This window comes from Bacillus niameyensis (genome assembly GCF_001375535.1).
GTDB classification, from domain to species: domain Bacteria; phylum Bacillota; class Bacilli; order Bacillales; family Bacillaceae_C; genus Lederbergia; species Lederbergia niameyensis.
The window spans coordinates 3,571,619-3,629,289 of record NZ_LN831197.1 but is presented as its reverse complement, the minus strand read 5'-3'; the positions used below and the strand labels follow the sequence as shown (position 1 = coordinate 3,629,289).

Here is a 57,671-nt window from a genome sequence, read left to right as displayed (position 1 = left end):
AAGATGGCGAATGGGCTTTGATAACACTTATCACGTCCCATTCAAGGAAAAAAAGATGGCGATCGGGCTTTGATAACACTCATCATGTCCCCTTCAAGCCAAAAAAGATGGCGATCGGGCTTTGATAACACTTATCACGTCCCATTCAAGGAAAAAAAGATGGCGATCGGGCTTTGATAACACTTATCACGTCCCATTCAAGGAAAAAAAGATGGCGATCGGGCTTTGATAACACTCATCATGTCCCCTTCAAGCCAAAAAAGATGGCGATCGGGCTTTGATAACACTCATCATGTCCCATTCAAGGGAAAAAAGCTGGCGAATGGGCTTTGATAACACTTATCACGTCCCATTCAAGGAAAAAAAGGTGGCGATCGGGACATGACTACACTCATCATGTCCCATTCAAGGGAAAAAAGCTGGCGAACGGGACATGACAACACTCATCATGTCCCGTTCAAGGAAAAAAAGGTGGCGTACGGGACATGACAACATTCATCACGTCCCATTCAAGGGAAATAAGATGGCGATCGGGCTTTGATAACACTTATCATGTCCCATTCAAGGATAAAAAGATGGCGATCGGGCTTTGATAACGCTCATCACGTCCCATTCAAGGGAAAAAAGATGGCGAATGGGCTTTGATAACACTTATCACGTCCCATTCAAGGAAAAAAAGATGGCGATCGGGCTTTGATAACACTCATCATGTCCCCTTCAAGCCAAAAAAGATGGCGATCGGGCTTTGATAACACTTATCACGTCCCATTCAAGGAAAAAAAGATGGCGATCGGGCTTTGATAACACTTATCACGTCCCATTCAAGGAAAAAAAGATGGCGATCGGGCTTTGATAACACTCATCATGTCCCCTTCAAGCCAAAAAAGATGGCGATCGGGCTTTGATAACACTCATCATGTCCCATTCAAGGGAAAAAAGCTGGCGAATGGGCTTTGATAACACTTATCACGTCCCATTCAAGGAAAAAAAGGTGGCGATCGGGACATGACTACACTCATCATGTCCCATTCAAGGGAAAAAAGCTGGCGAACGGGACATGACAACACTCATCATGTCCCGTTCAAGGAAAAAAAGGTGGCGTACGGGACATGACAACATTCATCACGTCCCATTCAAGGGAAATAAGATGGCGATCGGGCTTTGATAACACTTATCATGTCCCATTCAAGGATAAAAAGATGGCGATCGGGCTTTGATAACGCTCATCACGTCCCATTCAAGGGAAAAAAGATGGCGAATGGGCTTTGATAACACTTATCACGTCCCATTCAAGGAAAAAAAGATGGCGATCGGGCTTTGATAACACTCATCATGTCCCCTTCAAGCCAAAAAAGATGGCGATCGGGCTTTGATAACACTTATCACGTCCCATTCAAGGAAAAAAAGATGGCGATCGGGCTTTGATAACACTTATCACGTCCCATTCAAGGAAAAAAAGATGGCGATCGGGCTTTGATAACACTCATCATGTCCCCTTCAAGCCAAAAAAGATGGCGATCGGGCTTTGATAACACTCATCATGTCCCATTCAAGGGAAAAAAGCTGGCGAATGGGCTTTGATAACACTTATCACGTCCCATTCAAGGAAAAAAAGGTGGCGATCGGGACATGACTACACTCATCATGTCCCATTCAAGGGAAAAAAGCTGGCGAACGGGACATGACAACACTCATCATGTCCCGTTCAAGGAAAAAAAGGTGGCGTACGGGACATGACAACATTCATCACGTCCCATTCAAGGGAAATAAGATGGCGATCGGGCTTTGATAACACTTATCATGTCCCATTCAAGGATAAAAAGATGGCGATCGGGCTTTGATAACGCTCATCACGTCCCATTCAAGGGAAAAAAGATGGCGAATGGGCTTTGATAACACTTATCACGTCCCATTCAAGGAAAAAAAGATGGCGATCGGGCTTTGATAACACTCATCATGTCCCCTTCAAGCCAAAAAAGATGGCGATCGGGCTTTGATAACACTTATCACGTCCCATTCAAGGAAAAAAAGATGGCGATCGGGCTTTGATAACACTTATCACGTCCCATTCAAGGAAAAAAAGATGGCGATCGGGCTTTGATAACACTCATCATGTCCCCTTCAAGCCAAAAAAGATGGCGATCGGGCTTTGATAACACTCATCATGTCCCATTCAAGGGAAAAAAGCTGGCGAATGGGCTTTGATAACACTTATCACGTCCCATTCAAGGAAAAAAAGGTGGCGATCGGGACATGACTACACTCATCATGTCCCATTCAAGGGAAAAAAGCTGGCGAACGGGACATGACAACACTCATCATGTCCCGTTCAAGGAAAAAAAGGTGGCGTACGGGACATGACAACATTCATCACGTCCCATTCAAGGGAAATAAGATGGCGATCGGGCTTTGATAACACTTATCATGTCCCATTCAAGGATAAAAAGATGGCGATCGGGCTTTGATAACGCTCATCACGTCCCATTCAAGGGAAAAAAGATGGCGAATGGGCTTTGATAACACTTATCACGTCCCATTCAAGGAAAAAAAGATGGCGATCGGGCTTTGATAACACTCATCATGTCCCCTTCAAGCCAAAAAAGATGGCGATCGGGCTTTGATAACACTTATCACGTCCCATTCAAGGAAAAAAAGATGGCGATCGGGCTTTGATAACACTTATCACGTCCCATTCAAGGAAAAAAAGATGGCGATCGGGCTTTGATAACACTCATCATGTCCCCTTCAAGCCAAAAAAGATGGCGATCGGGCTTTGATAACACTCATCATGTCCCATTCAAGGGAAAAAAGCTGGCGAATGGGCTTTGATAACACTTATCACGTCCCATTCAAGGAAAAAAAGGTGGCGATCGGGACATGACTACACTCATCATGTCCCATTCAAGGGAAAAAAGCTGGCGAACGGGACATGACAACACTCATCATGTCCCGTTCAAGGAAAAAAAGGTGGCGTACGGGACATGACAACATTCATCACGTCCCATTCAAGGGAAATAAGATGGCGATCGGGCTTTGATAACACTTATCATGTCCCATTCAAGGATAAAAAGATGGCGATCGGGCTTTGATAACGCTCATCACGTCCCATTCAAGGGAAAAAAGATGGCGAATGGGCTTTGATAACACTTATCACGTCCCATTCAAGGAAAAAAAGATGGCGATCGGGCTTTGATAACACTCATCATGTCCCCTTCAAGCCAAAAAAGATGGCGATCGGGCTTTGATAACACTTATCACGTCCCATTCAAGGAAAAAAAGATGGCGATCGGGCTTTGATAACACTTATCACGTCCCATTCAAGGAAAAAAAGATGGCGATCGGGCTTTGATAACACTCATCATGTCCCCTTCAAGCCAAAAAAGATGGCGATCGGGCTTTGATAACACTCATCATGTCCCATTCAAGGGAAAAAAGCTGGCGAATGGGCTTTGATAACACTTATCACGTCCCATTCAAGGAAAAAAAGGTGGCGATCGGGACATGACTACACTCATCATGTCCCATTCAAGGGAAAAAAGCTGGCGAACGGGACATGACAACACTCATCATGTCCCGTTCAAGGAAAAAAAGGTGGCGTACGGGACATGACAACATTCATCACGTCCCATTCAAGGGAAATAAGATGGCGATCGGGCTTTGATAACACTTATCATGTCCCATTCAAGGATAAAAAGATGGCGATCGGGCTTTGATAACGCTCATCACGTCCCATTCAAGGGAAAAAAGATGGCGAATGGGCTTTGATAACACTTATCACGTCCCATTCAAGGAAAAAAAGATGGCGATCGGGCTTTGATAACACTCATCATGTCCCCTTCAAGCCAAAAAAGATGGCGATCGGGCTTTGATAACACTTATCACGTCCCATTCAAGGAAAAAAAGATGGCGATCGGGCTTTGATAACACTTATCACGTCCCATTCAAGGAAAAAAAGATGGCGATCGGGCTTTGATAACACTCATCATGTCCCCTTCAAGCCAAAAAAGATGGCGATCGGGCTTTGATAACACTCATCATGTCCCATTCAAGGGAAAAAAGCTGGCGAATGGGCTTTGATAACACTTATCACGTCCCATTCAAGGAAAAAAAGGTGGCGATCGGGACATGACTACACTCATCATGTCCCATTCAAGGGAAAAAAGCTGGCGAACGGGACATGACAACACTCATCATGTCCCGTTCAAGGAAAAAAAGGTGGCGTACGGGACATGACAACATTCATCACGTCCCATTCAAGGGAAATAAGATGGCGATCGGGCTTTGATAACACTTATCATGTCCCATTCAAGGATAAAAAGATGGCGATCGGGCTTTGATAACGCTCATCACGTCCCATTCAAGGGAAAAAAGATGGCGAATGGGCTTTGATAACACTTATCACGTCCCATTCAAGGAAAAAAAGATGGCGATCGGGCTTTGATAACACTCATCATGTCCCCTTCAAGCCAAAAAAGATGGCGATCGGGCTTTGATAACACTTATCACGTCCCATTCAAGGAAAAAAAGATGGCGATCGGGCTTTGATAACACTTATCACGTCCCATTCAAGGAAAAAAAGATGGCGATCGGGCTTTGATAACACTCATCATGTCCCCTTCAAGCCAAAAAAGATGGCGATCGGGCTTTGATAACACTCATCATGTCCCATTCAAGGGAAAAAAGCTGGCGAATGGGCTTTGATAACACTTATCACGTCCCATTCAAGGAAAAAAAGGTGGCGATCGGGACATGACTACACTCATCATGTCCCATTCAAGGGAAAAAAGCTGGCGAACGGGACATGACAACACTCATCATGTCCCGTTCAAGGAAAAAAAGGTGGCGTACGGGACATGACAACATTCATCACGTCCCATTCAAGGGAAATAAGATGGCGATCGGGCTTTGATAACACTTATCATGTCCCATTCAAGGATAAAAAGATGGCGATCGGGCTTTGATAACGCTCATCACGTCCCATTCAAGGGAAAAAAGATGGCGAATGGGCTTTGATAACACTTATCACGTCCCATTCAAGGAAAAAAAGATGGCGATCGGGCTTTGATAACACTCATCATGTCCCCTTCAAGCCAAAAAAGATGGCGATCGGGCTTTGATAACACTTATCACGTCCCATTCAAGGAAAAAAAGATGGCGATCGGGCTTTGATAACACTTATCACGTCCCATTCAAGGAAAAAAAGATGGCGATCGGGCTTTGATAACACTCATCATGTCCCCTTCAAGCCAAAAAAGATGGCGATCGGGCTTTGATAACACTCATCATGTCCCATTCAAGGGAAAAAAGCTGGCGAATGGGCTTTGATAACACTTATCACGTCCCATTCAAGGAAAAAAAGGTGGCGATCGGGACATGACTACACTCATCATGTCCCATTCAAGGGAAAAAAGCTGGCGAACGGGACATGACAACACTCATCATGTCCCGTTCAAGGAAAAAAAGGTGGCGTACGGGACATGACAACATTCATCACGTCCCATTCAAGGGAAATAAGATGGCGATCGGGCTTTGATAACACTTATCATGTCCCATTCAAGGATAAAAAGGAGGCGATCGGGCTTTGATAACGCTCATCACGTCCCATTCAAGGGAAAAAAGATGGCGAATGGGCTTTGATAACACTTATCACGTCCCATTCAAGGAAAAAAAGATGGCGATCGGGCTTTGATAACACTCATCACGTCTCATTCAAGGGAAATAAGATGGCGATCGGGCTTTGATAACACTCATCACGTCCCATTCAAGGAAAAAAAGGTGGCGTACGGGACATGACTACACTTATCACGTCCCATTCAAGGGAAAAAAGGAGGCGATCGGGCTTTGATAACACTCATCATGTCCCATTCAAGGGAAAAAAGAAGGCGTACGGGACATGACACGAGCTTTTTCAGTGGACTACAATTATGCGGAGCAGTTTTTTATATGGCACAGGAAAACACACTTGGACAAAAAAGTTCAAGTAAAATAGAGGGGCAGATTTGTCCAGTATAGCGACCTCTACTTGGACTTTATTAATTCCACAGCCACCCACCATTTTAAATGGTATAATCTTGTTTAATACATAGTCTTAGAAACGGGGGAAGGAAAATGACAAACATACCAAATTGTCCAAAATGCAATTCTGAATATGCATATGAGGATAGGTCACTTTTTGTTTGCCCAGAATGTGGTCATGAGTGGAGCAGTTCAGAAAGTGAAAGCGTTGAAGAACAAAACATAGTAAAGGACGCTCACGGGAATACATTAACAGATGGGGACACCATTACGATTATTAAAGATTTAAAAGTTAAAGGAAGCTCTTCTGTTTTGAAGCAAGGGACCAATATTAAAAATATCCGTCTTGTTGAAGGTGATCATAATATTGAATGCAAGATCGCGGGATTCGGAGCAATGAATCTTAAATCCGAGTTTGTCAAAAAGATATAGTGATCTTCTATTTCTACTAACCTAGTAAAAGCTAAAGTTTATTTTTCCTATGAACGGGAATAAATAAACTAGAAGCACCTACTACTAGTTTAGGAGGAATTTACGTTGAAACCTTTTGTAAAAGAATTCGCAGATGAGAAAGTTTTAATGGAAGAAGTAATAGCACAATCTCGAAAAGGAATTGCAAAGGAAAATCTCTATGTAATTTCTCACGATGAAGACCGTACAGAGCGAGTAGCTGAAAATACAGGTGCGAACACAGTGGGAATACAAGAGGAAGGTCTCTTAACAGCTGTTGGCAATGTCTTCAAGACACAGGGCGACGAGCTGCGTAGTAAGTTTAAAGAACTCGGTTTTTCCCAACTTGAAGCAAATGAACTCGAGGAAAAATTAGATCGTGGAAAAATACTGCTAATCATAACAGAGCCTAGTGTAATCAGATAAGTGAAACTTCAATCAGCGGGGAGCCCTCCCTTCCTCCCCACTAATTGATAAATGGCGTTGCAACATCATGTTGCAACGCCTTAATAATGCAGAATAACGAATGTGTCAAAAACACTTTCTGTCTCTTTTTCCCGTACGTTAGAAAAACAGTGAGAAACTACCCATTGTAGAATCTCACTGTGGAAGTTCCGCTAAGGTCTTCTCCCAGTCACTAACCTTATAATCAAAGCAATGAGCGCGACAACTAATAATAAATGGATCAGCCCACCGCCTATTTTTAAAGAGAACCCTAAAATCCATAAAACAAATAATGTCACTATAATTGTCCAAAGCATAGTTTATATCACTCCCTGTTTGGGACTATATAAATAACTGTATATCTTGCTTTTATTTTGCAGCAGAATTGTTTATAATAATGTTACTAGATAAGTATTCTGATAGAGAGATGCTGCCGGGCATCCCTCTATCCAATTCCAATTTAACTATTGTTGTTGTTTCTTCCACCTTTTTGACCATTCTCCTGATAGAACTCTTTACCGTGATTCTTAGCGGTTGCTTCTCCACCCTTTTGACCGATCTCTTGATAAAATTCCTTATCATGATTCTCAGCCGTTGCTTCTCCACCCTTTTGACCGATCTCTTGATAAAATTCCTTATCATGATTCTCGGCGGTTGCTTTTCCACCTTTTCGACCAATCTCTTGATAGAATTCCTTATCATGATTCTCGGCGGTTGCTTCTCCACCTTTTTGACCGATCTCTTGATAAAATTCCTTATCATGATTTTCAGCCGTTGCTTCTCCACCTTTTTGACCGATCTCCTGATAGAATTCCTTGTCATGATTCTCAGCCGTTGCTTCTCCACCCTTTTGGCCAATTTCTTGATAGAATTCCTTACTATGATTTGCAGCAGTAGCTTCTCCACCTTGTTTTCCTGCTTGTTCATTGGACATCTTCTTGTTATCAGCCATTTGTATAACCCCTTTCATTGGATGTACTATAAAAAATACCACTTGCTAGATTTTCTAAACCTTTTCAACGAATGTTTTTTGTTTTGCTAGAGTAATAGTTTCAGCAAAGATATGGATGAATTCATATAATTCATCCAATAATAGTGAAGTTACTCATTTTCTAAGCTTAAAATGATTAAACGATATAGTAGATAAATTCCTAGATAACCCCCCGTTACTAGAAAAAGCGGATTTAAAAAAACAGAGTGAATATTAGTCATAAAGACTGTTTTATCCTTAAGGATCTCATAAATGGATAGGGAGGCAATATTGCCAAAAGTAAGCATAGAAATAATCGCAATACTGTTAAAAACAAAACGAGCTTTCAACCAAATCTTTTGCAAGATAAACATAACAATTGGGAGTATGATGCTCGCTAATATTAGGAGAACCTTCATTTAAATCACCCTTATATACATAAATTTAGAGCTACACATATGTTTGCGCTATATGAATGAAATTATGTATAAGGTTTCCAAATAAGCACTCGGCATCGCTATTAGAGAGTGACCCTCTCTACTGGAAAAACTGAAACCCTAGTCTAAACCCATGACAATTGGTCCTTGTTTTTATGCATGAACGCTGTATACTCTTTGGTGAACATAATCCAAAATATGGAAATAATAGGTGGATGGTATTGAAAAAAATAATGAGTTTGACTTTAGTTATGGCCCTTTCCTATATTTTCATGGCAAGTTGTAGCCAGAAGACGAACTATGAAACTGAAAAGCCATTTATTGTCGTTACAACTTCCCCTGCTGGTGAAGGTGATTACAGAAACTTTTTCACACGTAACTACTCCATTTACAGCAGTGGTAAGCTAATTTTATATACAAAAGCCGATGAAAAATTAAACATGGATGACGATGCTCCGGTTTTTGAAACTCAATTGGAGAGCGAAAAAATAGAGAAACTCAAAAAGCTTATTGAAAAAAATAAATTCTGGAAGCTCGAAGAAGATCAGTCTGATAACGATTCTGCTGATGGCACTTTTCATTACATTACAATCAACTTGACAGATCAATCAAAAACAGTTGGTGGTTTGAACCCTAACAATCCTAATTTCACAGGAATTTCGGACTATGTTATCCATTTAGTAAGCGATGAAGATTATGAAATTTGGGAAAAGACGATACAAGATTATATTTTAAAAAGAAATCCATCATAGAAATGCGGCATCTCCTATGAACTGCCGCTTGAAGCCCCCACCTTTTACGTAACCAACCACATAGACTATTCAAAAATTCCAACAGTATGGCAATACGTTACAGAAATCTACACTTTTAATTTCATATATGAATTTTCAACATCTAGCAATATTTTTTTAATCCACTATGAAAACGTATTCATCTATAACCTTGAAAGGGGGTGGTTTATGTCCGTGAGGTGTATTTGTATAACCGTAAGTAGGATGAATTTCGAATAGGAGGTCAAGATGAAAATTAAACGAAGCTTATCTAAAATAATGCTTGTAGCTTTCTCATGTCTTTTAATGTTGCCTTTCGGAGGATTAAATTCAAAGGCATCAGCAGCACAGACACTTCCTGAGTTTTCACCTGAAAGGGATATAACCGCACCTTTAAGCGGCTCTCCAACAATTTATGACGGGGCAGCTGGCAAGGAAGATGGATTAAATGTACTCTATACAACTTCTAAAAGCATTCCCGCTATGTTTAGCGTCATTGATTTAGATAATCAAAAGGTTTTACGGACATTACCTTTAGAGGGAGCAGCCGATTCTTGGCATCATGAAGTAGCTCCTGATGGTACTGTATATATTGCAGCTGGGAATCATATTTGGGGCTACTCTCCAGAAACGAAGGAAGTCAAAGCTTTAGCTGATATTCCTGAATCCTCCCTTTGGGCACTTAGTGTCGATGAAGAGAGTAATGCGTATATTGGAACATATCCAAGCGGGAAAGTGTTTAAATATACTAAGTCGTCTGGAGAACTTCGAGACTACGGCAAAATGATTGGTGATATTAATCAAGAATATGTCCGCTCGATGGATTATCATGGCGGCTATGTTTATGCTGGTACAGGTCATAAAAAGATTATGAAACTGAACGTAGAAACTGGTGAAAAAGTAGATATCGCTGTTAATGCTACAGGCAGTATCGCCGAGCAATTTGCAGCTGAGACAAGCTTCGTCTATGACTTAAATATCGTTGATGACCGCTATCTATTTGCTCGCTATTCCGTTTCACAAAACATGTATATTTATGATTTACAAGCAGAAAAATGGTTGGATGTTGTCATGCCGAACGTTACAGGATTGCATGTAACCGACTCTCTAGAGTCAAACGTATACTTTGTTGCGGATAAACGATTGAAATATATTAATCTAGAAACTTTAGAGATTCAGGAAACAGCAATGGAATATGGCAGTGGCTTGCGTGGAGCAGATTGGGTAGAGATTAAAGGTGATGAGCGTCTGCCAGGTAAAAGCCTAGTAACAATTACTTTCGATGGTAGAGCCGTATTCTTTAACATCGAGACAGAATCAGTTGTCACCTATCCGCAAATTGTTCCATCATCAGCTAATGTTATCAACCAAATTTCCACGTATTCTGATGATAAAATTTATATTAGTGGAATGACCGGAGCAATCGGAGCTGTTTTTAACCCTAAAACTGAAACATACGAGAACATTAGTTTAGGACAAGCGGATGTCATTCATAAATATGATGATAAGATGTATTTTGGCATGTATCCTTCAGGCAGTGTACGGATGATTGATCCCGAGCAGAATCCACTGCAAGCGGAAGAATTATTTATTGTCGGGGAGGAACAGGAACGCCTCCATCACATGGCAAGTGGCGATGGCAAATTATTTGTCGGCAGTATTCCGACCTATAATAAGCTTGGCGGAGCCATTACTGTCTATGACGGAACAAGTCATACTGTATATCGGAACGTCGTCCAAGATCAAAGTATTAACGGACTCGCCTATAAGGATGGCAAACTATATGGTTCAACTTCGATTACTGGCGGGCTAGGCAGTGTGCCGACAGCAGATGAAGCAGTCGTTTTCATTTGGGATCCCGTAACTGGAGAAAAAGTAAAGGAAAGAACTTTAAATATTGAAGGCTTAAATAAGCCAAGTTATATTGGCGATTTAAAAGTTGGACCTAATGATGACTATATTTGGGGCGCCTCTAGAGGATACATCTTCGCAATGGAGCAAGATACACTCGAAATTGCGAAAGTGTTAAAATTGGAGGAAAACGCTTCAGAAGGAGCATGGCATCGAGTCCAATTGGAATTTTCCAAAGATGGATTCCTATATGCTAAAGCAGGCAATAATCTTTACGTAATCAATCCAGAAACATTAGACTTTAAATTTATTACCCATACATGGGCTTTTGATTTAGGAGAAGATGGAAATATTTATTTATCGAAGCAAGAAAACCGGACAGTTTTATCAAAAATTGAAGTGATTGATCCTACTGAGTATGAGTGGAAGCCTATTCCATTTACGAACCAAGGCTTCGAATCTGACTTGGACGGATGGACGTCTATGTTCGGAACTGCAGATGATGCAAACTTCGAAATATCAACAGATGTCGTCTTTAGTGGCGAACAAAGTCTTAAAATTAATGATCAATCGAGAAGTATATCAGTTGCCTTGTACAGTGAAAATATTCCTGTCGTTCCCGGACAAGAATATTTAGGAGAAGTCATGATGAACATCGTCTCTGGTCAGTCAAGCTTCCTTCTCCGCATGTATGATGAGAATAACAAGCAGCTGAAAGAAGAAGTAGTCCATACAGACTCGGGATATGACAAGTGGCAAAAAATAGAGCAAAAGATTATAGCACCTGAAAATGCAGCATACGCGCGAGTTTTTGCACTATCTACATCCTATGCATTAACAGAAGCCTACTTTGATGATTTCGGCTTTTATGAAAAAGTGGATGCCCAGGAGCCAGGTATCGATTTAACCGAGCTCGAAGAATTAATTGCAGCAGCTCAAGCGATCTCAAGTGATGAATATACAGCTGTATCCTTCGCCTCTCTGCAGACCGCGCTTAAAAATGCGGAAGCAGCACTAGAAAATATTCAAACAGAAGAAGAGTTGGCTAAAGCAATCGCTAACCTCCAATCTGCTTTGGACAATTTAATTTCAATCGCGGAATTAAATACTACCTATATGCTTGCAACACTTGATCAATATCAAGACGAGCTACCACAGGAAACCTATCGTGCCCTATCGATCCACTTAACATCCATCGGGCTATATGAAAAACAAGAAAATGGCACGAAGTTATTGAAACACCTAGAAAGTTTCAAACTTTTAATAGATATTCAGAAGGAAAAGCAACTCATTTCCGATGAACTGCACGGTATTTTAAGTGCAGATGCAGACTCTCTACTATTAAAATGGCAAGGGAAATAGATGACAACTGCCCAATTCTTTAGAATTGGGTATTTTTGTTTAATAGGATATGATTGGTCACTTCCACCTATGAAGTCGCCCTAAAAACAAACAAATATAAGCAATCTACCCACAATACACACTTAATCACGCATTATTCTGTTCATTTCCGTTTGACTTCCCCCTCAGTAAATAGTATATTTTAAATAAAATTATGCAACTATTAAAATATTTTAATAAATTTTATACAGGCAGAGGTGGAAAAATGATCGATCAACTACAACAGAGTCATAGTGTAATGGTTGCTGCCCATCGAGGCTGGAAATCAAACTATCCGGAAAACACACTGCTAGCCTTCCGAAAAGCGTTGGAATATAGCGTACAAATGCTTGAGTTTGATTTAAGATTAACGAAAGACAAGGTTGTTGTCGTCATTCATGATCAGACGGTAGATCGGACAACGAACGGAACTGGCAAAGTTCAAGATTTCACCTTGGAAGAAATAAAAAAGCTAGACGCAGGACAAGGCGAAGAAATCCCTACCCTTAAAGAATTGTGTGAATTGATCACGCAGTTTCCCAACGTCCTTTTGAACGTAGAAATTAAACCAAATGAGCATGCTATAGAAGTGGCCGATCAGGGGGTTGCTCTGTTAACTCAATATGATCTGCTCTCCCAATGTGTGTTTACTAGTTTTGATGCGAATGTAGTTGCCCATATTCACGATCACCACCATTTAAAAACTCAAGGCTTCCCCAGTGAGAAAATGTACAATTATGTCCCCGGTGATCAAGGTACCTATTCAAAGCTATGGGCAATCGGGATTAGCATGGATCTTCTCACACCTGAAGCAGTCGCCAACACAATAAGTGATGGAAAATTAGCTTGGTGTTACTGTCCGGACAATGACGAACAGGTGAAATATGCACTAGACTGCGGAGTGACTTTAATGACTTGCAATGATATTGAGCCAGCAATGAAGACAGTTGCAGCCATCAACAATGAATCAAGATAAGATTTCAATTTTCCGATAAAAAATGGACGCGCCTGGATCAAGGCGTGTTTTTCTTTGTGTCGATGATGCCTCGTAGTAGGGGAATCTTCCGACTTTCAGTAGGAATTTTTTAACTTTCAGGGGAATTTCGCGACTTTTTCAATAATCTTTTAAGTTCAGCATTTATTCTTTTAACTTTAAGAGGAATTTCGCGACATTGAAAGATATTCTTTTAATTCATAAAAATCGAGAAGCATATAACTCCTGTATCGCACATTCCTCGATATTTTTGGAGAAAAGATGCATATTAGTAATAGATCAATTCGAAAAAATCGAACGGGACCTTCTCCATGTCCCAGAAGGAGATACGATGACAAAAAAATCAATTGGATGGAAATTCGATAATAGCTATTCACAATTACCAAATAACTTCTTCACCCGCCTCAACCCTACTCCCGTGCGCTCACCGGAATTAGCTTTTCTCAATGATTCGTTAGCAGCCAGTTTAGGATTAGATGCTGAGCTGATGCGAAGCAATGAAGGTGTGGCAGTTTTTGCCGGTAACGAGGTGCCTAAAGGAGCATCGCCGCTCGCTCAGGCTTATGCGGGGCATCAGTTTGGACATTTTACGATGTTAGGCGACGGTAGAGCGATTTTGCTTGGCGAGCACCTCACTCCCTCAGGTGAAAGGTTTGACATTCAGCTCAAGGGATCAGGTCGAACTCCCTATTCACGATCTGGAGATGGACGTGCAGCCCTTGGGCCGATGTTGCGAGAATATATCATTAGTGAAGCGATGCACGGACTTGGGATTCCTACTACTCGCAGTCTCGCAGTCGTAAAAACAGGCGAATCCATCATCCGAGAAACTGTGTTGCCTGGTGCTATCCTCACTCGGGTTGCTGCTAGCCATCTTCGTGTTGGCACCTTTGAATACGCCGCAAATTCCGGGTCTGTTCAGGATCTACAAAGCCTCGCTGACTATGCGATCATGCGACATTTTCCAGAGATTGAAGACGATGAAAATCGCTATCTTGCTTTATTTAAAAAAGTAATGACGAAACAAGCAGCTCTGATAGCTAAATGGCAATTAGTTGGGTTTATTCACGGCGTCATGAATACCGATAATATGGCGATTAGCGGGGAAACGATCGATTATGGCCCGTGTGCGTTCATGGACGAATATAATCCTGACACAGTATTCAGTTCCATTGATATTCATGGTCGCTACGCTTATCGCAATCAGCCGCGAATTGGCGGATGGAACCTCGCCCGTTTTGCCGAAGCATTATTACCGCTTTTTCATGAAAAACAAGAGCAAGCTGTCGAACTCGCTCAAGAAATGCTCAATGACTATTCAAAGATGTACATGGAAAATTGGCTGACAGGGATGCGAGCAAAACTGGGGATATTTAATGCGGAAAATGAGGATGAATCGCTAATTGAACAGCTTCTTCAATTAATGCATGATCACCATGCAGATTATACAAATACGTTTCGAGCACTAACTTTTAATCAAATGGACGGCACAGAATTGTTCAATAGCGAAGAATTTACGAAGTGGAAGCAACAATGGGAAGCAAGATTAGACAGACAACAAGAGTCGAGAGCGGATTCCCTTGAGTTAATGAAGACGAGAAACCCTGCCGTCATCCCGCGAAATCACCGGGTAGAAGAAGCATTGACAGCAGCTGTAGAAATAAACGACCTTAGCGTAACGAAAAAACTACTGGCGGTACTAAAAGATCCGTACGCACATAACGCTCAACAAGAAGAATATTCAACATTACCTGAGCCATCATGTCAGCCTTACCAAACCTTTTGTGGGACATGATAAAGAACGGGGTGGTATCAATGGATGACCACCCTCTTTCTATTGCATTCAAAAAATAACTTCCATTCATCATTATTAAAACTGTCACTTATGTGTTGAAGTTAGTTCTTTATAATTAGGATTATTTCATGTATAATTAGAATATAATAAAAAAGAAGAAGCGTTGGAGCGCTTCTCCTTTGCAACCTCTACCGTCAGGGTGGTGGTTGTCAAATGTAGATTTATTTTTGAGAACCACCCTGCTTGTGACGGCGTCGGGTGGTTTTCTTGTGTTCTAGAACATGTCTCCGAAAGAAATAAGCACTTGATGCTCGGACAATCCCTTTCAAAACTTCTCGTAGAAATTCAAGAAATGTTTCCATGGTTATCACCTCCTTTCCTTAAGAAAAGAAAGAAGAAGGACAACCAACCACCCTCACAATATTCGGTTGCTAGTCTAATATTATCATACTATTATGACAATATCCATAAAAAAAGATACACACGTTCCCCATCTATGACGATTCGATTATTGATGTAACACATATAAGGGTGTACTTGAATTATTAATATTTGCATGGAAACTAGCTCAGTCGAAGGATTGAGCTAGTTTTCACTAAAAATATGGGGGGTAAGTCTTTCAACATTATGACTGAAGTTTGGAGTGCAGTGGGGACAAAGTTCCAACTCGAACTTGTCCCCACACATGACAATTCAATAATTAACAACCAAGCCTAAACCTTGCCCAACTCATCCAAAAATGCCGGCTTTCTTGCATACAAAATCCTAAAATCATTTCTAAGTTCATCCTTCTTACCTTTTCCGGCAATTTTAGCAAAGGATTTTAGTGTTCGGCAAACCTGGCGATATTGTTTTCTGTTGGAAGAGGATTGGGCCATTGATTGAATGTGTGCTGTGTAAATCTCAATTATTTCGTCTTTATAGGTGTCGATCAGCCTATCCATATAGCTTTCAATGGTGCTAGGATTTTTCTGCACGTAATCCAAAAGCGCTTCCTGATCGTTTTCCTCTTCTATCAATTGGAGGTAAATGGATTGTTTGCTCCACCCGCTCGCATGCTGAATTTCTCCCTTTAAGTTGTTATAAAATGTTGAAAAGTCCTCAGCCACTAACTCCTTCAAATCATGATAGTATTCGAAGTTCCCAGCAAATAATAATTCTTTCGCTAACTTTTCTTGTTCCTTTTTAAGCCCCAATGCTTCATATGCCTGATATCTTAACTTTTTCCAATCATTTACTCGCCCTGGGAGCTGTTTATCATTCTCTTCCCCTTCTTCTGCCAGTTCTATCGCCTTTTGATAGTTTTTTTCATACATACGTTTTTCAATATAACTTTTTCTAAAAGACGCGTACATAAGATGATCTTGCATAAATTGCTCCACTTCTTCTTCCGTGCCATATTGTTCGATCATAGCGAACAATAGCTGAAGCAAGCTTTCTTGATAATATACTGAGTCTTTCTCTTCAAGTAACTTCGTAATTTTATCTCTTAGTTTATTCCTAAATATTTCATGATCTGCAAATCCAATGCATGTCCACAGTAAATCAATTTTAAATTCTTCCCACCCGTCGAAAATATCGCTTTCGCTAAGATCGATAATTTTTTGGAATGCATCTTCACGCAGCGAAAAATCGGATTCTTCGCAACCTACCACCAGATTACGAACTTGTTCAATCGAGTCATTCACTAATCCTCCGATAAACCCATCCGAATCATCCGCATATTGAAACGCTTCAATTGCTTCACTCAAAACGCACAGTGTGATTTCTAATGATATCAAGATACCGTTAAGTATATTCGCCTTCTCCAGAACTTCATCCATTTCACATGTGAAACTATAAACTTCGCCGTATGGGATAAAACCTTTTCTACCGGTATAATTACTTACGATGGAATTGATTAATCTTTTTCCGTTTTCTATTTCCTGTTCATCGTTACCTTTACTATATTGAAAAATAATCTGCTCTTCGAGATATGGTTCCTTCTCGGCTAGTTCTTTAATAATATTAATCATTTCTTCTTTGGATAGTTGGGCTAGCACATCGATTAAGTTTATACTCTTTTGAACCTTTGGACTCTTACTTGTCCCCATTAGTTCCCGTAATTCAAAAAGTGCCGCAACCTCATGCTTGCAATATTTGCCAAAATCATATGGACAAGTACAATCGGAGGATTCAATCTTTTCACTCTTTCCTAGCTTGATCACTACCTCATAATCCTCAGTACCAACAACAGTAAAAATATATTCGCCCTCTTGACTTGTAAAAACTTCGATTACATTACCATCTCTGTAGTAATCATATCCTCTTTGAATGATAGTCTCTGAGATATGCTTGTCGAAATTATGTATATTCATAGGTACTCCCTCCATAAGTGATGATACTTGTTTTACACCAGTCGAGTATTTAGATGCGGTATAGCTCCCTTTCACCTAACGGAAAAATCAGCTTCATATTAGCCTATTCAAACTGCTGAGTAAACCCCTATACACCTTTTGGTTCGCAACATGGATAAATAATGTCGCTGATGCACATGATCAGAGACAAAGCTGGCTTAGTATCGAAGTATTTGTCTCTGATAGGCGTTCTCAAAGACAAAACTTCGCTTTTTTGATTAATAATGTCGCCGATGCACATGATCAGAGACAAAGCTGGCTTAGCATCGGAGTATTTGTCTCTGATAGGCGTTCTCAAAGACAAAACTTCGCTTTTTTGATTAATAATGTCGCTGATGCACATGATCAGAGACAAAGCTGGCTTAGTATCGGAGTATTTGTCTCTGATAGGCGTTCTCAAAGATAAAACTTCGCTTTTTTGATAAACTTTTCATATCACACTCGAAATTAGAGATTCTAATTCTCCGGTACACACTTTATTTAGTGGTTATAATTCATGTATAATTAGAATATAATAAAAAAGAAGAAGCGTTGGAGCGCTTCTCCTTTGCAACCTCTACCGTCAAGGTGGTGGTTGTCAAATAAAGTTATTTTCTTCGAGAACCACCCTTTTGCTTCCGACGGCGCGGGGTGGCTTTCTTGTGTTCTAGAACATGTTTCCGAAAGAAATGAGCACTTGATGCTCGGACAATTCCTTTCAGAACTTCTCGTAGAAAATCAAGAAATGTTTCCATGATTATCATACTATTATGTGAATTCCCACACAAAAATGGATACACACATTCGCCCTCTATTCCAAAATTTGACGATGCCTATGAGGGGTTTACTTCTGGGATCGTCGCTCATTTCCCCATACACTTACAGCTAAATATGCCACCAAGAAGGATTTTTCGCCAAAACATTGAATTTATTAGTAGGAATAGATGAGAAAGGACGGATGCTTACATATGGATAAGATACTCAAATCAGTAGATAAGTTTGATGAAAATATGCGCCCGAATGAACGGTCTGAAGGAGAAGTTGCTTGGCACTCTCCATTAGATGAACCTTTTCAAATTAATGGTTTTGCATGGTTTGCTGAAGAAGCAATTTTTCGCAGATTGCCAACATGGGCTACTTATAAAGTACCTGAAGCTGTTGATCATTTAGCGAATCATACAGCTGGGGGGCAAATTAGGTTCCAGTCCGATTCAGCTTCATTATCGGTAAAGGTAAAATTAAAAGGTCGTGCAGATATGCCCCATATGCCTGCAACGGGGCAATGCGGGGTTGATTGTTATGTAGGTGATCAAGATACTGCGATTCCATTGCAGTATGCTAATTCCACAAAATATGATATTAACTTAATTGAATATGAGTGTAGTCTATTTACAAATTGGCAACCTACCATGCGTAATATCGTCCTGAACATGCCGTTATATCAAGGTGTTGAAGAAATATCAATTGGCTTAGATAAAGGAGCCACCATCTCTCCACCGCCTAAATATTTATCGGATAAAAAGATCATTATTTACGGGACATCTATTACGCAAGGAGGATGTGCCACTCGACCTGGGATGATGTATTCAAACATTCTAAGTCGAAAAATCCCATTGGAATTTATTAATTTAGGTTTTTCAGGCAATGGAAAAGGAGAACCTGAGCTTTCGGAAATCATCTCACAAATTGATAACCCCGGATGTCTCATTGTAGATTACGAAGGGAATTGCGTAAGTACCGAGTTATTCCGCAAAACGCTTCCCGAATTTATCAAAATTTATCGGGACCAGCATCCACTAACACCCATAATCGTTGTTTCACGAATTCCTTATGCGCGCGAAAAATTGACACCCCATTTATATGAAATGAGGATGGAACGGAAACATTTCCAACAATCTCTCGTCAATGAGTTACGCGAAAAAGGAGATTTAAATATTTACTTCTTTGACGGCTCCCGATCACTGGGCGACGAAGATTTCTTTGAATGCACAGTTGATGGGTCACACCCTACAGATCTCGGCTTTCTTAGAATGGCGAATGCATTGGAGCCTGTGCTTAGGACGATTCTATTATAATTGAATGTGGGGAGTCGTTAAAGCGCCTCTCCCATTTCATATTAAGTAAACTCTTTTCCAATTTCACCAAAATTTTACATAAAGTTAGCGTAAACTTGATAATCCCATTTCATAATTACTTTAAAGACTAGTCTTTTTGTAATAGGTAATTATAAGGGGGGAGTTTATGAAAATTAAAGTGATTCAGCAGATACAGAACAAAATCACTTATTTAAAGAAGAGAAAATCGAACTCGTCAACACTTGATAAAAAAACACTTTTTGGGCATGTTTCATTCAGTACAAGGTTATTAGTGCTCATCATCGGCACTTTAATTTTATCAATCGTTACAACTGGCCTCATTACCTTTAATCAAGCAGAGGAAATGTTGATTACGGCGAATGAAAATAGAATCGAAAGAGAAATAAAAGTAAGCCGTGAACGAGCGGAGTACTTGAAACTTTCCTATATTAGCAATCCTGAAAAATTTGAACAACAGTTTGAGTACGGCATTCGCGCTCAGTCCGTGGAATTGATTCAAGATGGATTGAATGCGGAATTTTTTCAAATCAATGAAGAAGGTCAATTAACACCCTTTAAAACAAATAAAACATCAAGTCTATCTTTAAGTGAAAAAGTTATTAAGAAAATCCTGAATGACAATGAAGGTAAAATGTATGTTGAATTAAATCAAGCAGAATATTTATTAGCCTTTGTTTTTGTCCCAGAGATTAGAAGTACACTTGTAATTGCAATCCCTACGCATGATTACTTAGGCGGAATTGTAAAATTACGCAATTTTATCCAGATAATGCTTTTGAGCAGTATTTTCCTATCTTCCATCATCATTTTTCTAGTGATTAGAAAACTGACCAAGCCATTAGCTCTTTTAACTAGTGTAATGAGAAAAGTAAGAGACGGTCATTTAAGTGACACTGTCCCCCTCTCCACATCAACACCGGAAATTGTTTCACTAACAAAAAGCTTTAATCAAATGATGGACTATATGAAAGGATTGATCAATGAAACACAGGTAACAACAACTCATTTAACCGCTACTGGAACAAGTCTTCGTGATTCTTCACAGTGGATCCATGAGAACACAAGTCAACTTGTCCATGCGATTCAAATCGTTACAAATGGCGCTGAGCAAACAGCAGTGAGCTCAGAACGAAGCCTCGCTCAATTTCATGTAATGAATAACAATATTAGTAAAGCGGCGATACAGGTGGATCATATTAACACGAGCGCTGAAAAAATGAATGAGCAAGCTCAAAAAGGTAAAGCCCATCTTGAAGACATGATGATATCGATGAATGATTTAAATAATGAATTTCCACGAATCCATTTAATTATGACTCAGCTTAAGGAACAGTCCCTTGTTATTGCGGGAGTTATAAAATTAATCAAAGCGATTTCAGATAAAACAAAGCTACTTTCTTTAAATGCGAGTATTGAAGCTGCACGTGCAGGTGAAGCTGGTAGAGGTTTTTCGATTGTAGCAAATGAAGTGGGCGAATTAGCGGAGCAAACATCAATAGCGACGAAAGATATTGCACAGTCGATCAAAGATACAATCCAAATTAGCGAAGAAATTACAAAAGAATTTAATCAAATATCCGAAAAGGTCGCCTTGCACAGTACTGTTGCGGTTACGGCGAATAACTCTTTTCAATACTTGTTGGAAAAAATCGATGATACAACAGGGAAATTGGAAAACATCAAACTAGTTCTGGAAGATTGCCAACTTACCGTACCCGAGATGGAACATTTGGCAGAAAATTTAACGAGTATTTCGCAAGAATCGCTAGCCAATACAGAAGAAATGCTAGCATTATCCGCAAAACAATTAAACCTTGTCGACCAAAACCGGGAAATTTCAAATAACCTTTATCAACTTTCTGGAGACTTGAAGCAATTAACAGACTCCTTCCACTCAAGATCGGAAACTTCTTTGCAACAAGCTTAAGGCCATCTCTATATAATCATGCACACTTTGTCTCTGATCACCTTTCTCAGAGACATTTTCTATTAAAATCACACTTTTTTCTCCTCGCGTTAGTGCCCGAAGTTCCTTTTTTTACAAGTGAATTTTATTCTGCTATGCCCTTTAAATATGATAGAATCAGAGTAGGTGATCTTATGAGCAAAGTAAAACGTACTATTTATATAGTTTTAGGTTTAATATCTTTTGGCATTGGGGTTGCCGGGACGGTATTACCTGTTCTGCCAGGAGGACCGTTCTTCCTGTTTGCCTCTTTTTGCTTTACAAAAAGTTCCGAACGCTTGGAAAAATGGTATAAAGGCACCTCTTTTTATAAACGATATGTCGACCGGTATTTTATTAAACGCTACATGACAAAATGGGAAAAAATTCGGATTAACTTGGTCGCTGACTTTTTTATTGTATTATCCGTCATTATGATCGACTTTCTTATCGTAAAAATCGTAATGATCCTACTGGCGCTTATTAAACATTATTACTTTATATTTAAAATCAAAACGATCAAGCCAGATGAAATTAAGCTTATCGTTGGCGAGTAAAATAGCTCCCTTACAAGTAAACTGTACTTAAGGGGAGCTCTTTTATTTCACTCATTCACTGTTCCAGTAAGCTTGCCTATAAATGTACCTATTCTCATTACCTATCCACTTAGTTAGTGCCAAGTATTTAAGATGTACTAGAACCTCTCTCGGTTTCCTCATATCTTCCGACTTTCACCAGTAATCTTTTAACTTCTTCATTAATCATTCGAATTCTTAAGTTATTCTTTCGACTTTGCAGAGGTATCTTTCGAATTCAGACGATAATTTTTCAACTTCCTCTAGGTATTTCGCGACTTCGGCAGATAATCAGATTCAAAACAAGAAAGGCCCCTTAATCACAGGGGCTCCTTCTGATTTAGCCTTCACTTATCCATTTATATTCAGACCTCGCCAGTCTTTCTTCATATTTAGGTGAAATTAACGGCGGTTTACCAGCTTGATTAACTAGTTTTTCCCCGTCTATTAACCCTGCGTTTCGCGGTTCCAGTTTCTGTATTAGCCGTTTTCTCCATTTTAACAGTTCCGATTGAAACTCTTCTTCATTTGCCAAATCCTTACTTTCTTCTGGATCATGTTTCAGGTCAAATAACTGTTCATGATTTAACCGCGGCAGCCAAATATATTTAAATCGCCCATCTGTTAAGTACTGCATTTCCTGGCTTTCCGAATAACAGGCACTATGCTCTCCATGAATATATTCCCTCGAAAAATCACTATCCCCTAATAATAAATTTCTCAAGCTTAAACCATCAACTGATTCAGGAATGTCCGCCCCGATAATATCCAAAATCGTCGGCATTAAATCTTGTAAAAGAACGGGGCGATCCACCTTTTTTACCCGTTGTTCCATTGCTGCTGGTAACTTTATTAATAGTGGCACTTTCGCAGAACCTTCATAAGCGTACGTTTTTCTCCATAATTGATGGTCACCCAACATATCTCCATGATCAGATGTAAAAATAATCAAAGTATGATCTAGCTGACCCGTTTTTCGCAAATAAAATAATAATCTTCCAATTTGATGGTCAATATGAGTAATAGAACCATAATACCCCGCCCTGGCACGTTGGACCTCTTCTTCACTGCGAACGCCTCTCCATGCATCCGGTTCAATCGCTTTCCTTTCTGAACCATAAATGGAATTCCAGTCTCCTGAAAATGGCTTCGGCAAATCCTTATCTATGTACAAGTCAAAATAATAAGCTGGTGGGTCATACGGCGAGTGTGGCCTTGCGAATGAAGTCATTAAGAAAAACGGTTTGCTTGGATCGCGTTTTTTCAAAAAGTTAATAGATTCATTGACTGTCCAATTCGTTGGGTGAAGATACTCTGGTGCGTGATAAGGTCTGGCCATCCATGAATTCCAATCGATCCCATGATCGGTAATTCCATATTCACCACTTTTATTAAGGTCGAACCAATTTTTATAATCCGATGTAAAACCAGGATCTTCTTCCCTTCCGGATTCATCTAAAAGTGTATGATGAAATCCATTTAAGGATCGCTGAGGGTAAAAATGCCCTTTCCCTACAAGCTGTGTATGATAACCTGATTTCGCAAGTTCCCCTGGTAATGTATTTGAAAAGCCAACTCCCATTGGCTTTTGCCCTCTTCCCATCCCTAAAATCCCTGTATTCCAAGGGTCCATCCCTGTTAACAAAGCCGCCCGTGCTGGAACACATGACGGGCTAGGTGTATACGCATTAGAAAAGACTGTCCCCTGTGATCCAATCCAATCAAGATTAGGTGTTTCAACGTAGGGATTCCCATTAATCCCTAAGCAGTCACCACGCTGCTGATCCGTCATCAAAAATAACACATTATATTTATTCATCTGTTTGTTCCTCCTTCCACTTAATTGCTTATGTACGATGAGGGAGGACAGGTTCCTCGTACCACTAAGAACCTTCCCCCTTGTCCCAAAAACTAATTATTTTTATACCTCTCATAAGCTGCTTGCTTAATTTCCATGTATTCTTCTAATCCCATGTTATCCAGCGTCTTTACATAATCATCCCATTTTGAAAGCGGCTCATTTCCAGTAATAAATTTATCGCGCATTTCAACAACGTATTTATCGATATCCGCTCCTATCGATGCTAATACTTTACTTTCATCATCTGTATACGTGAATTGCGGCCATATTTCTTCTGGTATATAAGGTGCAACTTTATTTGCCGCCTCTATCGCTCCCTCTGAACTTGCTGTTCCTAAGAAAAACTCTTCCTTAATCGTACCCATTGGCATACCAAACCAAGGAACATACTTTGCTGCTTCTTGTTCAAACGTTAAACCATCTGGACTGTTTGTAATTTTTTCCACATATTCATATCGCCCATCGGATGCTTCTTGATACGTTTCACCTTCAATTCCCATATAGAAAAGTTTTACACCTTCCTCACTATAGAAATGATCTAACCATCTAACCGTTGCCGCAGGATTTTTATTCTCTTTTGTGATCGCGAAATTCCCCATACTATATGTGATAGGAGAAACCTTCACAAAGTTCTGATCCCCGTAAGGTCCTTCTAAAGCTATTCCACTAACAAATTCTTTACCAATATCTCCTCCCCAAACAGTGACAGGATTCCAATGGACCGCAGCACCGTATACACCCTCCGTTGCATTAGCTAAAAATTGATTGGTTTCAATGGAAAAAATATTTTGGGCGATAAGTTTCTCACTATATAGTTTGTGCAAATATTCCAACATGCTTTTATATCTTTCTGTATTAGCATAAAAGCGGACTTTATCTTCATCAGGATCCAAGTCGATATTGGGATTAGCTCTTCCCTTATTTCCGATCCCAAAAGAACCTAATAGGAAATTAAAAAGCTCATCCATATTCGTTCCCCCGTATGGAATGGCATCAACCTTTCCTCCACTCGGATCTTGCTCTTTAATAGCTTTCAAGTATTCATAAAATTCATCTGTAGTTTCTGGCACATCCATTCCTAATTGATCAAGCCAAGTTTGATTCAACCAAAGAGAAGCCTGTACTCGTAATGATAAAAAGTCTTTAGATACAACAGTTGGAAATGAATATATATTTCCATCCGGAAAAGTAATCGCCTTTCTAATTTCAGGACTTTCGTCAAGAATCTGTTTTAAATTAGGAGCGTAGTCATCAATTAAATCATTAAGTGCAATAATAGACCCTTGTTTACCGTGTTCATATAATTCAACATTACTCAAACTAGTGTGGTAAAAAACATCTGGTAAATTCTCCGCTCCTAAAGCGAGATTTCTTTTTTCTGCTATTGCACTACCTGCTACTTGTTCCCAATCGATATGAATATTCGTCATCTTCTCGTATTCCTGCCATACAAGGAGATCATCCCAGTCGATTGATGCATAATGGTTTCCCTTACCCACCATCATTTTTAATGTAATAGAATCATTCACGATCGGCATCCCACTTTTATTGACGTTATCATTATCAGCCGTTTTATTGGAAGTTTCTTTATTACTACACGCCGCAAGTACTAATAATATCGAAACTGCCAATAAAAATAACTTTCTGTTTAACCTCATCGTTTTCCTCCCCCTATTTTAAAACTACAAAAAATTTACTTTGAGCTTGTCTATATTCATATTTCATAACTCTTGGCAATATTACGTTTTTTGTATGTTGGACTGCTGAGTGGGGGGAGATTGGATGATTATTGGTTGAATTCAAGCTCTCAAATACCAGTTTCGTGAATTCGTCATCCGCGAATCGGAAACTAAGGGTGTCCCTTTCTTCTATAAATGGATATATATAAAGTAAACAGATCGAATATAAGTAATGGGCTTTCGTTTATGCTAACTGAATACTACGGAGACAAGAGAGACAGCCATCGTTAAACTACTACTCCCCCTCTGACTATGAAGTGGATCATTGCAATCTAATTCTCAATTTCAGTAAGCTGTTAAAAGAATAAAGGGATTGCTCTTGCTTGGCGATGTAATTTGAGCAATGAAATTCCAAGGGTAGAACTCGTATCGCCTTTGCTAAGTGTTAACTAAGGTTATATAGTGTCCAAAACATGCATTTTCCGCTTAATTTTTTAAGCAATTTGGGATATTATATTGAGGAGGTGACTAAAGTGTTTTCAAATGAATTGTATTTACAGGAGAAATTTATAGAATTTAAAAGAGATAAGTTAAAAGCAAATGAAAGAATTCTGTCTGAATTTAACGCTAGATTCGGTAATGTAGATATAGTTCAAGTAATTGTTGATGATTCTCATCTAATGAATTACGAACAGGCGGCCCTATTATCAAATTATCAATTTGCAAAAGTTATCGGCTATCTTCACAAAAAAGGTGTTCGAACTTTTGACTATCTCATAAAACGCACTGATTATAATGATAAAGTGCTATCTAATATATTATCTAAATTACTAAAAGCAGACATCATCAAAGAAGTCACTTCCAAAAGGTATGTCATCTCAAATGACTTCCAGTTTCCAATTTTACAATTTATTTCGTATGAAGCAAAATTAACCAATTGGAAAAAGGCAATACTTCAAGCAACAATAAATAAAAAATTCTCTTCATACTCTTATGTTGTTTTACCATTAGATTTAGCAAATAGGTTACAAGAGAATAAAATCAATTATTTTAAAAATCAAAATGTAGGATTAATTGGAGTTTCCAAAGAGAGTATTGAATATCTTTATAAACCAAATAAGGACCGTATTAAACCAAGTATAAACCCTTCCTTTATAAGTAGTGTCGCTAAATATCAACTCGAAACCTCCACATTTTCAATAACAGGATAAAGGAGCCATTAATAATTATTAATAGCTCCTAGTTATTTATATAAAGATAAAGTTATCTTCTTTAAATTGCTCTAAAGCACTTTGATAGTTTCGAACGTGTTTGTCACTAATTCGTTGCAAGGTTTCCGATTCATTATAACGTTTGATATTAGAATTAGCTGCATTAAGAAGTTCTTCTATGAATCTAATTTTCTCTTCTATATTCTTTTTCTTATTTATAGTATCTACAACTTGCTTTATTGATTCAAAGTATTGTTGATAAATTTCATTAAAGCTAATATCATCAACATTGCCCTCAATTACTTTAGTATCTAATTCACATCCGGTAAAGATTTTGTCATATAATTCACTCTTAAGGTGTTTAGGAATACTTAATATGTCATCTTCAATGGCTAGTTCATACATCATTTTCATTGAAGTATATCGCTTTTTTTGCCTTCCCATACTCTCAACTGGCTCTAGTCCCTTTTGTTCTTTATTAAAGTTTCTTAATGAGTAAAACCACCCTGTTCCTATTGCATCTGCACCTACAGAAAAATATAAGACGCTTTCAATTCCAGAGTAGCCGACTACCACTCTTAATCCCAAATTTTTTAAGTCATAGATCAATTGAAGCATCCCCTTTAAACGATTGGGATTAAAATCATGTCTGTGATTATTCTTCTCCCTATCTACAGTAATATAAATCCCGTCAAACTTTCGTGAAATGTCACTAAAGTCATCTAAAAAGTCATTCATATATGATCTGTTTTCAAGTGCAGTTTCATTAAATATGATGGAAACATACCTATCTTTATCAATTTTCCTTTCTTCAAGTTGTTCATGTAAAACTTCCCAAGTGTCCAATAGTTTATCTACTATTCTGTCATTAAAACTATATAGATAGAATGAGGGGGCTATAATCACATCTACCTCAAAATCTAATTGAAAATCTAAAGACTTTTCCACTAACGTCTCTAAATTACCGGGATGTCGCAAAAAGGCTCTGTCTATGATATTTTCTGGAAGGTAGCCCAAATCACTTAACCTTTTGAGAATAGACGTGGGAAACTGTTTATAGTACACCTTAAGGTCCACTAAATTCTCAACTGCACTATAATTTTTATCATAGCTACGTATTTCTTTTATCCTTTCTATGCTTTCTTCTCGAGGATCCCATATTACTCCATCAATTAACTGCTTCGAAAATAACCGCTCTAACTTCGGTCTCCAGGCTGGTCCATGCTGTGCAAAAATCATTTATTTTTCCTCCTTACCTGTTAAAGCCTCTAATTCATGTAATAATTCGTCTATATCTGCCCATCTTCTTGCTCGTTCCTCTATAGCAAGCCTGGCTATTATCTTACTAAATATATAGATCGACTTAGGGCTAGCATCTTTACTTTTCCATAATGGAAACACATAATGCATATCTCTTTTATTCTTTGTATCAAGATACCGTGTCATAGGAAGGAATATTTCTATTGCTATTAAACCGATAGCATATAGATCTGTCCTAAAATCCCAGTTATAATCTGAGGTCGTTCTATCTTGTTCAGGGGCCATATAATATTTTGTTCCGATTATTGCTCCAGTAGCAGTTAGCTGTTCTTCTTCATTTGATTTCACAAGTCCTGCATCAATTATTTTAAAATTACCCTGATGATAGATAATATTTCTTGGGGTAAGATCTCTATGGATGTATCCTGCGTCATACATAACTTTAATTTGACTAACCATTTGAAATAAAAATTGCACAACTACATCAATATCTTGCTCGTTTCGATACAATTCACTTTTATTTAAAGTTTCCCCCTCAAATTTAGTTTCAAAGTAGTATATAAAATGATATTCTCCTTTTTTGTATGTTTGATAATCTTCCAACACTTCAAGTTGGGGTAGGATTGAACACTTTTTAGATGCTTTTAGCTCCCTAATTACTCTTTTTGTATATGCATCAATTTCATCGGTTTTTTCTTGTTCTAGTTCAGAAACTGAAAACGCACTCTGCTCATTTCTATCATACGTGATATAGGGAGACACATCGACAAACTTTAGTATACTAGTTTTATCTGAATCAAAAGTTACTTCGAACACTTGTCTCTGACCACTTTTGGGAAACCTACGATGAGACACCGCAGTTAATCCATGTAATGCTAGGACTTCAACAATATCAGAATCCAATATATAATTTTGTTCCATGTTTCTCTCCTTTATACCTTGTAAATATCAACGTTCTTTTATTCCCCAGGGCTTTATTCTAATAATTAGTTCACCTGCTCCCCCCTGTCCGCCATACCACTTGTTAATAACCACTTTTGTAGGTCTAGTAAATAAGTCACCAATAAAATCCAACTCAACTTTAGTTTCACTGGACATCAATCATCTTTCACAGTTCCATGTACCTTAGCGTGTCCCATCTCATAGGGTACTAGAGGCAGCATTTTTATAAGTTGTGTAAGTTTTATTCATTACATTCTTTTATTTCAAACTGAATCACCCCTTCCAAGAATATAGCCTACTATATTGGTTTTAAAAAAATACCTGTTATAGATAACCTACAAAGAAATGTATGTGCTTTTATTTATTCCACTCTATTTTGAAATACATTTACTATACGGTAGTTTTCTACATTTTCAATTTTCACTAATTTTTATTAGATCATCCTTGGTTTCTCCCTCCAACCTAAGCATACTCCTTCCCCTCCAACATCCACTTCATCAACTCTGTCCGATTAATTAATCGAACCTGGTTGGATGTAGCTAATTTTCTTGCTGGTTCTGTAAAAAAGCTGTTTGTAATGACCCAGCATTCATCTGCTTGATAATGAGTTTTGGCTGAAGCAATCTCTTGGACTGCCTTTATGCCCACCTTATTTTTATAACGTTTAGCTTGAACAATGATTTTTCTTTTGTCCTTTGAAATGACGAGGTCCGCTCCAAAGTCACCCGTTTTAGGGGTTAGTCTAACATGATATCCCCGCGACTTTAATAACACTCCCAAATATTCCTCAAAGGTTCCACCTGACATTTTATCTACTTCTAATATTCCGGACTTTTTCAGTTTATATTGTTTAATTGTGTAACTAATAAACGAGACAATTAAGGGGATCACAGTGAGCAAAATAATAAATAATGTCAATTTTGGCTCGGCAGTTACAATACCCCAAAACAAATCGATCCCCATTTTCCAGTTTTCCATTCCATTAACCTCCATATCACCTTTAATAAAAAAGCAGTTTATCACGCGCCAAACTGAATGCGCTTACATAAAGCTGTAATATCTGTCGCAAATAGCAGAAATACTTATCTAGCATTTTATCATATATAGTAATATTTTCCTATACAATAACTAATATGATTTAAAAAGCAAGTCTATATCTTTAGGAATCTTCATTTAATTAGGACAATATGAGGATAAATGTTTTTTACAAATTCTAAAAAACTGTCCACCGTCTCCATTCATCTTATATTCCGATAACAAGTAAGTTATCCTCGCCTTTCCAAGATAAGAAAGGAGAGGATAATCAACTCCACAATACTAAGAAAGCCCCACGATCTCTCCTTGCTCCGAAATATCCATGGAGCATGCTGCTGGTTTTTGGGGTAGGCCTGGCATAGTCATCATTGTTCCAGTTAGTGCAACGATGAATTTGGCTCCTGCATTTAGTTTTACTTCCCGGACGTTAATCGTAAATCCTGTCGGGGCCCCAAGTAATGCGGGATCATCGGAAAATGAGTAAGGTGTTTTGGCCATACAAATCGGTAAGTCGTCGTATCCTAATTCTGTCATTTTTCGTATTTGCCTTTTAGCTGTCGGTGAAAAATCCACTTGATCTGCTCGATAAATTTCCGTAGCGATCGTTGTAATTTTTTCCTCGATGCTCGCATCTAAGGAATACAGAGGTGTAAAGTGAGATGATTCCTCTTCGCAAAGTTCTACTAGTTTCTCAGCTAATTCGATCCCACCGTCGCCACCTTTTTGATAAACATCAGTCTCGACGACCGTGATCCCCTTTTGACCGATTGTCTCTTTTAATAAGCGAATTTCCTTTTCCGTATCGGAAGGAAATGTATTAATCGCCACAATGAGCGGAACCGCAAATTTTCTTATATTTTCAATATGCCGTTCTAAATTGGCCATCCCTTTCGCAAGGGCATCCAGGTTTTCTTGCGCCAATCCCGACTTGACGACTCCTCCATTCATTTTCAACGCGCGAATCGTCGCCACTAAGACGACAGCACGGGGATTGAGATTGGCCGTTCTTGCTTTTATATTGAAAAATTTCTCGCCACCGAGATCGGCGCCAAATCCAGCCTCTGTTACAACATAATCAGCTAATTTCAAAGCCATTTTTGTCGCTAAAATCGAATTGCAACCGTGGGCGATATTAGCAAATGGGCCGCCATGAATCAGGACAGGTGTATTTTCTATAGTTTGCACGACGTTTGGTTTAATCGCATCTTTTAATAAAAGAGTCATAGCGCCTTCAGCCTGTAAGTCCCGAGCTGTAATCGGCTTGCCTTCATAGTTATAGGCGACAACAATATTCGATAATCTATGTTTCAAATCGGAAAGACTAGTGGCAAGACATAAACAAGCCATCACTTCTGAGGCGACCGTAATATCAAATCCGCTCTCTCGTACGACACCATCAGTTTTGCCACCAAGACCAATAATGATATTTCGTAAAGCTCGATCATTCATGTCCGTTACCCTTTTCAGCATGATGGATTTCGGATCGATTTGAAGAGGGTTTCCGTGATGAAGGTGGTTATCGAGCAATGCGGCAAGTAAGTTATGAGCAGAAGTAATCGCATGGAAATCCCCTGTAAAATGAAGATTAATATCTTCCATCGGTACTACTTGAGCATAACCACCGCCAGCGGCACCACCTTTCATTCCAAAAACTGGACCAAGGGACGGTTCACGAATGGCCGAGATCGCATTTTGACCAATTTTGTGAAGGGCCATAGACAATCCAATATTCACCGTCGTCTTCCCCTCACCAGCAGGCGTTGGGTTAATCGCGGTCACTAGAATTAACTTTCCATCCTGTTTGGTTTCCAGGCGCCTCAATAACTCTAACGAAACTTTCGCCTTATATTTCCCATACAACTCCAATTCCTCTTCCTCAATCCCCATCTCCAAAGCAATCTCCTGAATTGGACGCATCATCGCCTCTTGCGCAATTTGAACATCCGACTTCATAACATCTCCCCCATACGCCGTAATATCTATGCACGTAACTTTTCACTATAATTGTAAAATAAACAAAATGATTGTTCAATGGTGAACAATCATTTGAACTAGGAAAACCATTCTCCAGGTCCTCTGACACACATTTTTCTATCTAAATTCTAATTTTTTTCCTCTTGCTCCCTTTTGACGGCATCTGCTTGTTTTAACATCTTTTCTGCTTACCAAATTCTTTAAGAAAATCATAATATGTAAAAGTTTATTCATAGGTAACCTCTAGCTCATTCTACGTTTCATTTCATCAGATTTTTGCATAGCTTATTCTACTTTCAAACTAAGAGGATTCTTAGCCAATTATTTCTTCAAAACCTATATTTACTATAGGATGAATTCCCCCAGACTCTTCCAACTCGAGGGCCCCATTTTTTGTAATACTTAAAATCTTCCTATAAAATAGGAAAAAAGGGTTCCTGGAGGGACAGAAATGAATCTACCTAAACTATCATTATTTTTTGGAGCTGGGGCTGAGATTGGTTATGGTTTACCTTCTGGCGGGAAGTTTGCTTTGGAAATTTTTAGGGTGTCCAATGAGGAGGATAAGGAATTATTTCGGCAACAAATCCAAAATATTGATCCTCGTTCTCAAATTGCATCGCAATGGTTGCCGGATAATTATGCAAGTAAAAGATTAAATGTTTTTGGTAAAGGGGAATTCGAAGGGTTAATTGCGTCCAGTTTGGAAAATAGGAGAAGTCATATTTTGGACTATCTCGATCATTTCGATAGTCATGTCTCCACTCTGCTTAAAAAGTGGCAAGTCAGTGAAGATGTGATTAGGGAGAAGTTTTCCCTCGAAACTGGTGAACAAATCGGAGATATGAGATATAACCAAGCAATTCGTTTGAATGAAAAGCTAGCATCGCGTGTACCATTATTTGAATCCGATTACTTTTCTGCCTTTTTACGTTTGCTAGAAAAACATCCTACAAATCGTTATTTAAAACGGATTGTTCGTGCTTATCTTGAACTGCTTGTCGGCGCGATTGGACAAAGTCTCGTTTCTCAATTAAATGAAGAGTTATTTACAGCTGCTCCAGACGAAATTAGTGTATTTGATGATCTCTCAGGGATTTTCTCACTGAATTATCAAGGTGTTGGCCAAACAGGTATGGAGATTGTCATTGAGGAAATGCCTATTGATCTGGATGCAAGTACGGATGGGCAGACAATATTTAGGGAATTAGGGCGCACTATTTTAGAAGAAATTTATTGCCAGGCAATGGATTACCAAGCGCTAATCGACAGTCATTTCCGCTACTTATATAACCCGAAAGCACATTGGGCAAAGTTTAGTCGGATTGCCATTTTCCTTCATACTGTTCAAAGATACATAACCAGTCATCTCTCCATTGATGAGGACAAAATCTCGGCAGGGCCCGGTTACTATCATGATCTTTTGAGTTTAAGGGAGCACTTTTATATCGAAGCAATAGGGACGACCAATTATAACAATTTCGTTCAACAAGTAATTTCTAAAACGGAAAATTACGAAGTACCTGTATATCACTTAAATGGTAGTGTCCATGAATATTATGATCCATATAAAAATGCTATTCTCGCTGAACCGAGCGTGGAAGAACGACAAGGCAGGATATTAGTTCCTTTTATGTTCACCCAAAGTGGAGTGAAACCATTAACATCTGTTGATATGTCACGGAAATATGTGGATTTGTATGATCACTTCGTCAAATCAGACGCCGTCTGTGTGATTGGGTATGGATTTAACGGAGATGATGGCCATATCAATGGAATGTTTAGAAGTTTAGTAGAGCAAGAAAACAAACAACTATGTATATTCCACTATAAAACGGATAATCGCACAGAAGCACAACTTTCAAGATATTATCAGCAAAGATTACGCTTAAATTCTTCATCAAATATTCGCGTGCTTTTAGTCGATCATGATCGGTTGACGGACGGACATATTTGGTACGAGGGTTTACTTAACAGGACGGAAATTCTAAAGATATAGGTCTTACGCCTTACTACCAGAAAAAAATCGCACATACTTGACACGTATGTTAAAATTAATTTATCAAAGGGAAATTTTTTGATTAGGAAATTAATTCATAACTTCCCAAGGGGTTTACATCTAAAAATGGATCGTTTAATCTAAACCTAGCTCTTATCATAGAGTTAGGTTTTTTGACGTCAAAACCGATTTAATGGATTATGAGATTGTTTGAAAACTATAGTAAAAAAGACTATACTGATACGAGTTCTTTTTTACTATAAAAAGAGTACATAAAATTATTTCGGGGGACTAAAGAAATGTTTTTAAAGAAAAAGTGGTTCGTTATGTTGGCGGTTATGACTGCTGTATTACTTTTGGGAGCTTGTGGGGGTAAAGATAGTACTGGTGAGATACCACCACAAAATGGTCCGCAAGACCGTTCACCAGATGATCTTATACTGATAAGTGAAGGATTTGAGAAATATCCTCTTTGGATTGGAACGAGTGATGATCCGGGCAGAGATACTTATGTTCATAGTGTGTCTGTTTTTGAAAACGGAAAAGTGACAGAATATGGTGTTTCAGACCTTTATATTAAGGATATTATCGACTTAAGTGATGATGAAATTATTCAGCTAGCAAAAGCTAACTCGAATAATATACGGGAAGGAAACTATACTCTGGATATTACGCTTGATCGTTTAGGACAAACTACTGAAGAAATGAAGGTTGTTTTAACGAGCGGTACAAGGGTAGAAACTTACGAATTAGAATCCGCAGCAGAAGAATATTACTTTGGTAATGCCCTAGGAGAACTAAAAGATGACTATCCGGAATTCGATTTATATGTAGAAGCTATTAAGAATGGTGATGAGCCTATACCGTGGCTTGATAGTGATACACACGCCGAGATAAATGGTGATCAAATAATAGAAACTAGACTTATTGAAGATTATCAATTAATTACGTTTAAGCCGCAATTAATTCAGCAAACTATTTTTGATACAACCTTTTCAGGATTAAGAACGGGCGATAGTGACAGCCTATTAACGCGTGTGGACAACTCATTTGTCGGCTTTAAAATAGATGGTCCAGATTCCAAAGGTAAAAATGTAACAATTGAAGAATATGAATAAAATGAAGGCACATGCTGTAATAAGCGTGTGCCGTTTTTCTATTAGAATATAAGATTCCTTAAGCTTCTTCCCACAGCCTTCTCAAATTATCTAAGCCAATTTTCGATGCTTCCCTGCAATCTTCCATCCCTTCAAATTCTAGGGAAACGAAACCATCATAACCGAAGTCTTTAATGAGTTTCACAATTTGTGGTATGTTGACATCACCTTGTCCAACAATTGAGCCTCTTAAATAGTTGCCATTTGCCGATTTAAACCATTTGCCGCCACCCGGATTTTCATAATATGGGCGGATATAGAAATCTTTAAAATGGACAAGCGATGCAAAAGGAAGGTTCTTTTTTACGCCCACGATCGGATCTTCATCAACACAGAGGAAGTTCCCTACATCTAATGTTGTTTTAAAATTAGGTCGATCTACTTCTAGTACAACACGTTGCACCCGATCACTATGCTGCACACATTGACCATGGTTTTCGATTGTCGTTGTAATCCCGAATTGAGCCGCATAATCAGCGATTTGACGGCTCCCTTCTACCATTAAATGCAAGTTCTTTTCAAACCATTCAATCGTAATTTTTTCTGGCGGAAGGGTAAAAGCAGTAACATCATGACGCATATGTTTAATCCCCATGCGATTGCACAAATCAACGTGTTCTTTAATTCGAGCTACTTCTTTCGCAAACTCTTCTTCTGTTTCTTGAACAAAGTTTGCCGGCATTGAGTAGTTAGAAAGCGCGATTCCAACTTCCTCGGCTTTGTCACGAACCGCATCAGCAAGTTCAAGATTATCAACAAGTGTAAAACCATAAGGAACGATCTCCATATGTTCCCCGCCGTTATCAGCGATCCATTGAACAACATCTAGCACTGTCATCTCGCCTTTTCTAATAGCACCGAGCAAACTGTACGTACTCAAACCTAGTTTCATAAAAATTCAACCCTTCCTCCAATGAATTTTATAACAATTCTGATTTTACCATAATATCATTCTCATTTGGTAGTTTCTTGCTTGTTGAAATCTCCTATTTTCGAAGATAAATGTCGCTGTTGGACGTGATCAGAGACAAAACTGGATCAGAATCGGAGTATTTGTCTCTGATAGACGTTCTCAAAGACAAAACTTCGACTTTTTCATAAATAATGTCTCTGATGCTCATGATCAGAGACAAATCTAGCTTAGAATCGGAGTATTTGTCTCCGATAGACGTTCTCAAAGACAAAACTTCGACTTTTTCATAAATAATGTCTCTGATGCTCATGATCAGAGACAAATCTTCGACTTTTTTGAAGATAAAGGGCACGTACTACTAGTAGTGGAAAATTTTGGCGAAGGTATTGAAAGAAAAGTTAAAATAGTGTAAATTCTATGAAAAGGTACTTCAAGAGTTATTGAAACGAAGAGTGGTTATCTGACCCCCACTATTGAAAACACATACGCAGACATCCTTTATTAAATTTGGTACACCAAGGGCTTCCCTTGTTTATCGATACTCCTGAAGGGAGCGTGATCGTTCAAAATTGGTCTTCGCTATGAATATATTAAAAGCGAAGTAGTAGTAAACGGTCTACCAGAATGAAAGTGGCCTACTATATTTAGGTTGCCACTGCTAAACCAAAATGGTGAGGGGGTTGTCTTTTACAATGAAGACAAGAAAAGTACTGTCCGTGTTGATGGCAATATTATTGGTTTTGCTTGCTGCATGTAGTAAAGATTCTGCTAGTAAAGGAGAATCAGAAGAAAAGGAAAACCTTAACGAAACAGGCTTTCCAATCGTAGAAGAGCAAATCACTTTAAAAGTGTGGGCCGCAATGGGTAGAACGACAGTGAAAAATTGGAATGATCATTTGGTCTGGAACACATATGAAGACATGACCAACATTAACGTTGAGTGGGAACAAGTAGAATCTGAAGCCGTTGAGGAAAAACGAAACCTTTCGTTAGTTAGTGGCAATTTACCCGATGTTTATTATGCGGCCAATATGCCTACGACGGATATATTCAAATACGGACAACAAGGCTCCTTTATAAAATTGAATGATTTAGTTGATAAGTACGCCCCCAATTTGAAAAAATTAATGGACGAATATCCAGAAATTCGTAAGGCGGTTACATTCCCAGATGGAAATATATATTCACTTCCAGTCATTTACGATCCTGATTTTACTTCAGTAAGAACACATCCACTTATGTGGTATAACTCTGAACTATTGGATAAGTACGGAATGGATATACCGGCAACGACAGAAGAATATTATAATTTTTTAAAAACAGTTAAGGAAAAAGATCCAGATATAACTCCATACGGTTCAGATCTTGGAACCCGCATGCTTTCCTATTTAAGAGGGTCATTTAATGTAGGAACGACAGGGCGTGACTATATTGATAAAGATCCTGAAACAGGCGAACTTCGCTTCTATCCGATCACAGATAATTTCCGTGAACTATTGGAGTACGCAAACAAATTGCATACAGAGAAGCTTATTGAACCAAACATTTATACAATCGAGTTGGCGCAATTCCTTAATAATGGTGGCGAAGATAAGTATGCAAGTATGGTTTACTATGCTCCTGAAGTGCTTTTTGGTGAGGAATCAGGGACAAAATATGTTGGCGGTTTACCACTGAAAGGACCACACGGGGATCAGAAATGGGCACGGGTTACACCTCCTGTCGGTCATATTGGTAAATTTATTATTACGAGCGAAAACAAACATCCGGAAGCAACGATGCGATGGATTGACCATTTCTATGGTGATGAAGGAGCAAGACTTGCTTACATGGGTGTTGAAGGTGATACTTTTGAAATTGTCGATGGAAAATATAAATATACAGACAAGATTACGAATAGTTCAGGAGGATTGACGAAAGAACAAGAAATTTCCAAGCATACGATTTGGATTGGAAACAACCCGCCTGGGATTTTGATGGAAGATTACTTCGATGGATCAGAATCCTCTGATCAAGCGCTAGAAGCAGCGAAAAAGGTTGAACCTTTTATGATTGAAGAAGTCTGGCCGCCATTCACCTACACAGAAGAAGAAACGAAGAAACTAGCTGCCCTAGCTTCAGACATTGAAAAATATGTCCTCGAAATGCAAGACAAATTTGTCATTGGTGATGAGCCATTCTCGAACTGGGACAAATTCGTCAAAAACATCGAGACAATGGGTCTTGATGAATACATGGAAATTCAAGAAGCAGCTTATGAAAGATTCCTTAATAACTAAGCTCTTTAAGAACAAGCTAGGCATAATTTTACGCCTAGCTTGTTTATTGTGGTTTTCGTTGTGCTGTATTAAATAAATGGACTGGCTAAGGATAAGGAAGGAGTAGCGAACAATCCCCTTATCTTTTCCCCCTGCGAGACCAAATCACCACCGGAATTAGCAATAAAGATAAAATCCCGCCAATCATAGAAAGTGTTAGAAAACTTGAACCTGCTACAATCACTCCCGACAATGCTCCGCCAGCCGCTCCTGACAATGCAATCCAAACATCCACTGTACCTTGAGTTTTAGCCCGTGTAGAAGTTTCAGTTGAATCAACAAGCAAGGCTGTCCCACAGATCAAACCAAAATTCCACCCTAATCCGAGTAAAGAAAGAGCAATGATTAGCAGAATCATAGAATCACCTGGTGCAAAGGCCGATATTAAGCCTGCCAAAAGTAATGTAACTCCAGAAGCGATTGCCATTGCAGTGCGCCCCAACTTATCAACAAGGACACCTGTAATAAGTGAAGGAAGATACATAGCACCGATATGAAAACCAATGACAAGACCAACTGCACCTAATTCATGTCCATGATGACGCATATGAACGGGTGTCATCGTCATAATAGCGACCATGACAACTTGAGTTACAACCATAATCGTTGCACCAACAATGACGCCCTTTTTGTTTTCTTTTTGTACAGTTGTAGCCACTTGTCCTTTAGTGCTAGGTTCTTGTTTGTTCACTTCTATCATCCTAGCTATAACGAATGGATCTGGACGAAGCATGACGAAAAGGACAATACCCGCTGAAATATAGGCTGCTGCAGCTAAAATGAAAGGTCCGGTAAGTGATGGCACACCAATTGAAAGTGCGAATTTCCCCATCACATTTACTAAATTCGGACCTGCGACAGCACCAAAAGTTGTAAAAACCATCGTAATGCTAATGGCAGTTGCTCGTTGCTTACTATTGGCTAAGTCCGTACCAGCATAACGAGCTTGTAAATTGGTTGCTGTACCTGCACCATAAATAAGAAACGAAGCAAATAATAGAAAAACACTACTTATAATTGCGGCTATGATAACCCCTATCGCTCCAAGTCCACCTAATATAAAACCAACAGACAGACCTGAACGGCGACCATACGCTTGCGAAAGTCTCCCAACCAATAAGGCAGCTCCTGCTGACCCTAAAGTAATTAGAGCTGAAGGAAGTCCAGCAAACGCATCCGTACCAAGCATTTGTTGGGCAAGAAGTGCCCCCACCGTAACACCTGCTGCCAATCCCGCTCCGCCAAAAATTTGCGAAATACTGACAACAAATAAAGTCCGCTTGTATAAAGCTTCTTGTTTTTCTGAAGAATGAATATAGCTTTGCAATGAAGCTGCTTGGCCATCTAGCACTTCCGCATTCTCTTTCGGCAACATAATCTAACCTACCTTTCTAGAACCCTTTTTAAAACCTGCTATTAGATTTGATCTATCATAACACGCACGAAAAAACCATACAATGTCGTAATTGTATGGCATACAAAGTTAAGTCAGATGATTTAGCAAACGTCTAAGAATAATTAATCCTTGCTCAAGCTCTTCAAGCGTATCTGGTGCACAAACAGAAATTCTTACTGCTTTATCTGGAGAACTATTTCCAACTACGAAGCGCTCAGCTGCATACACTTGTACTCCCTTTTGTGCAGCTAACGATTCAAACTCGGCACCTGTTATCTCCCCCGGTAATAGCAACCAGCGAAAGATACCTGTTTCAACACCTAAACACGTATAGTCGGCCAAATATTGATGAACGACTTCGTTTCTGCGAATGGTTTGTTCGCGGTGACTTTCAATTAAGGTTTCAAATTGATTTGAGACAATCGTCCGTGCTGTCAGTTCAGCTAATAACGGTGACACTGTTATATTCAAGTTATAAAGTGCTTTTGAAATCGGCTCCTTGAATTGGCCCGGCACTGCCACATAGGCTAGTCGCAACCCAGGTGCTAATGATTTAGATAAACTAGCAATATAGATTACTTGTTCTGGAGCAAATGATGCGATAGCTGGAAGTGGATTTTTATTGAGCAGATGGTAAGAGCCATCTTCAATAATAAACTGATTATACTTTTTGGCAATGGCGGCAATCTTTTCCCGAATCTTGACAGACATAAAAGTAGCAGTCGGATTATGGTAATCAGGAATCAAATAAATACCTTTAATATTTTCATTTTTACAAGCATCTTCAAAAGACGTCGGACTCATTTCATAGTTCTCTGATTTTATCGGCACAATTTTCACGTGAAGCATTGCTGCAACTGTCTTTAAGCCAGGATAAGTATGCTCATCAACACCAATGCGATCTCCTGGCTTACAAAGACTCGCCAATGTAGCAGCAATCGCATTCTGCCCCCCATTAGCCAATAAAATATGATCCACAGTTGTTTCAAATCCAGTTCTGCGAATTAGCTTGATAGCCGCATCCTTTTGCCAAACGCTCTCACCCGCTCGACCATACCCAAACCATTTTTCATAATCCGGCTCTTGCAACATACTTTTTAGTTGATGTACTAGCGGCCGGTATGAATCATTATCCGGCAGGGTGGCCCCCATTTCAATTAAATGTATTGGCTTTGTATCTTCAAGCAAATAGGCATTCGACAACGCATCATACGACACAAAAGTACCACTCCCAACAGTCGCACTGATCAAGCCCTTTAACTCACACACTTTAAACGCTTTTGAAATGGTACTCAAATTCAAATCTAAATAATCAGCTAGTTCCCGCTGCGGAGGAAGTTTTGTCCCAGGTATTAAAGCTCCGTTCAAAATATCTTGCTCCAATTGCCTAGCGATAGCTTGATAAATGGGCTTCTCCGTTTTATCAATCGAAGGCTTCCAGCTCATCGGATAGTTATCAAAAGAATTAATCGGCATGATACGCATCCTTTTTCACACAATTATATGATTGTAATGCTTTTAAAACAAATACTTTGGAGCATTCAATATAATGCTTGGGCCTTCAACTCAATTGCGATAGATCAAATTAGCTGAGATGGAGAGCCACTGTTCTTGAGTTTAATGGGAATCTTCCGACTTTCGAAGGTAATCTTTCGAGTTGCATTGATAATCTTTTAACTTCCAAGATAATCATGCGACTTCTTTCGTTAATCTTTCGACTTCCAGCTGGAATTTCGCGACTTCGGCCGATAATTTTTCGAATGAATGCTATGTGGAATAAGCCATCTATAAAACCCGCTTCAAAAATCATTTCCGCTGTCCTGAATCGGTTTCGGACAGCTGGTAAGATGGCATAATAAAAGAGAGATGTGCTACTAACACTTCTCTCTCCAACGTTTATGTCTGTAATGCTTTATCATTCGCACAGCCATGATGATTTTCTCCTCATCTAAAAACAAGTATAAGGAAACTTCATTTCCACTTTTTTAGGAAGTTAATTTCCCGCAGAAACGCCCTAGCAAACTCCTTTAAAATTCACCCAACAGTTCATTGAATCGTTTTACTATGATATCTGTTTCACCTGGTTTTAAAGGTCTAGGATCAACTAGAAGTGTGCCAATATTTGCGTTGTGGCTCCGTAAATATATAGAAGGATTTCCATTTTGCAACCTTTCCAAAAGTTCAATAGCCGTATAACGACAGCTATCCTCTACTTTGATAGCAGCACGATAAATATCCCTTCCAGCTTCGTCCCGTTTGAGCTCACACGATAAACCGTTTAGTTGGTTTAGTTTATCGCATAATTCAACCATCTCTTGTTTCTGTTGTTGGGGTTGGGAGAATGAGTCTGTATATTGTTCTAAGCTTGCAAGCAATCCCATAATACTTTCCTTACTAACTTTCATCGCACGGCCAATACCGTTATACTGTCTTCGACAAGCTTCCATGATAGACTTTTTCCCACATATATAGCCTGACGTTGGACCATTTACAGCTTTGGAACCACTATAGATTACAGCATCTGCACCTTTTTGAATATATCCTTTTAAATCCTGTTCGGCTGCAGCATCGATAATCAAAGGAATATTATTATCTTTTGCGATATTAATGACTTCTTTTAACGATACCATTCCTTTTTGTACAGCATGGTGTGAGATTACATAAATGATACCTGCCGTTTTTTCATTGATACTACCCGAAATATGTGAAGGATCCACTTTATTAACCGAGCCTACTAATTTCGGAACCCCTCCACCAAGGCGAACCATTTGTGTTAAATTTGCTCCAAAGTTAACATCATGCCCTTTTTGTAGAATAAACTCATTTTTACTATTATCAGTATTTGGGAGTTTTTCAATCTCTACTTGATCTTTCCCAGCTACTAGTGCAGCGACTGAAATAGCGATTCCAGATGCGGCACTATTTACAGGACATCCATCTTCAGCTCCGGTATGTTTAGCAATTACCTTTCCAGCGGCTTCTATAAGTTTCTCAATATCAACATAGTATTGTGATGACTCCCTAAAAACATCCGCAACCTTCTCACTTAATATGGATGATCCCAAAGCCGTCATTTTACCACTTGCATTTATTACTGTTTTAATCCCCAAACTAGTATACATAGACTCCATTTAATCCATTCCTTCCTAAAAATATGAAGCTCCAAGAATACTAAAATTTATATATATACCATTCGTACTTGACAATGATTTAACTCTTTTCATAAACAATCTTCCCATTTTTCCATGTTGCGTACGGTATTAAATTCCTGCACGATATTATCTTATTTCCTATAGAATCTACTAACTCTTCTTCAACATTAGCAACATCAAATACTGTAATATCCGCTTTATTCCCCGGATTTAACACTCCATACCCAACTAAAGATAAACATTGAGCAGGTAAAATTGTAACGGCTTGTAATAGATCTTTCAGTTCATAACCAATTGCTAACAATTTATTAATTGTTGTCATTAAACTTCTGACAGGATGTGTAAAATTCCTGTCATAAATATCAGTACTAATTGTAAACGGATAAGAATATCTTCTTTTAAATCTTTTAATCGTTTCAAATGAAAAACTTGATGTGCCATGACCAAGGTCGAAAATGATACCCCTTTCAAGAGCAGCCTTTGCCTCTGGAAGCAATATACCGTCCCCATCCAATATCCCCTCTTTTTTTCCATGAAAAGCGTGAGTTACAATATCTCCTTTTTCGAGTAAAGGGAAGATCTCGGTCAATTTGGGTGGAGGGTTGCCTATATGAACCATTACTGGGACGTTTGTTTCCCGGGCTAGAGTTTTCGCATGAATAAGTGGTGAAATTCCTTGATTACCTACGACTGAATTACTCATTCGCGCTTTCAAGCCTAGAATGGCTGGTTCATCTGCCTTTATTTTCAGCCATTCCTCCATTTTCATTAATTTATCAGGTGAGGACAATTCATTTGTTCCACCAACCAACCCCGTACTTGATATATTTAAAAAGGATAGTACCTCTGTAGTACTTTTGTTAATAATCATTTCTTTAAACTTCTTAAAATCGATCCACCCGCTACTCCCAGCATCGACAACAGTAGTTACTCCTTGTTCTATGCCTATTTTATCCGCGTTAATCCCTAGTTTTGCATAATTTTCGAATACATGAACATGTATATCAATAAAACCCGGGGAAACATATTTTCCTTTTGCATCCCATTCTATTATGTTGTCTGTATTCTTTACTTCGTCTTTCGCAATAATTTTTTCATTATATATATAAATCCGTTCATTCATGAATACCTTCTTTTCCGAATGAAAAACTTGTCCATTTTTAATAACAAAAATTTCACGCAAAATGAATTCTCCTTTTTTCGAAAGGTTTGTTTATAAACTCCCTTCCTAACCCCTGCTCACTTTTGCTGGGAATAAGTTGTATCCCCCATCCACATTAAATAAACTTGCCGTTACATAGGATGCTGCATCTGATAATAGGAAAGCTGCCATTTCTGACAATTCCTCTGCTTTACCCGCTCTTCCTAATGCAAACTTTCTCTCATAAATATTTAGTTTTTCCGCTCCCATCCCGTGACGTTCTTCATCTGTCATAAAACTTCCGGGAATGAGGACGTTAGCACGAATACCATGCCCACCATGTTCTAAAGCTACCACTTTTGTCAGTTGATGAATTCCTGCTTTTGCCGAACCATAGGCCACGTTTCTTGCGGTTGGAACTTGCGCACGAACCGAGGAAGTATTGACAATTGCTCCTCCCCCTGTTGGGATCATCATAGAAACAGCATATTTATTTACTAAAAAGGTGCTAGTTAACGTTCCTTTAATCGCCTCATCCCATTCATCCAAGGTCAATTCCACGAACGGCTTAACGGCTTGTTTAAAAGCATTGTGAAACACACCATCTAATCGTCCAAATTTCTCTTTCACCTGAGAAAAGACATTCTTCACTTCATCTTCGTCACTAACATCAGCCTGAATAAAATAGAAACGATCCGAATTAAATTTCTCCTGCAGGGACAGTAATTCCTTTGATTGGCTCATAGGAATGATATCACTGCCAACTACGATAGCCCCTCGTTCCAGGAACATTTTCGCTGAAACTCTTCCCAATAGGCCGGCTACTCCGGTAATAAAAATAACTTTATCCGCTAATTGAAATCTACTCATCAAGCCGCTCCTTAAATAGAATATTTAGATATTAATAGATTAAAAGTCGAGGAGTTTAATGATGCTTCTATAATAAACTCTGCCAAATTTTCATAACCCTTATCTTCATTTAAAACATCCTATACTATTCACAATAATGGCAGAGTAGTTAAACTATTCACGTGATAAAATTTACTAATCAAAACGATATATATCTTTTCCTACAATACTCTTCTTTCTACTAATATATCGCCTGCAGTAAGCTTCCTTAGCCCTTATTAGTTAAAACTTATTAACACCACTTTTTGTTTCTTTTACGATCTCTTCAACTAATTCATCTATTTCCATGGAATCCCTCAACATAATCCCAGTTAATAAACCTGGAAGATTAATACCACTAACGATCCGTACATGTTTGTTTATCTGAGATTTGACTAACATCGCTGATTTAAACGGTGTTCCCCCTAATAAATCGCAAAGTATAATAACATTGACACTGTCTGGAATTCCATTGATTACTGACAAAAGTTTCTCTGTGTACATTTTAGGATCCTCTTCCGCTGTTAATGAGCAAATGTACACACCCGATTCGGCTCCACTAATGAATTCCCCTGTGTGGCCCATGCCTTCTGGGAATTGATCGTGCCCTGCAATAACAATACTAGTCATATCCGTTATCCTTTCACCAGACTCTCTTTGCTATCTATTACAACAAAGTCCACATGATTTAATGAAGTATAAAAAACTGGAACCTGGATTGTAATATTGGATTGCATAATTTTCCTAAACTAACCTGCAAGAATCCCTGTTCCCCCAAGTAAAAAAGCAACTATGAAAATACCTAACAAGATTTTATTGGTTGAAACACGCTTTTTAATAAAGTAGACCATGATTAACACAGACACTAAAGGTAATAGACTGGGGAAAAATGAATCAAGAACTGCCTGCAAGGACTGAACCTCTTCCCCTATCTTGTATTCCACTGGAGTACTAACATTGACCCAACTGGCTACCAGCACTCCTAACACAAGCAAACCGAGAACTGATGCACCTTCTTGTATTTTTTGAATAATATTACTTTCCTTTGCTTTCTTTAGAAAACCTATACCTGTTTTACGACCGTACACGATGGAACCATATCGAAATCCGAAGTTCAAAATATTAAATAAAACTAAAAACAAAATAGGACCGAGTATACTGCCTTGTAAAGCCATTGCCGCTCCAATACTAGCAAGAATGGGTCTTATCGTTCCCCAAATTAAAGAGTCTCCAATACCAGCTAAAGGTCCCATAAGTCCTACTTTAATATTGTTGATGGCCTTTTCCATCTTATGTCCCTTAGCATTTTGTTCCTCCATGGCAGTAGCTGCACCGAGAATGGGGTTCGCCATCCACGGATGGGAATTAAACATTTCAAGGTGACGCTTTAAGGCATTAGCACGATCCTCTTTCGTTTTATAAAGTTTTTTAATAATTGGTATCATTGCAAATGCAAAACCTTGTGCTTGAAATCTCTCATAATTAATCGAAGACATAATAAACAAAGAGCGCCAGAAAACTTTACGGATATCCTTTTTAGAGATCTCAGGAATATCTTGCTGTGTCTGCTGTTCTTCCATTATCATTTCCCCCCTTATCAAGCAGTTGCTTTATTATCCATACGATTGACATGAAGCAGAAGAAGCGCAACACCTATGATTCCGACACCAAGTATTTCCATGTTTAAGTAAGCCGCTAAAGCAAACCCAAGTATAAAATACGGAACGAGTTTCTTACTGTTCATCATCATAAACAACATGGCAAAACCGAGTGCTGGTAATATGCCGCCAGCTAAAGTTAAACTGTCCATAACCCAGTTTGGAATAACTTCCATTGCAGCCTTTACAGCATTTACACCAAGTAATATAGCTAAAAAAGCCGGAATAAAGCCCTGTAAAAAGAAGAGAAATGATCCAGTATACTGTAATCGTTCAATTCCTCTAATATTGCCGAGCTCTGCATATTTATCCGCTCGGTGTAACAAGCCAACATTTCCTGTCCATATAAGCATTTGCAATAATTGAGAAGCAACAGCTACAGGAACAGCTAATGCGGCAGCCGCTTCTGGCGCTAAACCAGAAAGAATTGCAAGAGATGTTGAAATGGAGGTGGCCATCGTTGCATCGGGTGGTATGGCTGCCCCGACCCCAATAACCCCTAAATACATAAACTCAATTGTCCCTCCGACAAACAGGCCTGTTTTTATATCCCCTAAAGCTATCCCCATTAGCATCCCAATCACAAGGGGCCTGCTAATCATAGTGCCTCCCCAACCATACGTATCCCACTGGACTACGCCAGCAACAAGGGCAACGACAAGGGCTGTTAAAAAGAGTTCCATACTCTAACCCTCCCTAAATTGTTTAAATTTTGCGGTGAAGTTATTCCTAGCTTCAACAATATTTCTCTATGAATAGATTACTGTTTCGTATTCTGACTTATCAGATAATAATTCTGATAATATATCTAGGTTAATTAATATCTTCCACTGCATTGGCAAATTTTTCTGTAATATATTGAGGTCGAGTAATGGCTGCCCCAATAACCACCCAACTCACACCGATATCAAATGCTTGTTTTACATGTTCAGGCGACGAAATTCCGCCTTCAGCAATTACAGGTAATGGTAAACGATCTACTAATTGCTTCATTAATGTAAAACCCGGTGGTTGTAAATGCTTTGTTTCTTCCGTATAGCCATAAAGTGTCGTTCCCAAGTAATCTACTCCGGATTCAAAAGCATATTGACCTTCTTCATACGTTGCAATATCCGCCATTATTTTACATCCCGTTTGCGCATGTATTGCTTGGACAGTCTCTTTTAAACTGCGTCCATCGGGCCTATCGTTTTTCGTACAATCCATGGCGATGATATCTGCACCAGCATAGGCAACAGAAAGCGCATCCTCTAATGTTGGTGTTATAAACGGTGTATAATTCGGGTAGTGCTTTTTTAAAATCCCTATAACCGGAAGGCCCACATTCTCCTTAATATAAGCAATATCCGCCATTCCATTAGCACGAATACCGACGGCACCTCCCTGCTTTGCAGCCAAAGCCATTTGCCCCATAAATTGTGGTCCATGTAGTGGGTCACCTTTTTGCGCTTGGCAAGAGACAATAATTCCCCTTTTTTTCCACATTTCGGTACTCCTTACTTTTCATATTTTCAAATAGTTATACACAGGCCCGTGTTATGATAGCAGTGAAAAAAGATCCCTCTTTTTGTGCATAGGAGCTATTTGGTAAAACAACTCTACTCCTTTTTCTCGAAGTTGGTTAAATACTTCCCTATCACGATCATCTACAAATAAGGCTTTGTCAATTTGTTCCTTGCCCTTTTGATAATACATTCCACCGATATTAACAGAATCGAAGTGAACACCCTTTTCAACTAATTCCAACACTGCACTTGGTTCTTTAACGATTAACATCGTCTTTTGTTTATTAGCCGTTCCATTTTTTATTGAATCAGCACCTTCCGCTAAACCATAGATTTCTACTGTAACTCCAGCAGGTACCGCAAGTTCTAATAACATCCTTTGCATCTCATCATTCGCTACCTCATCATCAATGACCATAATCTTTTCAGATCCGACATTCCGAATCCAGGCAACTGCAACTTGACCATGAATCAATCTTCCATCTACACGTGTAAATACGATCGCCATTATTCTTCCCAACCTTTCTTCTTACTTTAAGAAATCATCCCATTAAAGCGCTATCATTTTTTACAAAAAAAAGCATTTCACCCCTTTTCCAATTTGGGTAAGTTCCCATATGCCGAATCATCCAGCCTATTTTGCTTATCATTCATCGTGCTCATACTGCTGGGCTACTATATTATATATAAATGTATATTTAAATATGATCAGAAAATTTACATTATTTATACACCCCTCAACATCTATAATAAAGTAGACCCTCTCTTGCATAGGCTCATCCCAAATCCCCCCTAAAATAAGCAGCATAAAGGAACAAATTAGGAGCCTTTCAAATTCCATAAAAATCCTACCTCATCTTTGACTTGTAATCTTCCGACTTTCCCCCATAATCTTTTAATTTTCATCCGTAATCTTTTAACTTCCTGATTAATCACGCGACTCCCACAGCTATACTTCCAACTTCCCTCCGGAATTTCCCGACTTCGGCCAATAATTTACCGAATAAATCTTCTAAAAAGTTCTACTGTAATCCCACTGTCCATTATGTACGTGGAATGAAAATAGTCGGAATAGGACATTCTCTGAATCTCATAAGCTCGTATAAAACATCATAGAGGAGCAGATTCCTGTGGCATCTATTACCTTTAAGGAAATAATAATTAAGGATGTAAAAGTGGATACTATGAGGTTTTATTCTTCCGAAACTATAAAGAAATATTATTCGGCATTAACAAATGGAACTACAACATGCGTTATTAAGGTTGAAAAAGTAAAAAATGATTATTTTCTTATTGGTGGGTTTCCATATTATTATGCAGCATTAATAAAATCCCCATATACAAAAGTTAAATGTCAGGTTCATGAATATAAAAATCCCAAACAGAGGGATCGATTAATCAGAGCACTTAATAATGCTTTTGTCGAACGTAATCGAGACTGGTATTTATTTAATTTCTTAATAAATCAGTTGAATGAATTAGGGGTTAGCGATAATGAAATAGCAGACAAACTGAGATTAGAATTGACCACTATTACTTCATATAAATTAAATAACAAAATGAAACCATTTTATCAGGAGTATGCAGCTATCAACAAAGTGGAACGTTTATTTAACTGTATCCACGATAGTCCAATTTCAGATCAACACAAAGAATTTTTATACAATGTAGCTATAAAAAATAGGAGCCTTACCCAATCTGCTGTTAAGGAATTCTGTAAGTATATAAAGGAAGGATATGTTTTCGATGTGGAAAGTGAATTTGCGGATAGTATCTTCCTAGAGATCCTTGATTATAACTCATACAAAAAATCTAATTATTGGAGGGTTATTTCCGAAAAGCAATCTAGAAATGATGGATCACAAAATAAAAGCTTTGAGTATGATAATAATAATTTTTCTTCGTATTTTAATTAACAATACCGAGCTCTGGGACAATTTTAAACTGTTCAAATACCCTAACACCTAATCCGATTCCTAGCCCGCAGTATGGATAAGCTTTAAGGGCCAGGTTCTGAAGTAATTGAACCTGGCTTATCTTATATTTATTAAAACTCTGAAAGGGACTCTTTCGACTTTACTATAGTATCTCGCGAGTCCAAACAATTTCCTTCCATCACTGCATGGGAATTTCTTGACTTTGAACATTATATCTCGCTGAATAATTTTTTCTAAAGTAATTTAAAATCCTATTTCTACAAACAACTCTGACTAACCGTTAACATTCTTTCTGATTGGCTTATTTTTCGGCAATAGAGTTGGTTTGGTATTGAGCGATTAGCTTATCCAATTCTTTAGAGACAATTAATACTTCTGGCGATTGCAATCCCAATTTTTCAGCTAGGACAAACATTTCTTTTCTTTTTTCTTCAATTTCCTTTTGTAGCACTGCAGTGGAATATACCTCTATCTGTCTATTAAGCATTTTCACATTTATCATCATGTATCATTTTTCCTGTTCACCTCGAATCAACAATCTTTGATAATTGTGCCTATATAGATGCCCTGTTAATAATGTTGCCAAGTCTTTGCCCTCTTTAACTTCTAAAGACTCCGTTTCACGGGGGTATATAACTTTCTGACTTTCTATTCTATAAGTTAGAATTTCCCTCATTATGTGTATGTAAAAAACACTGTATAGGTGCTTTCCCCCAACAGGAATAGTGAAACCTTCAACCTCTCCAATTCCTATATAGAAATTAAGCAACTGAAAAATACTTCTATCGTAAACCGTTCACATATCCCTCCTCACCAACTTTAGAACTATTACGAATGAATCACCACTATATTATTCCATTAATGAATAAAAGTCAACCGTTTTATACATATTAGTTCTAAATGGTAAATCTTCATGAGAAGTAATCATGTTCTATGTAAAATATAGGAAAAGGGAGTATTAAAGGAGTTTCAAATGAGGAAAGTACAAATCGGTGAGCAATTAAAGAATTTAAGGAAGGCTAAAAATCTGACATCACAAGAACTTGCAGATAAAGTGAATATCTCGCAATCATATATTAGTCGTTTTGAAAATAATAGAGCGATCCCAGATATCGAGATGCTTGATCGGATTCTCCACGCGCTCGATACAGATTTACCATCCTTTTTCTCAATGGACCCTAATGAAGTGCCTGCAGATCTTATCCAATTAATCAATACTGTCAAAACCTTAAGTCCTGAGGCTAGAATACAATTAAATAAATTTTTGACTTTAGTAACAAATGAAAAGGACAATGAAGGTTACTAACCCTATCTCAGTGTTATGAATGAATTTAAAAAATCCACCTGTTGACGGTGGATTTTTAAATTGGGGAATCGCAATAGGAGATTTCTGAATCAAAAGAAAAACACCACTCGAAAGCAATGCCTTTCCTTTTTCTCCTCTTATTTTCCTTCTCCCTTCGCTTGATCGTTTGGATCATATACCGCTTCCCTGTTTTTGATAATCTTAGAAGTGGTTTCTTCTTCCCAATAAACTTCTCCTTTTTCAATTTGTTTCAGCACTTTTTTCCACTCTTCTGGAGGGAATTTGCTTTCATCCGAGCGTTTTACCGAAATTAGTTCATACGAACCTCCTGATGCTTCTCCTTTTACTTGACTATCGAGCGTTCCTTCTTTGGCTTCCACGTTATCATCAACGACTGAAGGAACATGTTTTGCCGCCATAGCAGATGCAGTTATCCCAATGCCGCCAATAGCCATCATCATTAAAACGGTTAGTATCAACGCATGCTTCTTTATTTTTTTAACATTCAACATCATTGTCAATCTCCTTTCAATATCTTTTTTACTTTCGGATAAAAAAATACCAAATGATGTAGTTTTTGCTTTTTGCTCCACCATACTCAAAATCGTTTCACCATATCGTTTTCTTTCAAGATGAGACATTTCAGAAACCACTTCCTCATCACAGGACAATTCACTCCATACATGAATCTGCTTACGAAGCATATGGATGAATGGATTAAACCAATGGAGTATACTCGCTACTAAAACTAACATTTTCGTCCATAAATCTTTCCTTTTAAAATGAATTAACTCATGTTGTATGGCCATATCTAATTCAATCGTGGACATTTCATTGAACGGTAAAATAATCGTTGGTTTTATCAATCCAACCAATACAGGACTTGTAATACGAATGTTGTATGCAAGCTTCACATTACCTTTGATGTTCATTTTCCGTAAGTTCAAATGAAGTAATTGATATGCTTCGCCATTCTCTAAGACAGGTAAGCTAGTCCTTTTTATTTCCTTCGTAAATTTGACATAGCAGTATATATACCAAGCACCAAATACAATTACCCCGCACAACCAAACAACTAATATTCCCAACGCAAGTTCAAGAGGAATAGATTGTTGAGTGATCGCTTCTCCTAAGCTTACAATCTGTGTTTTTATCTTTACTTCTGTTGACCAGGATAAGTATGGGATCTTTTGGCCAATAAGAAATATAGGTACGAGATAAAATAACAAGGCTAACTTTCTGTTCAAGTATTGCCATTTTGCGGAAAAGAGATTTCGTGAAATCGTACTCAATAAAAGTGTGCAAACCATAACAGCAGTTCCTGCAACTGATAACATGACAAATGCTTCTACCCAGCCATTCATTTTTTTGCACCTACTTTTTTGAAAACCATTGCTTCAGATCACTAATTTCATCTTCCGGAATTTCTTTTCCATCATAAAGTGCAGATAAAAAATTTTTAACAGAACCTTGATACATCACGTTGAGTAAGCTTTGCGCTTCCCATCTTTTGTACTCTCGTGGAGAAAGACGAGGAACATAAATGTTTGACTGCCCTTCTCTTTTTACTAATAGCAATCCTTTATCAACCAGTCTTGCTAAAAAGGTCGCTATCGTTTGTCCTTTCCACTCTTTTCCCCTTTGTTGAACAAAAATTTCCAACAATTCACTCGATTTAAACGGACGGTCAATTTCCCAAATAACTTGCATCAATTCCATCTCTGTTTCTGATAACTTTTGAAATTTTTCCAAAGTGTACACCTCTTAATCCACTGTGTGCGTCCACGCCATTATTCACTACATTTATGTAGTGAATAAAACATACTACACAGTTGTAGTAGTTGTCAATGTTATTCTGGAGAAAAATAGGAATATAGGGAATTCATCCACCATTTTATTCCCAATCGACTACACAGATAATACTTAACGAATTGTTATATAAATATGACATAAGCATAAATCAACTGTCTGTTAACTGTTATTAGGCGTGCGACCCTAAGTGAAATCGCTAATGGCAAGATTCAACGCATTCAACTGGAACATATCGAAAAGATTGCAAATGCACTCAATATCAAGGACATTAATGAAATTATCACTTTAAACATAACAAACGATTCCTATAGGTTGCTCCTTTATTTTCCGATTACTTTTTTTAACGTTTCATTTAGGTGTTATGGGAGTATAGAAAAAGAGAAGCGCTGACCCGCCTCTCTCTGCAACCTCTAACATCATGGTAGTTGTCAAAGCTTATTTTTCTGAGAACCACCCTTTTGCTTGTGACGGCGTAGGGTGGTTTTCTTGTGTTCTAATCTAAAATTTTTTTACGAACAAATGCGGGAACATATTCAAAGTAAATTATTGCATCACCGTACTAAAGTAAGTTAAGTCAATAAAAAACTCCCACCAAGTCAATCGGACTCAGTGAGAGTGTTTCTATACCTTTGATCAATCCAGCACACCATTACTCTTGGTAATTTGGCATAGTATGCGGTCATAAAATTTATTCCTCATTGATTAATTCTGCTAATTCTGTTAAACCGCCATTTCAAGGCCCAAGATAAGTTCCTTTTGTAAATTCATATGTCCAATCATAGGTTGCCCGCGCTTTCGGATCTGTGCTGTAAGCACCGCGGTAATACGTATCTCCGCCTTGGTAATAGGCTTTAAAGGCATTGTCCATGTAACCAAAATCAATACCGCCATTTAAATAGGCTAAATAACGTTGTCTCCATTCCTCATGATAGATGACTTCTTCGTTTACTTCAATCTCGACTCCCATACCATATCGTTTCGCTAAATTCGCTGCCGTTTCGATACGTGACGGATCTTTACCATCAAAGAAGTAACTTGGTTGCATCGCAGCTGCTCCAAATCCAGATTCTTCCCATTGATGGGAGCGAACCGCATCCATATATGGCATCCAAAGGAAGGCAAGTTCTTTTGCTTCTGTTTGCTCTTTCATCCAGTGAATCATATCAATTTCATGTGATGACTGGAGATTTACCTTTTCACTTAACCAATAAAGCCCACTTAATTCAAGGTGACTATACCCAGCTGCTTCCCAATATTCCGTCGCTTCATTAATATACCATTCTAGCGCTTTTTGTTTATTTCGATAGGCTTCATCATGGCCAATAAGGTTATAATCGAAAATTTCCGTTTTCCCATCCCCATCCACATCACCAAAATTCTGTTGATTCATCGAGGGATATGGAACCATTAATATAACTTTCACTTTATGATCAGGCTCTTCTAGCTTAGTGGCTACCTCTTTTGCAGCCTCATTTAATTGTTCCATATCACCATCTGGTGCAAATGTTTTATCCAAATACCATTGCCAGTCGTCCTTATTCGTTGGAATAGACACTTCCATAAAATCTCTTTTATTTGGGGACTGTAATCCTAAGAAAAGAACACCATCAAAAAACCAATCTTGTGGCTCACCAGCTTGATCAACATAGCTGACATATGGAAGAAGTTTATCCTTAGTCCAATCTCCAAACCCATTCGCATACCAACCATTGTAAAGTAAAACAAGGTTATGGATGCCGCCTGTTTGCTCACCTGGTTTTAGGTAACCAAGATCAACTTCTGGTTTATTATTATTTGGCGGGAGGGATTTTGCATTTTTATCTTTGCCATCTACACCAAGGATTTCAATTTCATCTAAAAAGACCCAAACATCTGTTGTAAACTTCACTTGAACGTATCGCGCGTAAACCATTTCCGCATGCTTGTTACCTCTTGGAAGACCATCGATGCTGCCGTCCCAAATATAGTTTTGAGTCAATGCTGTTGGACCCGTTTTACCTGTTTCAAATAAAGGTATTTCTGACTTTATTTCAGCGAGTTCTCCCCAATCATGAAGATTTTGAGAGACAGATATCGTTACCTTTTCAGGAAAATGGATTCCTACTGGAGTATCTTGCAAAAAATGAGCCTTCACTTGTCCAATTGACTTTTTCTCCCCCAAATCAAAGGTAACCGTTCGTTCTTGTTGCCTTAAATGCCTTTGCCAACTTGGGTGATTAAAATCAAGACTTCCATAATTTCCATCTGTCAGTTCATTTCCTGTATCAATCTCTCCTGTTGGAGCAGAGATTGTGTAAGGAAGTCCTAAGCCTAAATTTCTCAATTCGCTATTAGCTTTTTCTTTTGCACTAGCAGCATTCCCAACAAATAAAAAGAAAAAAAACATGATGCATACGACAAAGATGCTTAAATGTGGCTTCAATCTCATTTTTTCATACCCTCCTTATTTTTTAAATAATATGTGATTAAACTTCCATGCATGATTGTCACATGCCTGAGCCCTTCCCTATTCCCTCGCCTTCATATCCGCCACAATCGTGTTATATTCTTTTTCCATTTGTCTAAGAAACGTGACGACATCTAAATCAGAAGTGAGAAATTCTCTTGCTTTTGCGGTAATAAAGTTATCGCCATGGAAGGTTACCTGTGGTCCATATTTGGAATATAGATAGTACTTACTCTTTCATTACTAAAACTCCTCTCTCCAACCCCAATTTTGCTTTTTTCCCTTTCTTTTCTGTCTCTATCTAGTATTATTTTCAATTTGAACCCCTCATGACTAAAAGTCACGAGATCCTAAGTAAAGAATCCAATCCGCTTCTAGTAATCGAAATGACAATCAGAATCAGCAAGAGTGTTTCCACCTCAACTTCCAGAAGTACCACCAGTACCATCAATTTTTAATTAGTATGACTATGACGCTTAAGCGCACAAAAAAGCCCCCATATTGATGTGACCCCTAAAAGTTAGAGTTTTATATTATGCAGCTAACTGGCTGGTGTGAAGACGGTATTGAACCGGGCTCATGCCAGCCAATTTCTGTTTTATCCGTTTGTTGTTGTAGTACTCGATATAAGCTTCAATAGTCCGTTTGAGCTCCTCATATGTGCGTGGTGATTCGCCATAATACATTTCCTGTTTCAATAAACCAAAGAAATTCTCCATAGGAGCGTTGTCCAGACAGTTTCCCTTCCGTGACATACTTTGAAATACTTTGTGTTCTTTCAAGGTCGACACCCATTTACCATGCTGATAATGCCAGCCTTGATCTGAGTGAATGGTAGTCCTGTATTTGGCATTCTTTACAACGTCAAGAGCTTCCTCCAGGGGTTTCATCACAAGGTCAAGTGTCGGACGCATACTTATGCCATACGATAGAATCTCCCCATTATACATGTCCATTATTGGACTAAGATAGAGTTTTACCTCATCTGAACATTTGAATTCTGTAATATCTGTAGTTAGTTTTTGATAGGGGATTGAAGTATTGAATCTGCGGTGAATTCGGTTTTTCACCACTGTACCGATACTCCCCTTGTACGAACTGTAACGACGTGATTTTCGGGTGAACTTATTGCCTTTCAGTCCCAGCTTTCCCATTATGCGTTGCACTTTTTTGTGATTTACTATGATGCTGCGATTTTTTAATTCTAGTTGAATTCTACGATAACCATAGTTCTCGTTGTGCTCGTTAAAGATGGATTGAATTGTGTTCTCTAGCTCTTGATGAGGATTCCCCTGCTTCAATCGTTTTACATGATAGTGATAAGATGACTCGGGAATACCCACGATCTGAAGTACATCCTTCAATTGAAATTTTTCTTTGAGTTCGAATGATAACGCTGCTTGTGCTTTTCGAGATAACCGTCCGGATCTATCTGAAAAGCTCGCAACTTTTTTAGGTACTCCACCTCCAAACGGAGTAGCTCATTTTCCCGTTCTAATTTCTGTTCACGTGTCATTTTATCCTGTGCTGTTGGCTTTTGGATTTTCTTAACGTTCCTCACTTTATCAGGCATAATCGGTCGTCCTTTCGGGTTGCTCAGGGCTTCAGTACCGCCTTCGAGGAATTTCTTCTTCCAATCAGCGAGCATCGAAGGATTCGTCAATCCGAAATGGAGTGCTGTTTCTGTCTGTGAAGCGCCTGTTCTTTTCATAAAGCTTAATACATCCAACTTGAAATGAACAGAATAAGATGCATTCTTTTTCTTTCGGAATAATCCCTCCATGCCAAATTTCTTGTATGCGTTGACCCAATTGATGACCTGTTTCTTCGACTTCACGCCATGTTTTTCTGCCAGTCGTTTATATCCTATTTTTCCTTCTAGATATTCACGCACCACCATCACCTTAAAATCATCTGTATATTTAGCCATAATAAAACACCCCAAAAGTTAGATTTTGACTCTAACTTTTGGGGTGCACTTCAT

43 protein-coding genes and 2 pseudogenes are annotated in these 57,671 nt (G+C 38.6%); 17 read left to right on the top strand and 28 right to left on the bottom strand.

What is annotated here, in order from left to right; genetic code table 11:
• Positions 1-6,108 precede the first annotated feature (6,108 nt).
• Both BN1243_RS16865 and BN1243_RS16860 read left to right on the top strand, forming a co-directional pair.
• On the top strand, positions 6,109-6,447 hold the full coding sequence (locus BN1243_RS16865) for a zinc ribbon domain-containing protein YjdM (protein ID WP_062108762.1): 339 nt from the start codon (positions 6,109-6,111) through the stop codon (positions 6,445-6,447).
• 105 nt (positions 6,448-6,552) lie between these two features.
• Positions 6,553-6,891, top strand: a complete 339-nt coding sequence (locus BN1243_RS16860) for a YflT domain-containing protein (RefSeq protein WP_062108760.1) — start codon at positions 6,553-6,555, stop codon at positions 6,889-6,891.
• Between the two features lie 191 nt (positions 6,892-7,082).
• Here BN1243_RS16860 and BN1243_RS22185 read toward each other — a convergent pair whose 3' ends face one another.
• The 3 genes and pseudogenes from BN1243_RS22185 to BN1243_RS16850 form a co-directional block, all read right to left on the bottom strand.
• Positions 7,083-7,226, bottom strand: a complete 144-nt coding sequence (locus tag BN1243_RS22185) for a lmo0937 family membrane protein (RefSeq protein WP_154669885.1) — start codon at positions 7,224-7,226, stop codon at positions 7,083-7,085.
• Between the two features lie 218 nt (positions 7,227-7,444).
• Positions 7,445-7,861 (bottom strand): annotated as a pseudogene (locus BN1243_RS16855) (KGG domain-containing protein); the annotation flags it as partial.
• Positions 7,862-8,010: 149 nt separating this feature from the next.
• The gene (locus BN1243_RS16850) at positions 8,011-8,298 is read right to left on the bottom strand and encodes a hypothetical protein (RefSeq protein WP_062108758.1); all 288 of its coding nucleotides are present in this window, start codon (positions 8,296-8,298) and stop codon (positions 8,011-8,013) included.
• Between the two features lie 239 nt (positions 8,299-8,537).
• Here BN1243_RS16850 and BN1243_RS16845 point away from each other — a divergent pair, with 239 nt between their 5' ends.
• The 4 genes from BN1243_RS16845 (at position 8,538) to BN1243_RS16830 (ending at position 15,106) form a co-directional block, all read left to right on the top strand.
• Entirely contained in the window at positions 8,538-9,068 is a 531-nt protein-coding gene (locus BN1243_RS16845; protein WP_062108756.1) for a hypothetical protein, read from the top strand.
• 267 nt (positions 9,069-9,335) lie between these two features.
• Complete coding sequence (locus BN1243_RS16840; RefSeq protein ID WP_062108754.1) at positions 9,336-12,299, top strand: FIMAH domain-containing protein; 2,964 nt, start codon at positions 9,336-9,338, stop codon at positions 12,297-12,299.
• A 193-nt stretch (positions 12,300-12,492) separates the two neighbouring features.
• Positions 12,493-13,293: a glycerophosphodiester phosphodiesterase family protein gene (locus tag BN1243_RS16835; protein ID WP_230200234.1), complete on the top strand. Its 801-nt coding sequence runs from the start codon at positions 12,493-12,495 to the stop codon at positions 13,291-13,293.
• A 349-nt stretch (positions 13,294-13,642) separates the two neighbouring features.
• Positions 13,643-15,106 carry a protein adenylyltransferase SelO gene (locus BN1243_RS16830; protein WP_062110713.1) on the top strand — a complete coding sequence of 488 codons (1,464 nt, stop codon included), beginning with the start codon at positions 13,643-13,645 and terminating at the stop codon, positions 15,104-15,106.
• Positions 15,107-15,819: 713 nt separating this feature from the next.
• On the opposite strand, the gene BN1243_RS16825 is transcribed toward BN1243_RS16830, so the two are convergent.
• Positions 15,820-17,463, bottom strand: a complete 1,644-nt coding sequence (locus tag BN1243_RS16825; RefSeq protein ID WP_062108750.1) for an SWIM zinc finger family protein — start codon at positions 17,461-17,463, stop codon at positions 15,820-15,822.
• A gap of 253 nt (positions 17,464-17,716) precedes the next feature.
• On the opposite strand from BN1243_RS16825, the gene BN1243_RS22735 reads away from it, so the two are divergent.
• From BN1243_RS22735 to BN1243_RS16810, 4 genes are all read left to right on the top strand, one after another.
• Positions 17,717-17,908, top strand: a complete 192-nt coding sequence (locus tag BN1243_RS22735; RefSeq protein ID WP_230200233.1) for a hypothetical protein — start codon at positions 17,717-17,719, stop codon at positions 17,906-17,908.
• A 541-nt stretch (positions 17,909-18,449) separates the two neighbouring features.
• On the top strand, positions 18,450-19,556 hold the full coding sequence (locus BN1243_RS16820; RefSeq protein WP_062108748.1) for an SGNH/GDSL hydrolase family protein: 1,107 nt from the start codon (positions 18,450-18,452) through the stop codon (positions 19,554-19,556).
• Between the two features lie 166 nt (positions 19,557-19,722).
• On the top strand, positions 19,723-21,504 hold the full coding sequence (locus tag BN1243_RS16815) for a methyl-accepting chemotaxis protein (RefSeq protein ID WP_062108746.1): 1,782 nt from the start codon (positions 19,723-19,725) through the stop codon (positions 21,502-21,504).
• A 173-nt stretch (positions 21,505-21,677) separates the two neighbouring features.
• Positions 21,678-22,079 carry a YbaN family protein gene (locus BN1243_RS16810; RefSeq protein WP_062108744.1) on the top strand — a complete coding sequence of 134 codons (402 nt, stop codon included), beginning with the start codon at positions 21,678-21,680 and terminating at the stop codon, positions 22,077-22,079.
• A gap of 358 nt (positions 22,080-22,437) precedes the next feature.
• On the opposite strand, the gene BN1243_RS16805 is transcribed toward BN1243_RS16810, so the two are convergent.
• The gene (locus tag BN1243_RS16805; RefSeq protein ID WP_062108742.1) at positions 22,438-23,916 is read right to left on the bottom strand and encodes an arylsulfatase; all 1,479 of its coding nucleotides are present in this window, start codon (positions 23,914-23,916) and stop codon (positions 22,438-22,440) included.
• Between the two features lie 92 nt (positions 23,917-24,008).
• Positions 24,009-25,616, bottom strand: a complete 1,608-nt coding sequence (locus BN1243_RS16800; RefSeq protein WP_062108740.1) for an extracellular solute-binding protein — start codon at positions 25,614-25,616, stop codon at positions 24,009-24,011.
• A gap of 554 nt (positions 25,617-26,170) precedes the next feature.
• Between BN1243_RS16800 and BN1243_RS16795 the strand changes: the two genes are divergently transcribed.
• Positions 26,171-26,848 (top strand): hypothetical protein, encoded by a 678-nt coding sequence (locus tag BN1243_RS16795; RefSeq protein WP_062108738.1) that lies wholly within the window; start codon positions 26,171-26,173, stop codon positions 26,846-26,848.
• Positions 26,849-26,884: 36 nt separating this feature from the next.
• Here the strand turns inward: BN1243_RS16795 and BN1243_RS16790 are convergent, their stop codons facing one another.
• The 4 genes from BN1243_RS16790 to BN1243_RS16775 all read right to left on the bottom strand — a co-directional run bounded on the left by BN1243_RS16790 (position 26,885) and on the right by BN1243_RS16775 (position 32,038).
• Positions 26,885-28,087 (bottom strand): hypothetical protein, encoded by a 1,203-nt coding sequence (locus BN1243_RS16790; protein ID WP_062108736.1) that lies wholly within the window; start codon positions 28,085-28,087, stop codon positions 26,885-26,887.
• Positions 28,088-29,029, bottom strand: coding sequence for a protein kinase domain-containing protein (locus BN1243_RS16785; RefSeq protein ID WP_062108734.1), 942 nt, complete (start codon positions 29,027-29,029; stop codon positions 28,088-28,090).
• Between the two features lie 483 nt (positions 29,030-29,512).
• Entirely contained in the window at positions 29,513-30,028 is a 516-nt protein-coding gene (locus BN1243_RS21425) for a restriction endonuclease (protein ID WP_230200232.1), read from the bottom strand.
• 339 nt (positions 30,029-30,367) lie between these two features.
• Positions 30,368-32,038, bottom strand: coding sequence for a formate--tetrahydrofolate ligase (locus BN1243_RS16775; RefSeq protein ID WP_062108732.1), 1,671 nt, complete (start codon positions 32,036-32,038; stop codon positions 30,368-30,370).
• Between the two features lie 472 nt (positions 32,039-32,510).
• Between BN1243_RS16775 and BN1243_RS16770 the strand changes: the two genes are divergently transcribed.
• Together BN1243_RS16770 and BN1243_RS16765 are read left to right on the top strand one after the other, a co-directional pair.
• Positions 32,511-34,058, top strand: a complete 1,548-nt coding sequence (locus BN1243_RS16770; protein WP_062108730.1) for an SIR2 family protein — start codon at positions 32,511-32,513, stop codon at positions 34,056-34,058.
• A 299-nt stretch (positions 34,059-34,357) separates the two neighbouring features.
• Positions 34,358-35,176 (top strand): hypothetical protein, encoded by an 819-nt coding sequence (locus BN1243_RS16765; protein WP_062108729.1) that lies wholly within the window; start codon positions 34,358-34,360, stop codon positions 35,174-35,176.
• A 58-nt stretch (positions 35,177-35,234) separates the two neighbouring features.
• On the opposite strand, the gene BN1243_RS16760 is transcribed toward BN1243_RS16765, so the two are convergent.
• A complete protein-coding gene (locus BN1243_RS16760) occupies positions 35,235-36,107 on the bottom strand; it encodes a sugar phosphate isomerase/epimerase family protein (protein WP_062108728.1) in 873 nt (290 codons plus the stop codon).
• Positions 36,108-36,820: 713 nt separating this feature from the next.
• On the opposite strand from BN1243_RS16760, the gene BN1243_RS16755 reads away from it, so the two are divergent.
• Positions 36,821-38,407 carry an extracellular solute-binding protein gene (locus tag BN1243_RS16755; RefSeq protein ID WP_062108727.1) on the top strand — a complete coding sequence of 529 codons (1,587 nt, stop codon included), beginning with the start codon at positions 36,821-36,823 and terminating at the stop codon, positions 38,405-38,407.
• A 118-nt stretch (positions 38,408-38,525) separates the two neighbouring features.
• Here the strand turns inward: BN1243_RS16755 and BN1243_RS16750 are convergent, their stop codons facing one another.
• The 10 genes from BN1243_RS16750 to BN1243_RS16700 form a co-directional block, all read right to left on the bottom strand.
• Positions 38,526-39,821, bottom strand: a complete 1,296-nt coding sequence (locus BN1243_RS16750) for an MFS transporter (protein WP_062108726.1) — start codon at positions 39,819-39,821, stop codon at positions 38,526-38,528.
• 108 nt (positions 39,822-39,929) lie between these two features.
• A complete protein-coding gene (locus tag BN1243_RS16745) occupies positions 39,930-41,318 on the bottom strand; it encodes an aminotransferase-like domain-containing protein (protein WP_062108725.1) in 1,389 nt (462 codons plus the stop codon).
• Positions 41,319-41,869: 551 nt separating this feature from the next.
• Complete coding sequence (locus BN1243_RS16735; protein WP_062108721.1) at positions 41,870-42,973, bottom strand: DgaE family pyridoxal phosphate-dependent ammonia lyase; 1,104 nt, start codon at positions 42,971-42,973, stop codon at positions 41,870-41,872.
• 79 nt (positions 42,974-43,052) lie between these two features.
• Positions 43,053-44,177: an amidohydrolase/deacetylase family metallohydrolase gene (locus BN1243_RS16730; protein ID WP_062108719.1), complete on the bottom strand. Its 1,125-nt coding sequence runs from the start codon at positions 44,175-44,177 to the stop codon at positions 43,053-43,055.
• A 45-nt stretch (positions 44,178-44,222) separates the two neighbouring features.
• A complete protein-coding gene (locus BN1243_RS16725; RefSeq protein ID WP_062108716.1) occupies positions 44,223-45,005 on the bottom strand; it encodes an SDR family NAD(P)-dependent oxidoreductase in 783 nt (260 codons plus the stop codon).
• A 261-nt stretch (positions 45,006-45,266) separates the two neighbouring features.
• On the bottom strand, positions 45,267-45,653 hold the full coding sequence (locus BN1243_RS16720; protein WP_062108714.1) for a PTS sugar transporter subunit IIA: 387 nt from the start codon (positions 45,651-45,653) through the stop codon (positions 45,267-45,269).
• A 119-nt stretch (positions 45,654-45,772) separates the two neighbouring features.
• Positions 45,773-46,603, bottom strand: a complete 831-nt coding sequence (locus BN1243_RS16715; RefSeq protein ID WP_062108712.1) for a PTS system mannose/fructose/sorbose family transporter subunit IID — start codon at positions 46,601-46,603, stop codon at positions 45,773-45,775.
• A 17-nt stretch (positions 46,604-46,620) separates the two neighbouring features.
• Complete coding sequence (locus BN1243_RS16710; protein ID WP_062108710.1) at positions 46,621-47,364, bottom strand: PTS mannose/fructose/sorbose/N-acetylgalactosamine transporter subunit IIC; 744 nt, start codon at positions 47,362-47,364, stop codon at positions 46,621-46,623.
• Between the two features lie 130 nt (positions 47,365-47,494).
• Positions 47,495-48,166, bottom strand: a complete 672-nt coding sequence (locus BN1243_RS16705; RefSeq protein WP_062108707.1) for an N-acetylmannosamine-6-phosphate 2-epimerase — start codon at positions 48,164-48,166, stop codon at positions 47,495-47,497.
• 51 nt (positions 48,167-48,217) lie between these two features.
• Positions 48,218-48,694: a PTS sugar transporter subunit IIB gene (locus BN1243_RS16700; protein WP_062108705.1), complete on the bottom strand. Its 477-nt coding sequence runs from the start codon at positions 48,692-48,694 to the stop codon at positions 48,218-48,220.
• A 622-nt stretch (positions 48,695-49,316) separates the two neighbouring features.
• Between BN1243_RS16700 and BN1243_RS16690 the strand changes: the two genes are divergently transcribed.
• Complete coding sequence (locus BN1243_RS16690; RefSeq protein ID WP_062108702.1) at positions 49,317-50,102, top strand: hypothetical protein; 786 nt, start codon at positions 49,317-49,319, stop codon at positions 50,100-50,102.
• A gap of 322 nt (positions 50,103-50,424) precedes the next feature.
• Here the strand turns inward: BN1243_RS16690 and BN1243_RS16685 are convergent, their stop codons facing one another.
• Both BN1243_RS16685 and BN1243_RS23085 read right to left on the bottom strand, forming a co-directional pair.
• Positions 50,425-50,628 carry an aspartyl-phosphate phosphatase Spo0E family protein gene (locus BN1243_RS16685; RefSeq protein ID WP_062108697.1) on the bottom strand — a complete coding sequence of 68 codons (204 nt, stop codon included), beginning with the start codon at positions 50,626-50,628 and terminating at the stop codon, positions 50,425-50,427.
• Positions 50,629-50,631: 3 nt separating this feature from the next.
• A complete protein-coding gene (locus tag BN1243_RS23085) occupies positions 50,632-50,892 on the bottom strand; it encodes a sortase (protein ID WP_062108694.1) in 261 nt (86 codons plus the stop codon).
• A 204-nt stretch (positions 50,893-51,096) separates the two neighbouring features.
• On the opposite strand from BN1243_RS23085, the gene BN1243_RS16675 reads away from it, so the two are divergent.
• A complete protein-coding gene (locus BN1243_RS16675; RefSeq protein WP_062108692.1) occupies positions 51,097-51,429 on the top strand; it encodes a helix-turn-helix domain-containing protein in 333 nt (110 codons plus the stop codon).
• 137 nt (positions 51,430-51,566) lie between these two features.
• On the opposite strand, the gene BN1243_RS16670 is transcribed toward BN1243_RS16675, so the two are convergent.
• Positions 51,567-52,793 carry a M56 family metallopeptidase gene (locus BN1243_RS16670; RefSeq protein ID WP_062108690.1) on the bottom strand — a complete coding sequence of 409 codons (1,227 nt, stop codon included), beginning with the start codon at positions 52,791-52,793 and terminating at the stop codon, positions 51,567-51,569.
• A gap of 10 nt (positions 52,794-52,803) precedes the next feature.
• A complete protein-coding gene (locus tag BN1243_RS16665) occupies positions 52,804-53,181 on the bottom strand; it encodes a BlaI/MecI/CopY family transcriptional regulator (RefSeq protein ID WP_062108689.1) in 378 nt (125 codons plus the stop codon).
• A gap of 207 nt (positions 53,182-53,388) precedes the next feature.
• On the opposite strand from BN1243_RS16665, the gene BN1243_RS22950 reads away from it, so the two are divergent.
• Entirely contained in the window at positions 53,389-53,631 is a 243-nt protein-coding gene (locus BN1243_RS22950) for a helix-turn-helix domain-containing protein (protein WP_326569867.1), read from the top strand.
• A 343-nt stretch (positions 53,632-53,974) separates the two neighbouring features.
• On the opposite strand, the gene BN1243_RS16660 is transcribed toward BN1243_RS22950, so the two are convergent.
• The 3 genes and pseudogenes from BN1243_RS16660 to BN1243_RS16650 all read right to left on the bottom strand — a co-directional run bounded on the left by BN1243_RS16660 (position 53,975) and on the right by BN1243_RS16650 (position 57,617).
• Positions 53,975-55,669 carry a DUF4855 domain-containing protein gene (locus BN1243_RS16660; protein WP_062108687.1) on the bottom strand — a complete coding sequence of 565 codons (1,695 nt, stop codon included), beginning with the start codon at positions 55,667-55,669 and terminating at the stop codon, positions 53,975-53,977.
• Positions 55,670-56,220: 551 nt separating this feature from the next.
• Positions 56,221-57,054: pseudogene (locus BN1243_RS16655) on the bottom strand (IS3 family transposase); the annotation flags it as partial.
• Entirely contained in the window at positions 57,048-57,617 is a 570-nt protein-coding gene (locus BN1243_RS16650) for a helix-turn-helix domain-containing protein (protein ID WP_062107905.1), read from the bottom strand. The pseudogene BN1243_RS16655 and the gene BN1243_RS16650, both read right to left, overlap by 7 nt.
• Positions 57,618-57,671: the final 54 nt, after the last annotated feature.

Bases quoted from the DNA above. Each gene is read 5' to 3' on its own strand.
- BN1243_RS16650 (WP_062107905.1), bottom strand. From the start codon at position 57,617: ATGGCTAAATATACAGATGATTTTAAGGTGATGGTGGTGCGTGAATAT.
- BN1243_RS16720 (WP_062108714.1), bottom strand. From the start codon at position 45,653: ATGACTAGTATTGTTATTGCAGGGCACGATCAATTCCCAGAAGGCATG.
- BN1243_RS16710 (WP_062108710.1), bottom strand. From the start codon at position 47,364: ATGGAACTCTTTTTAACAGCCCTTGTCGTTGCCCTTGTTGCTGGCGTA.
- BN1243_RS16670 (WP_062108690.1), bottom strand. From the start codon at position 52,793: ATGAATGGCTGGGTAGAAGCATTTGTCATGTTATCAGTTGCAGGAACT.
- BN1243_RS16865 (WP_062108762.1), top strand. From the start codon at position 6,109: ATGACAAACATACCAAATTGTCCAAAATGCAATTCTGAATATGCATAT.
- BN1243_RS16775 (WP_062108732.1), bottom strand. From the start codon at position 32,038: ATGAAGTCGGATGTTCAAATTGCGCAAGAGGCGATGATGCGTCCAATT.
- BN1243_RS16760 (WP_062108728.1), bottom strand. From the start codon at position 36,107: ATGAAACTAGGTTTGAGTACGTACAGTTTGCTCGGTGCTATTAGAAAA.
- BN1243_RS16790 (WP_062108736.1), bottom strand. From the start codon at position 28,087: ATGATTTTTGCACAGCATGGACCAGCCTGGAGACCGAAGTTAGAGCGG.
- BN1243_RS16745 (WP_062108725.1), bottom strand. From the start codon at position 41,318: ATGCCGATTAATTCTTTTGATAACTATCCGATGAGCTGGAAGCCTTCG.
- BN1243_RS16660 (WP_062108687.1), bottom strand. From the start codon at position 55,669: ATGAGATTGAAGCCACATTTAAGCATCTTTGTCGTATGCATCATGTTT.
- BN1243_RS21425 (WP_230200232.1), bottom strand. From the start codon at position 30,028: ATGGAAAACTGGAAAATGGGGATCGATTTGTTTTGGGGTATTGTAACT.
- BN1243_RS16700 (WP_062108705.1), bottom strand. From the start codon at position 48,694: ATGGCGATCGTATTTACACGTGTAGATGGAAGATTGATTCATGGTCAA.
- BN1243_RS16800 (WP_062108740.1), bottom strand. From the start codon at position 25,616: ATGAGGTTAAACAGAAAGTTATTTTTATTGGCAGTTTCGATATTATTA.
- BN1243_RS16755 (WP_062108727.1), top strand. From the start codon at position 36,821: ATGAAGACAAGAAAAGTACTGTCCGTGTTGATGGCAATATTATTGGTT.
- BN1243_RS16785 (WP_062108734.1), bottom strand. From the start codon at position 29,029: ATGGAACAAAATTATATATTGGATTCTGATATTGTTGAAGTCCTAGCA.
- BN1243_RS16815 (WP_062108746.1), top strand. From the start codon at position 19,723: ATGAAAATTAAAGTGATTCAGCAGATACAGAACAAAATCACTTATTTA.
- BN1243_RS16715 (WP_062108712.1), bottom strand. From the start codon at position 46,603: ATGGAAGAACAGCAGACACAGCAAGATATTCCTGAGATCTCTAAAAAG.
- BN1243_RS16750 (WP_062108726.1), bottom strand. From the start codon at position 39,821: ATGTTGCCGAAAGAGAATGCGGAAGTGCTAGATGGCCAAGCAGCTTCA.
- BN1243_RS16825 (WP_062108750.1), bottom strand. From the start codon at position 17,463: ATGAATATACATAATTTCGACAAGCATATCTCAGAGACTATCATTCAA.
- BN1243_RS16765 (WP_062108729.1), top strand. From the start codon at position 34,358: ATGTTTTTAAAGAAAAAGTGGTTCGTTATGTTGGCGGTTATGACTGCT.
- BN1243_RS16810 (WP_062108744.1), top strand. From the start codon at position 21,678: ATGAGCAAAGTAAAACGTACTATTTATATAGTTTTAGGTTTAATATCT.
- BN1243_RS16770 (WP_062108730.1), top strand. From the start codon at position 32,511: ATGAATCTACCTAAACTATCATTATTTTTTGGAGCTGGGGCTGAGATT.
- BN1243_RS16850 (WP_062108758.1), bottom strand. From the start codon at position 8,298: ATGAAGGTTCTCCTAATATTAGCGAGCATCATACTCCCAATTGTTATG.
- BN1243_RS16675 (WP_062108692.1), top strand. From the start codon at position 51,097: ATGAGGAAAGTACAAATCGGTGAGCAATTAAAGAATTTAAGGAAGGCT.
- BN1243_RS16830 (WP_062110713.1), top strand. From the start codon at position 13,643: ATGACAAAAAAATCAATTGGATGGAAATTCGATAATAGCTATTCACAA.
- BN1243_RS16820 (WP_062108748.1), top strand. From the start codon at position 18,450: ATGGATAAGATACTCAAATCAGTAGATAAGTTTGATGAAAATATGCGC.
- BN1243_RS22185 (WP_154669885.1), bottom strand. From the start codon at position 7,226: ATGCTTTGGACAATTATAGTGACATTATTTGTTTTATGGATTTTAGGG.
- BN1243_RS16735 (WP_062108721.1), bottom strand. From the start codon at position 42,973: ATGGAGTCTATGTATACTAGTTTGGGGATTAAAACAGTAATAAATGCA.
- BN1243_RS16805 (WP_062108742.1), bottom strand. From the start codon at position 23,916: ATGAATAAATATAATGTGTTATTTTTGATGACGGATCAGCAGCGTGGT.
- BN1243_RS16685 (WP_062108697.1), bottom strand. From the start codon at position 50,628: ATGATGATAAATGTGAAAATGCTTAATAGACAGATAGAGGTATATTCC.
- BN1243_RS16725 (WP_062108716.1), bottom strand. From the start codon at position 45,005: ATGAGTAGATTTCAATTAGCGGATAAAGTTATTTTTATTACCGGAGTA.
- BN1243_RS16835 (WP_230200234.1), top strand. From the start codon at position 12,493: ATGCAACTATTAAAATATTTTAATAAATTTTATACAGGCAGAGGTGGA.
- BN1243_RS16705 (WP_062108707.1), bottom strand. From the start codon at position 48,166: ATGTGGAAAAAAAGGGGAATTATTGTCTCTTGCCAAGCGCAAAAAGGT.
- BN1243_RS16840 (WP_062108754.1), top strand. From the start codon at position 9,336: ATGAAAATTAAACGAAGCTTATCTAAAATAATGCTTGTAGCTTTCTCA.